Here is a 57,671-nt window from a genome sequence, read left to right on the forward strand (position 1 = left end):
GCCGGAAGCGGCTGCGCCGGAAGCGGCTGCGCCGGAAGCGGCTGCGCCGGAAGCGGCTGCGCCGGAAGCGGCTGCGCCGGAAGCGGCTGCGCCGGAAGCGGCTGCGCCGGAAGCGGCTGCGCCGGACAAGCCCTGGATGGCCTGTCCGGCGCGACGGCTTGAAGTGGCCGCGATGGTGCCGCCTAGGCTGCTCGGCGTACCGAGAATAAGCAGGCCGCACTCGCGGCTGCGGCCCATAGTCAGGCACGCCTCGCAGTACGCGCATGCGCGGCCGCACGCGGCGCATGGAGTGCGGCGCATACGCGCCGTGCCGCTGCCGCATCGCTGGCAGCGAAGCCGCGGGCGCGGCCTCGCGCCGAGCGCTTGCCGCCACCGCAGCAGCCGGGGCTGCGGCTGCGGGGCGACCGCGCCGCCGAGGCGCAGCCGGCCGAGCAGCGCAGCCAGCTGGAGCGCGGGAGCCCACGCGCTCCAAGCGGGCGCGGCGCCGGCCGGCCCGGCCGCGCCCGCGGCCTCGAGCAGGGCGAGCGCTTCGCTGCCTAGCAGCGCTCGGCCCTGCAGCAGCGCTGCGGCGCGGCAAGCGCGCGCCGCCAGCGCCCGGGCGCGGCCGTCGCCGAGCTCGGCCGCGGCGAGCACATGCTCCGCATGTGCCCCAGGCTGCCGCGGAACCGGCAGCCCCATGCGGGCGTCGCCCGCCCACACGTTGTCGACCAGACGCGACAACGTAGAAGCCATCCGCGTTGCCGGCACCGTCCCAGCCGGCCAGCATCGAACAACCTCAAGCGCATGCCCGAGCGGAAGCTGCTCCGACCAGGCGACCATAATATCGGCGTTCCCGCGACCAGCCTCCCTCAGTCCGCCGTTAATTCGCTTCTCGTTAACGTGCCATTCATCTCTTTCATTTACTACGCTTTCGGCAACGCACCCTCGATCTCTTGTATCTCCTCCCCTATCAGCAACGCGCCCTCTATCTCCTTCCCTTACTCCGCTGTCGGTAACATCCTCTCTGCTCTTCCATCTCTCTGCCACCGTCCGCTCCACCTCCGCACGAAAGCCCCCCTGGCACCAGTAAGCGTAATCTACCTCCGGAGCGATGGACCAACCAGCCCAGGACTCCGCCCCTCTCCCAACCGCATAGACCGTCACCTTCATCTCGATTCCCCCTTACCCGCACCCCGGCGCATGAAGTAAACCTATCTTCTAATCGTCCAATCCTAAAGCCTGTTCTGCACGTATTCTCCCTCTACACTTCCCACTCAGCAAGTCCCTTCTATCGATTCTTTTCCCTGCTGAAGTGCCAGCCCAGCAAAGCTGCTGCTCATATTATGTTCCTTAATATCACTGGGAGAGTAACAACGAACAATCCCCCCTGCCGAAAACCAAAAAAGCACACCCCTGACTGCCTTAGGCAGCCAATACGGGTGTGCTTCACTCGTCCTTATATTCCATTTCTATAATTATACAGCTTCCTCCCCAATAGAGGCAATGCTTCGATTCGCAGAGGAGATTCAGACTTGAGCGCATTCGTCTTCTCCTGCAGCCGCCACGAACAGACTGTCTTTGCACCGCAGCCACTCTCGTTTCCTCCGACACTGCCCGCCATTCGCTCTCAAAAAGGCAGCTTCGACAAGTCCGCCGGATTGCGCAAGTCAATCAGCACCGCCTGCTCCTTCACGGATACGACGCCCTCCGCCTGCAGCATCCAAAGCAAATGCGTCGGTTCGATCTCTTCGCCTACCCTCGATTTCCCGACTTTGCCTTCAAGCCCTCTGCGATCCATGCCCGCTTTACCATCGCGACCAAGCGCAGCTTCAGTTCCCCCGGCTCCCCATACTCCAGTTGTCCGAACTCCCTCGACTTTCCCCTCACCGACGCGCCATCTCCAAATCGCTCGTAACCGTTGCCATTTGCCGGAGCGCCCAGCTACCTTCCCCGCCCGATCGGCATTTTCCGCCGACGTGGATGAGACCGCATCCGCGCTTCCCACTCCTGACTCAGCTACGCCATCCAGTCCCTCGAACAATACGTCCCCGCCCGCATGCACCCGCACATCCATCCCGCGTTTAGCGAATAAGCGCGCGATCCGAAGCGTGTCGTCCTCCGAACCATGGTCGACGACCGTTACCTTCACGTCCGTGCCCGTCAAATGCGAGAAACGGTGAAGCGAACGCATGTACCATTCCATCCGCTGGCCTTCATTGCCCGCCAACAGCACATAGTGCTTCGCGCTGCGCTCCCGTCCACGCCGCATGGCAGCCAAAATGAAGATAACGGCGGCAGCCAAAACGTAACAACCCACAATACAAAGCAGTACCGTGATCAAAGGCGTCCACCTCCTTTTGCGACATCATATGCCGCGGTGCGCCTAGAGGTTACGGCCATTCATGGACAACCAAAGATCAAGGCGACAACAGCCTGCTCGATCTGCGCTGCAGCTCGGCTTACCCTCGGCTCCACTTGCCCCTCGAATCGATCCCCTGTACAACTCGCCCCCTCCATCGACGGCTTACTCCGCGACGCATCCGCCCTTCAAACTTCACTCGCTCGTCCCTCTCCTTCCCTCCAAACAAAAAAAGACCCCCTTGCGGGAGTCTCTCGTGTTATGTATGCGGTACCTACAGCGTTACCCAGCCGAACTTGATGGAGTTGATAACGGCCTGCGTGCGGTCGTCGACTTCCATCTTCTGCAAAATGCTGCTGACATGGTTCTTGACCGTCTTCTCGCTGATAAACAAGAATTCGCCGATCATCTTGTTGCTCTTGCCTTCCGCCATCAGGCGCAGCACTTCGGCTTCGCGGCGCGTCAGCGGATTGTCCTCGCTCGGAATGAACTTCACGCCGGTTTCGCGCGCTGCCGCCGCGCCGGACGTTGCGCCGATCTCGTCGAGGTACGTCATGCGGCGAAGCTGGTTGATGAGCTTGCCCGTTACTTTCGGGTGAATGTACGCGTAGCCGTTCACGACCGAGCGAATCGCATTCGCCAGCGCCTCGGCTTCCATGTCCTTCAAGAGATAACCGCTTGCTCCCTTGCGAAGCGTCTCGAAGACATAGCTTTCGTCGTCATGGATGGAGAGAATGATGACTTTGACTTCCGGAAAAATATCGCGGAGACGCTCGGTCGCCACCACGCCGTTCTCGATCGGCATGTTGATATCCATCAGGACGACCTCCGGCTTGCTTTGATTGCAAAATTCCAGCACCTGGATGCCGTCGTTGCACTCCCCGATCACTTCCAAATCATCTTCCATATTGAGAATCCGCTTCAAGCCTTCGCGGAATAGCTGATGGTCGTCAGCAATCAATACTTTGATTTTGCGTTTGCCGCCAGAAGCTTTGAAATCCATCGTCATTTACTCCTTTCTAGTTTCAGCGTTGATGGGAATATGAATCGTGACAGTCGTACCCTGATTGATGGCGGATTCGATCTCCATCCTCCCTTCGAGCAGCTCGACCCGCTCGCGCATGCCGATCAATCCGAAATGAACGCTGTTCTTGGCCTTGGACTCGATCTGGTTCGTATGAAACCCGATGCCGTTGTCTTTGACGACAATTTTCACCATTTGCGCCTGATAGGTCATTTCGAGCGAGACAAAGGTCGGATTCGCATGCTTGAACGCATTGCTGAAGGCTTCCTGTACCATACGGTAGATGGCGGCCTCCATTGCCGAAGGCAGTCGAATTTCCTTGCCGATCGTCTCGAACCGCGTGCGAATCTTGCTTTTTTCCTCGTAATCCTGAATATATTTGCGAAGGGTTGGCACAAGTCCCAGATCATCCAATGCCATCGGACGAAGATTGAAAATGATTTTGCGGATTTCTTCGATGCCTGAGCGCACCTGACTCTTCAAATCTATTAATTCGTCCTGCACGATTTGAAATTCCTGCTTCACCAGCATCCGTTCCGCAATTTCCGTCCTAAGCACTATATTCGCGAGCGACTGGGCCGGACCGTCGTGGATTTCCCGCGCGATCCGCTTGCGTTCTTCCTCCTGGGCCAAAATAATCTTCAGTCCGATCTGCTGTCGGTTCTTGGCGGATTCCAGAATACGCGTGACCTGATTCAAATCCCCGGACAAATATTCCAGCACGACGTTGATTTTCGACGCGATCGATTCCGCCCGTTCGATGGACTTCTCGACATTGCGGACCCGCTTCTGCAGCTCGTCGCGCCTAGCCTTGAGATAGGTTTCCTTCTCCCGGAACATCATCAGCTCAAGCTGCAGCTGCGTCGCTTTCTCGTATGCGGTTTTGATGTCCTCTTCTTTATATCGGACGAAGTCCCGGCTGACTTCAGTCAACCGGATTCTCGCCCTGCGATAATCGAGCTCCAGCCGGTCGACTTTGTCGATAATTTCCCCGGCTTCGGCTAATACTTGGTTTAATTCCTGGCCTAACGAAAACATTTCTTTTCGCGCCGATTCGCAAATCTCGAAAATCTGATATTTGCTGTCTTCCATGACGGAAACCGCGTTCTTGATGACTCGGTCGATATCCTCTACACGAAAATCCATGCCTTCCTAGCCCACTTTCTGCATGTTCTACTAATTCTATCATATCACACAATTAGTCGCAGGCATTCATTTCATTCGACGGTAATCGTCCCCAATTTGCCGTCCCAATTCACGACTAGGCCTAATTGCTCGGATACGAGGCGAATCGGAACGAGGGTCCGTCCGCTGCGCGTGATCGGCGCGACCTCGGACTGCTTGCGCACCCCGGTCAATACGAAGTCCTTGCTTCCTACGACCATCTCCATGAACTGGCCGCCCCGCAGCACGGACACGCGCTTCAGCACCGGATCCCAGTCGATCTGGGCACCCATGGCTTCAGTCACGAATCGCAGCGGAAGATAGGTCGTACCGTCCAGCAGCAGCGGCGCCACGTCGAGCTTATACGATTGGCCGCCGACTACGGCATTCTTCGAGCCGAGCTTCAGATCGATGCGAGTCCGCGGAGGCTCGGGAACGACCGCAGGGTATTGGAACGAGATGTTATCGAAGCCGACCGTACCGGTAAGCTGGCGCTCATCCTGTCCATCCTCCAGCGAAGCGACATAGAGACGTTTCAACGTCACGGGCGCCGACAAGCCTTCAGACGCCAAATTCACCTTGATCGTTTTCCAGCCGTTCCAGTCCACTTGCTTGGCGAGGGTGATTAAATGCGCTTCGCCTTTGCCGTCGATGATTTCCGCGCGAACCCAGTTCAAACTGTTGTCGCCCATCACGTCGATCGTCATTCCGGACGGCGTGCCTTCCACCGGCCGACCGCTTCCGTTTAACGCGGCGTAGGCCGCTTTCGTCCCGGTTCCGTTCGTAAAATCGTACTGCAGCTGCACGACGCTCGAACTATTCGTGCCCGGAAGTCCCGATACGATGGATGATGTTCCCACTACACCATTCGTACCTTGGAACGAAATTGGATAGGTCGCTTGCTCGAAATCGTCGAATTTTTTGTCAGCGCCCGAAGTTAGGACTGCCATCGACGAGAAACCGTCATAGTGCGCAATGATGTATCCGGCTTTCGCAGCGGGATTTACGTTCCCGATTGTCAGCGTGCCGTCGTTGACCGTACCCGTGAAACCGCGGAGCTCCCACTTGACCGAGGCAGACGGAACCGTCAGTTGGCGGCCGTCCTTCAACGTCGCATGGACAGGCAAACTCATGGACTTGCCCGACTCCAGAACAAGCGAGCTCGCATCCACCGTCATCGAGGCGATCGAAGCGCCGCCGATGATTTCGACCGGCAGCTTGTCGCTGGCCGTGCCGGACTTGACGGTAATCGTCGTCTCTCCCGCTTTCGTCGCCGTAAAGGTATTGCCTGCGAAGCTGCCGAGCGCCGAACCGACCGTCCAGGACGGCTGAATCGTTCCCGGATCGACAGGATTGTAGTACGTGTCATAACCTTTCATCGTATACGAGGCTTGCTGACCAATGAACAGCACGCTGCTGCCGCTCGCTTTGATCCCCATCAGCGCGCCTGCAGGAGCAGTCGAGAATACGCCGAGGCCGTTAGCGACCTGGCGCTGCGTTGCGCCGTACTCCGTAGGGAAGGCCAATTGCGTCCCCGTATCCCCGAGCGGACGCGAGATCATCGTCGTCGAGCCGCCGCCGTCGAGATTCATGCCCTTCCAGACGCCCAGCTGCACCATCATTTGCTGCAGCTCCGCAAGCGTTGCGCCTTGGCTGTTATCGCTGTCTTCCACCGTAATAATCAATGCCTTCGTGCCGTCCTTCGTGTAGCCCAGCGCCGTACGCGCGCGCGCCGAATTCGGACTGATGCTGCTCGTGCTGCGGGAGAACGTGGCGGCAGCGCCTCCGTTGACCAGAATGGTGTGGCCGCCGATCAGCATTTGCAGCGCATCCGGACTGATCTTCTGACCGGTCGACTGCGCGATCAGGTTGTAATTGGCGTTCACCTGCGTCCCTACTTGCAGATGCGCGCGCGCGAATTCGGCCGCTTTGCCATGTGTCCGCAGAATGTAGCCATCCGCCGGAACGGCGCCGGTGATCATCTTGTTGTCGGCGAATTGCGTTACGATACCGTTCTGCACGAGCACCTCCGTCGGCGTCGTGGAGCTGTCGCTGACATCTGGCCTTGTTTGCGTCCAAGCGCTGGTGTAGATGTACATCGCATTGGCATGGCTGAAGCCGTCATTAGGCTCTGTCTTATACGCCGCTTTGTTAATGCCGGACAGAGGAAAGCTGGAGCCGTCCGCCGCCAATACCGTCCCTTCAAAACCATATGTATCAATCGTCGGCTTATGATCATTCGTCAAGGCAAACGCGTACATTCCCGTCAGCTGCGAGGGACTCGACACCAGACGGCCACCAGTCACTTCCGCGCCGATCGGGGCGCCTTTGCCGTTCGCCGTATTGAAGTAATCGCCGTTCACGCCAGCGACCGCTCCGTATTTGCTGACCATATTCCCGACGGAGCTGACGCTCGAGACCGAGTCGACCTTGCCGTTCATCACGTCGAGCTTCACGTACGGATTCGTCAAATCCACTTCGATAACATGAACCTTCGACGGTGTCGCCCCAGCCTTGCTGACCCACGTATAATCGACGCGCTTGGCGCCGGACGTTATCATCTCTGAATTTGTTTGCGCCAGTTGTTTCACCGCTGCCTGCACGACGCCAGTCGTTGCAGCCGTGGTCACGGCGCCGTCCGCCGATGCGAAGGCCGGCACGGCAAGCAGGATCGGCTGCGCCAGCAGCGTCGCTCCGAGTGTCCATATAAGCAATCGTTTGCCGCTTCTGCCCGGCATCCGGTTCGTCTTCTGTTCGTTTTGCATGATTCTAGCAACTCTCCCATCATAAAGTCTAGTAAGTTAGACTATGAATGAAATGGAAAAGTTACGGTTGATAGAAGACTCCTATCGCCAGCGTTCGACCGACAAAAAAAAGCTATCCGCAGTCTTTCGACGGGATAGCTCTAATTCTACTAAATATTTGCTGGTTACCTGCTAAACTTCTGCTAAATTTCTACTAAATTCTCACTAAAGCTCTAGTTCACGTTGTCCTTCTATACGCCGACTTCGGCTCCTATACATCAATGAAATCCACGTAGCTGAGCAAACGTTTCACCATAACGGCTGCTTCCGCGCGCGTCGCTTTATTTTTACCGCCGAAGGACGTCGCCGATTGGCCGCTGATGATGCTGGCCTGCACGGCTTTCGCAACATCGTTTTGCGCCCAAGTGCCGATTTTGCCACGGTCGCTGAATTTCTTCAGCGTGGTTGCCGCCGTTCCTTGGAGCGTAATTTGCACGCCTGCCGCAGCGGCCGCACGAATCATCATGGTCGCCATCTCTTCACGGGTCACCGGACTATTCGGCTTGAACGTACCGTCCGTCATCCCCTGAATGATGCCTGCCGTTGCCGCCGCTCCGATGTAGGCTGCAAGGCTAGTCGAGGTGTTCACATCCTTGAACTTCGCCGACGCCGCCCGGTCTCCAGTCAATCCAAGACCCTTTGCGATGAACATCGCGAACTCCCCGCGCGTAATCGCTTTGTTCGGCGCGAAGGTCGTGAGCGTATTGCCTTCGACGATGTATTTGTTGGCGAGCAGCTGAATGTCGCTGCGCGCCCAATGGTTTTTCAAGTCGGAATAGTTCACTCCGCCCTTCACGACCGCATAGACGCTGTTGCCTTTGCGCTTGAAGGTTACGACGGATTGATTGTTTACTTGCGTAACCTGCGTCGGTACGTACGAGAGCTTGCCCGACTGCGGATCTAGCCATACGACCGCCGCCTGCTTGGCGTCCACGTTCGCCGAAGTCGTAATGGTGCGCGTAACATAGCCGCTGAGGTTGTCTACGTTTTTCGTGACGCCGTTGTTCGTGACCGCAAGCTGGAAGCTGATCGGGCTGACAAGCACCTGCGCGCCCGTGTTGTTCAGCTGCGTATTCAGCGCTGTCGCGAGCGAGCTGGCATTCGTATCGATCGAGACGATCAACTGACCGACGGCGCTCGCCGCGTTCATCATTTGCGCCAGCTGAGCGAAATTCAACGCACTGAGCGGAATATCGAACGTCACGGATTTAAATGCGATACCAATTGAAGCGTTAGAAGTCAGTTTCTTCGCGTCCTCCAACGCTCCGAGCGGCAAGGCGACCATAGCGGCGCTTTCCGTACTCGGTACGTTAAAGACGACCCTTGGAGCAATGCCTCCTACGGAACGAATCATGTTATAGGCATTCGTGACCTTTTCCGCTGACAAGGCATACTGCTGAGCGGAACTGCCGGCTGGCGATAACGCGGACGAAAGCGTCGCCACGGAGGTTTTAATAGCCAATCCACCGCCTGTTGCCTGTTCGAAATCACCGTTCACGTTATCCGACCATGTCGTTTGGTTAGCGGCTATCGTATCCGTAAACGACGCCGGCATAATGCCCGACGTCGAACGCGGACCGTAACCGGAGTTGCTGTAGCTGACCTTCACTGTGTCGCCGATGGCAACCGGCGTATACAGCGTCAAGACGACCGCCGAGCCGCTGATGGCCGTATTCGATACCGGCCGCGACGTATCGTTCACCTTGACCGCGAACTGCGAGATCGAAGGTACGTATCCGCTGCTAAGCGCAGAGGAGAAGTTAACGGTAATCGTACTGCCCTTCGCGATGATACCGTTCAGCCCAAGCGAAGAGGAGCTTCCGCTGTTAGCCGGGGTACTGCTGAAGGAAGGCGCTGCGTTTCCTCCGAGGTCCGTCAACGCAGGCGATCCTCCGAGATAGGATACAAGCACCGAATCTCCCGTCGCCAACGCGGACGAGAGCGTCAAGAGCACTTGCGCTCCGCTCACCGTGACGTTGTACACCGAGCGCGTCGATCCGTTCGCCGTCACATAGAAGGCCGAAGTCGGCGGAGTAAGACCCGTATTCAGCGCTTCATCGTACGTCAACGTAACGAGTGAACCGGCCGCGGTGACGGATTGCAGAATCGGAGCCTTCTGATCCTGTCCATTCTGCAGATAGAAGCTGCTGAACGAATACAGCGAATTTCCCGCCAAGTCCTTGAGCGGATATGACCCGCTATAGTAAGACACGGATACGGTTTGTCCGACCGTGGCGGACGTGCCGCTATACGTCAAGAATACGATATTACCCGAGCTGGAAATGCTCGTGACCGAACGGGAAGAACCGTTAACGTTCACGGAGAATTGGGAATAGGCATAGGAGCTGACCGAAGCCAATTCTTCGCTGAACGTAAGCAGAATCGAGTTGCCGCTGAGCGATCCGCTCACTTGGTACGGCGCCGTCGTATCCAGCACGTTCGATACGTTCACATTGGAGAAGTTGGCCGCTGCTGCACCGGACAGATCCTTGATTGGCGCGGTTCCGGCCGAGTAGGAAACCTTGACGGTCTGACCGTAAGCCACCGCGCTCGAAAGCGTCAGCGTCACGACCTGACCGCTGATCGCGACATCCGTAACCGCGCGGCCCGCTCCGTTCACGGTGACATAGAAGTTAGCCGGAAGCGGCTTTGCCGCATTACTCGTATCCAAGTTTTCATTGAAGGTAATCGCGACTTTAATCGTTCCGACCAGTTCCGCCTTCGTCACCGTCGGCGCGCCAACCGCGCTGTTCGACGTCCGGAACGTCCATTGATATTGATTTAGAATGCCGCCGAATGTATTGCCGGCCAAGTCCGTTACCGTTCCTGCCGCCATCTCAACGTAATAATCCGCGTTGGCCGTCATCGTTCCGTTTACGCCGATCAACAGCTTGCGGTTGTTCGTCGGGTCGACGGACAGCGTCGTCGAGAGACTGTCTGAGCCGGTTACCCGCTTGACGTTCACGAGCGCGCCGGAGCCTAGCAGGATCGGCTCGCTGAAAGTTGCTTCCAGCTTGGCGCCTTGAAGCGGAACGTTCTGCCCTCCATTCGTTGGCGATTGGAGAACGAGCGTTGGTTTCACGCTGTCCTGCGTTACCGTAAACCGCCATACGCTCGATCCCGAGATACCGGTATAATAATTGCCCTTCGCATCGGAGAATGCTTGTCCGCCGATCTCGATATAGTACGTCGTATTGTTCGCATACGTTTTGTTCAAATTCGCAACGGTGATTTTGGTCGTACCGCCGCCGCTTACGCTCGACGATGTCACAGGAATCGTCGCGAAGACGGCCCCGGAGGGATACGTGCGAATCGTAATATTGCCGGTTCCGGGATAGACGGGCTCGGAGAAGTTCAGCTCCAGGCCAGGGGTCTGCGTCGCCTGCGCACTAAGCGGCTTGCGATCTGCCAGGAGCGTCGGCGCTGTCCGATCGTCGCCGGGATCCGTCACGAAGCTCCAAACCCGTGCATCGGAAATGCCCTGGTACAGCAGCGTCGGATCCGCCGGCGTCGAAGCGTCCTTGAAGGCACCCGCGTCAATGAGTACGTAGAAGCCGGTGTTCGGCGCCAAGTCATCCGGATTGATCGTTACGTCCGTTCCGCCAGTAATGGCGTTATCGGCATAGGTAACTCTACTCGAGTTCACGCTGATGGTCTGCACCGTTGTGTTATCGGCGACTTTGTTAATCCGGATCGAGCCCGTATTAGCCGCCACTTTGCCGGTGAAGCTTAGAATAAGGTTGGCGGCAACGTTGACCGCATAGGCATTGTCTGCCGGCTGCAGAGTCGGAGTGCCGAGCGGCGGGGCAGTCGTCGTAAAATGCCACTGCGAGGCTGAAATACCCGTGAAGGCATTGCCTGCCGCGTCTTGGAATGCACCGCTCGGTACATTAACCGCATACTCCGTGCTTCCTTGAAGCGTATTTGGCAGCGTAATCGTGATTCTTGCCGTGGAGCTGCCGCTCACGCCCAGCGAATTGACGCTGATGCTCTGCACATCGGACGACTGATTGACATTCGTCACCACTATGCTGCCGCTTGCCGCATAGACGGGTTCGCTGAAGTTCAGCGTCAAGGCCGCCCCCACTCCCGCCGTAGAGCGATGAGCCGGAAGAAAAGGCGTCGTCGTATCGAGTACCGGCGGCGTCGTATCCGAAGAAGAGATCGTCGAGAAGCTCCAGCCGACCGCGCTCGTCAATCCCGCGAAGTTTTCGTTGTTGCTTTCGTTCGCGAATGCGCCTGCTTCGATCGTTACGTAATAGCTGGTGTTGAGCGCAAAGCTTTTGCTCGGCGAGATCGTCACCACGTTGCGATTCATGCCTGACCCAATCGATACCTTATTATCCGTTTCTACGATATAAGACTCGAACAACTCGTTGTCCAGCTGCTTACGAATTTGAATCGTTGCACTGCCCGTTCCTTTTCTGACATTCTCGTCAAACGTTAGCACGAGCTTGGCGTCCGTCCGCACATTCGTCGCATTCGCAGACGGAGACATACTGGAAATAACCGGCCCGCTCGAAGCAGCCGTTACGGATGCCGGTTTGGCCGTGAGCCCGCCTAAGGCGATCTGCAGGATCATGACCACTGCAATTAAGAAGGATACCTGTTTACGATTTCGAACCACTATTACCCACTCCCCAAATGAAGACACTCGTACTTTATTTTTCGGCTGGGAAGGGCTTGAAGTGAAGATGCTTGGGGAAATTGGGCGGATCAAAGCGAGCGCGGGAGTTTTAATTGATGCTCTTACCTGCCAAGCCCTCTGCAAGCATGCAAAAGAGCCGCTCCTTGGAAGGAGCGGCTCTCGTATGAGCGAATCGTCGATTAACGAAGCGCGTCAGCTTTCAATTTTTCTGCTTTGTCCACTTGTTCCCACGGGAAAGCGATGTCTGTACGGCCGAAGTGACCATAAGCAGCGGTTTTTCCGTAGATTGGGCGGCGCAGGTCAAGCATCTTGATGATGCCTGCAGGACGCAGGTCGAAGTTGTTCTTGATCACTTCAACAAGTACCTCTTCGTCCACTTTGCCCGTACCGTACGTATCCACGTTGATGGAAACCGGGTTTGCTACGCCGATTGCGTAAGCAAGCTGGATTTCGCATTTATCCGCCAAGCCGGCAGCTACGATGTTCTTAGCTACGTAACGCGCAGCATAAGCAGCGGAACGGTCGACTTTAGTCGGATCCTTACCGGAGAAAGCACCGCCGCCGTGACGTGCGTAACCGCCGTACGTATCAACGATGATTTTACGGCCAGTCAAGCCTGCATCGCCTTGCGGACCGCCGATAACGAAACGGCCTGTCGGGTTAATAAAGTATTTCGTTTCTTCGTCCAGCCATTCAGCAGGAACGACAGGCGCAATGACATGCTTACGGATGTCCGCTTGGATTTGCTCCAGCGTCACTTCTTCCGCATGCTGCGTAGATACGACGATCGCATCGACGCGAGTCGGTTTGCCATCCACGTATTCGATCGTGACTTGCGTTTTGCCGTCCGGACGCAGGTAATCCAGCGTACCGTTCTTACGGACTTCCGACAGCTGGCGCGAAATGCGGTGCGCAAGCGCGATCGGAAGCGGCATCAGCTCAGGCGTTTCGTTCGACGCGAAGCCGAACATCAAGCCTTGGTCGCCGGCGCCGATGTCTTCGTTTTCTTGACGAACGTCCACGCCGTCACGGGATTCAAGCGCGGCGTTGACGCCTTGCGCGATATCCGCGGATTGCTCGTTAAGCGACGTCAGGACCGCACAAGTGCTGGAGTCGAAGCCGTATTTGGCACGCGTATAACCGATGTCTTTGATCGTACGGCGAACGATGGAAGGGATATCCACATAATCCGCCTTTGTGCTGATTTCACCGATAACAAGTACCAGGCCGGTAGCAACGGAAACTTCGCACGCCACGCGCGCGTAAGGGTCAACTTCCAGAAAAGCATCCAGAACCGCGTCAGAGATCTGATCGCATATCTTATCCGGATGGCCTTCTGTTACAGATTCAGACGTGAACAAATGACGTCCTTTAAGCGACATAAAACCTCAACCTCCTGCAAAATCAAAATTTCTAAGTATGATGCATAACTTGCGCATTTTGCTGGGACTCTATTAGAAAATCGTCGTCCCATACGGGATCTAACGCTGAACGTTTCGATTCCAAGGTGAAACAGTGTCGCCGCCTTGTTGACGGCTGATGAGTTTCATTCCGGAGAAATCCAAGTGTAGAATAGGAAACGATAAGATCCTCGGATTTCAAAAAATGAACCTTTTCCGATGTGGAAAAGGTCTCATTAAGAACTCTCTAAAACAGTATGATACCGAATCTGTCGCTTTGTGTCAATGGCAGGAACCACTTATGGGCTTAGCCTTCTCTGTCTGGTTACAGACCTTTCAGCACTTGCTCGGCATGCTGGACGAGCCGCTTCGTGATGCTACCGCCGATCGTACCGGCATCCCGCGTGGCGATTGCAGACCAATTCACGTGGCCGCCGCCGCCGCTTGACGTACCGCCCAATTCCGACGCGAATTCCGTATCCGCGCCGCCTGCGGAGCCTCCGGTCATGAGACCAAGCTCAGCTGCGATTTCATACTTCATTTGATTCAGCGCATGGGCACATTCGGGAACGACTTTACGATTGCTTCTGGACATTGATAAGCACCTCCTAATGGGATGCTTGTAGTGTGTCCGCTGCCCGACATTCAAAGCGGATAAGTTGTTGTCAGTGCGGGCAAAAATAACTAGTATTGACGTCTATTGCGCCAGCAGCTCATAATCGCCGCGTACCATAACCGTTAATCCCGTTTTTTGTCCGGGAGCCGGGGTTACGCCCCGTCCACCGCGCGGGAATAAGATGAGATGATTGTTCGGAACCAGCTTGCCGTTCGTAATATCCGTTCCATCTGTTAGGTCCGAAATGCCATTGCTGTCCGCGCTATATACCACGGCTTTTCCCGCCCGAACGATAAATTCGGCGCCGTCATCCGCGATCAGATACTTTCCTACCGGTACGGTGACTACCTCAACCTGCTGTGCGGCTTGGCCGCCGCCTTGGTTTCCGGTCCCGCCGCCCTTGCCAATGCTCGCCAGCTGCTGATCCACGTAGCTCTTCGTCACGACCGGATCGTTGACGGATCCTGGCGTCACGGATGCAGCGTCGCCCTCCGCATTGCTCGCTATGGTTGTCCCGATCCAAAATGCCGCTCCGACCACCGCAATCGATAATACCAACTTCAACCCGTTTCGCTTCACTTTGTTAGTCCTCCTTGCCTTTACTTCGTCTTTCTTGTTGCCTGATCGACTCGTCTACATGTATATCGGTAGGTATCCGATCTTTCATGAAAAGAAAGAGCCGGCTTGGATGGGCCGGCTCTTAAGGTTTGGTTTGTTAGCTCATGATCTAAGGTGTTGTCGTAAACCAGTTCATCGTTTTGCTTGCCAGCAAGAGTTTGCTAATTATGTTTTTATTGTCTCTCAAACCAAGTCAGTTCTTTGGAAGCTAGCAGTACTTTACCTCCTGCTACTTCATCGTAGATATTTAACTTGTACGTTTTCAGCAATTGAATATTAGTTAATAAGTCAGCGTCGTTAAACACAAATTCAAGAGGAATATTTGTTCCATATTTAAGAGTTGCTAGATCCGTGCCTGTACCCGTTGGGTTTTCGGCATTTACTTTATTGATCGTAAATTCTTTCGTGTACGCTGTATTTCCATATCCTTGATCCACAAATTCAAACAAGAGCTTATGATCTCCGGCCACATAATCATAAGACGGATCTACTGCAAGGTCATAGTCCAAATTCATTTTCACGCCATCCACATTGGTCATGCCCGAAACATTAAGAGTGGCTTGAATATTACGCAGGCTGAGCGTATAGGCAGAAAAGTTGACTACATTGAAATCATTGCGAATAGTAGGCATTTGTTTTTTCAGCAGATAGGATACTGGATTCACAGTAATAGTTTCGTCTGTAGTGGTATCAACCTTTACCTTCAAACCATTACCAATAATGAGATGGAAATTATCCACATTAAAAGACTTCGTGAATTGTCCCCACGCAGAAATGAGAGCTTTACTATTAGAAGTCAATTTGTCCTTCACTTCTGTAAACGTCACCGGTACAATGATGCCTGCATCATCTTCTAAGTAACCACTTAAATTAGCCATTTGTGCTGCCCGTGCTTCTAAATTCGTCATTTCGAATTCAGAATAAAGATAATTGATGTCCCCATTCGTATAAACATTGGCATTGAGGAGTTTCACGTTCGATTTACTACCAACATTATCAATATTATAAAGACTTTGATCAGAAATTGAGGGTATAGCGGAGACCGCTTGACTTGAATATTGGTATAGTTTTTTAGGTTCCGCATCTTTTTGGGTTTGACTAAGCACGAAACTGATCTTATCTACATTTGTGGTATACGGAATCTTCGAGAATACTACTGTATGATACGTTCCCTTAGGTGCAATATTAATCGATTGATCCAATCCAATGGCAGTGGTTTGTGCCGCTACCTTAACGCCGTTGATAAGAAAATATCCTGATAAGTCCGAAGGCACGCTTTTAGATGAACTGCTCTTATTAGTAATATTCAATTCTGCCAATAGCACATCGTCGTCTCCAGCTGGTGTTCTTTGAATAGAGCTGAGTTGTACGGAATAATCATCATTATACGTAAATGAACCGCCGACATCCCCTTCTTGTGATTGTGTTTGGATATTATATACACCTAGCAAAGAACTTTCCTGTGTATCAGTAGCAGCTGTTCTAACGACTAATTTCAAAACTTGAGATTGGAGTGATTTTGGGATAGTTCCAGAAAGGTTAATATCTTGATCGATTTTCGGTAGAAGCGTCTGATTATCAGTCTTAGTGAACGTCAATGGATATGAAATGTTATCTTTGGTTTGAATAGAAAATTCTAAATTTGGCATAGTGACAGCGGAGACATCAATATTATTCAAAACGAAATCTAGCGCAATGTCTGTACTACCATCGTTTTCATTCAAGATTGCATTATTTGCAGAAGTCTTAACTTGTTTTCCATTTAGGTAAACCACTCTAGATTTATTTGTTGCAGTAGGTTCTTGCGGTTTGAGGGCAGGCACTTCAAAAGATCCGATCGGAATTTCAATCTTATTCGTCTCATCTTTGGTAAATGGGATAAGTGCGAACTTTTTACCGACTAGCGTGTTAGGAAGCTTAGCATGTAAAGAGATTATCTTACGTTCGTTTGGTTGAATGACAGTAAGATCTGCTGCATTGGCCGTAATATCGAATACGGAATTGCTATCCGTTTGAAGAGCAAAACCAAGCTTACTTAAATTCGCACTGCTAAATCCCACATTTTCTAATAAGTAGTTAATTGTTAAGTAAATTCCGCTTTGATCTTGCGTGATGTAATACTGTTTGATCGCACCTTTAATTTTAGTATTACTGAATAGCATTACACTTGGCTGGTATGCGGGCGTCTTACCGTTCGCAGCCCCTGCATAGTGGATACTCCCTAAAGTCCTTTCATAGTTCGCGACCGAGAAATCCCATTTCAATATATTAAAAGAAAGATCGGAGAGCTTAGTATTACTATCAACGGTTGCATAATATGTAAGATTGACCGATGATTTGGCATCAACGCTTTTAATATCTTTATCCTCTTCAGAAATCGTAGACTTATAAGATTTCCCACTGGTGCTTCTAAGTTTGATCCAATAATCAATTAAATCAAGGGATTGATTACTGTTATTAGTGATTGTCACCGTATAAGCAAGTATTAGACCCTTATCTTGCATAAGTAACTTTGCATCTCGAATCATTAAACTCTTATTTGCACCTAAAGAAACGACCTTACTCAATGTTACTTTTGTTACACCCGCTGCCGAAACGTGCTTTAGTATGTTTGCAGGTTGAGCAAACAAACTTATGGCTGTAAAAGCAATGATAGATGTTTTCACAACTTTCTTCACATGGACTCCTCCTGATTCTTATTAATAATATAGACGTTCTTCGACATCGTTTTGTTTCGTTTGATTAATATACTTATTAGAAAAGCAAAAAACCCGATGCTATGCATCGGGTTTTTTGCTTTTGAATCATTCGGTTAATTATTGCACTTTAACTGCAACAGTACCAATAACACCGTTTTTCGTAATGAAGGAGATTGTAGCTACACCGTCTTTAGTACCAGTCGTGAATGCACCAGTCGTTTTGTTAATGTCTACAATTTCCTTGTCAGAAGAAGCCCATGTGCCAGTTGCAACAGCAGTTCCTGTTACATCTACGCCATATTGGTCTTCAACATACAGGTCAGTAGCAATCGAAGTATTGGAAGGTGCGCTGTTACCAAGCGACAGCTCAGTTGTGTCAAATGCAACTTTCGCAGCATATGGCTTAGCATCGGAAGCTGTTACAGCGAACTCGGCCAACTTCGTAGCGCCTTGGTACGCAGTAATTGTTGCAGTACCTTTAGCGATAGAGTAGATTTTGGAGCCCTCTACACCAACAACCGATAGATCGCTCGAAGTAATGGAAGTTACGAATTTCGATTGATCAATAGCAACCGTTTTACCATCGGAGGATTTTCCGATCAGCGTTACAGCTTTAGAGTAGTCGCCGTTTTGGTCGTTTTCTTCATTAGCGTAAAGAGTACCGATTGTGTCGATTGCAAAGGACGCAACTTTATCATTTGCGATAGTTGTGAGTTTTGCAGCATAAGTCGACTTATCGATTAGAGTAGTCGTATCATCTTCGTTCACAGTAGCAATACCGATTGTTACTGTTGCATTACCGGCAGTAGCTGTACCTGTGATAGTCAGACCGTTCAAAGCAACTGCAGCACCATCTTTAGAAGCAACGAGTGCGTAGCCGTCTGGCAAGGAATCCATTGTACGACCGTAGTTATCAACGACTTTCACGCTGCTAAGTTCGATCTTATCCGTGCCGCCTTCAGCATACAAAGTAGCTAGATCTTTCAAACCAGCGACTTTAGTAGGAACTGCTTGTTTTTTCACATCAAGCGTTACTTGGCTAGCAATCGTACCGCCAACCCATGCGTATACTGTTGTTGTACCAGCTTGGTTCTCATTAACTGTGAAGTTCAGTTTCAGTTCACCTTTGCTGTTCCAAGAAGCAGTAACATTGTTTCCGCGGTTCGTCGTGAATGTTACTTGTGTGTTGTTGGAAGACTTCGCAAAGTCACCTTTTGCAATTGCAGCGCCATAGTTATCAGTTGCGACGTAGTTGAACGTAGCGTCTTCACCTTGTGCTACCAATGCGCCTGGACCTTGAAGTTGGAATTTACCAACTTTAATACCATCTTCCACTTTAAGCGTGATGGAAGTCGAAACACCTGATTTTGCATTCAATGCAGTGATAACGACCGTACCAGCAGCACCAGCATCAAACGTCAGAACTCCGTTTTCGTCAACTTCAAAGGAATCCACATCAACGATGTCGTTGTTGCTGGAAATGAATTGAATGTCATCGAATTTAACAGTGTTATCTACAACAACACCATCTTCGGAGGAGAGCAGGAATTTATTTCCTGCGGAATCAACGAAGTTGTATGGAAGAACCAGATCGTCGTCTCCTGCAGTGATACGGGATGAACCTTCAAGCGGCTTAACTGTATCGAGTTTCATGGATACAATTGCACTGCCGTCAGTTGCTTTGAAGGATTTGTTCGCGGAAATACCTGTGCTTGGGTTAAGAACTGTAACAATGATTACATCGTCTTTCTTAACGCCTGCAGTTTTCAGGTTAGCTGTGTAATCCGAATCAACTGGCGTTGCAGCCAGGGAAGGAGCTGCTGTAGTACCATCAATAATGTTGACATTCAGATTAGGGTTTTCAACAACTTCACCAAATTGGTTCAGTGCTTTGATACCCAGTTTTTGATTGTCAGCGATAACCAGTGCCGTAGCGCCGATTTCGATTTTAGCGATTGCAGCGTCTGCAACTGTTACTTTAACGCCTTCAGCGCCGTTCACGCTTACCAGATAATCGCCAGCTGGCAGGTACGTGGAAGTCAAGTCAACCGATTTTTTGTCAGTTGCCAAAGTCGATGTGATGGAGTATGCAACATCGTCTTTCTTAACTTCAACTTTAAGAGCGGATTGCTCAGTTGCGTTCAAAGCTTGGTTGAATGCAACCGTAATTTTGTTAGCACCTGTTTGCGAAATTTTTTCTACTTTCGCAGCTTGATACGTAACAGTAACTTCGTACGTTTTACCGTTATAGTCAACAGATACCTTTGTAGCTTCGCCTGTTTTCAAAGCAGTGTCGAGAGCTTTCTTCACTACGCCACCATCAGTGAACGTAACTTCGATGTTTTTCTCGTCAACGATTTTAGTGGAAGCTACGGAAACCAAAGCGTCAGCAGCCAGGTCGTACGATACTTCTACCAGCAATTCGCGAGTAGCATTTGTTTGGTAGGAAGGAAGCTCAGGAAGAAGACCAGCTTTTACAGCTGCTGCTACATAACCTTTAGCCCATGCGGATACTTTACCGGAAACTTCGCCTTCGATTGGCTCTACGCCAGCAACCAGGTCAGCAACTTTCGCGATTTGCTCGATTGTTACTTTGCCGGATGGACCGAATTTGTTAGCGCCCAGGCCGTTCAGCAATTTAGCTTCTGTGGAAGCACCGATGAATCCAGCTGCCCAGTGAGTAGCAGGAACGTCTGTGTACACTTTAGCTGCTGCAGCGTCTGGCTCCAGTTGGGAAAGCAGAGTAAGTACTTTCGCGAACTCAGCGCGAGTCATTTCTTTATCCAGGCCGGCGGAGCCGTCTGGGTAACCGGAGAAAATACCAAGACCTTTAAGAGCGTCGAACTTTTGTTGAGCTGTAAGCTCAGTCGTTGTTGGAGCTGCATCAGCGAATGCTACGGAAGCTGTAGTAAGAGTCATAGCTGCTGCTACTACTAGAGATAAACTTTTTTTCATAACCTTTTTGTCTCCTCCTCTAAATACCTTCGGTTCTTGAGAGTTTTGTTTAGAATATTGATTGCTCGTTTGTCTCATTGGTCGATTCACCCCCTTTCACGAGTTGAGCATAATTCGTATGAATAATGTCTGCAAAAAGTAATTCCATGTAGGAACTTGTCGCAGAAACTTGTAAACAAAAATAGACATGAAAAAAATGGTAGGTACTTGCACCACTAGAACATTATACAATGGGCACCTACTAGCGTAAAGAGCAATTTCACAAATCATACCATGCTCTATCAACCGCCAGATAAGCTTTCTTACCGCCATCTTCATGTAATTAAACGCACCGGTTTCGAAAAAGTTGCGCTGTCGATAAAAAAACTTTTAAAAACTTTTCACGACACCGTTTTCCACGAAACTGTCGATGGGTCTTATGTAATAGGATGGTTTGTCTACCACGTTTTCTATTATATGACGTTTGGCCTATTTACGTCGATAGATAACATTTCCCATGTAAAGAGAACTATAGCAATCGTTAGTAACAGATACAGGAACAAGAAAGCCGCCCGGGAATCACCCAGGCGGCCCTATGTCGTCCAATTTAGTTGAGTTTAGGTAGACGTTTCAGATCAGCAAGGACTTTGCCGACAATGATAGCCGCATCGGAACGAAGCAAGCTGGACTGCGGCTCGAACGTAAAGCCTTTCTTCGGATCCTTCGCATCTACCGGAGATCCTTGAATATAGCCTTTCTTAGCGATTGCAGAAACAGCCGCTCGTGCGTAGAAATTGATTTCGGCATAATCCTTGAATTGCTTCTGCAGCGCCTTATCAATCTTCGTTGTATCAGTATCCATCTTGGTATCCAGTGCTCTGGATAAGATGACAGCCGCTTCTTCGCGCGTCAAGTTCCCTGTCGGGTCAAACGTACGAGGAAGTTTACCCCGAATAATGCCTTCCCGTGCTGCAGTCTCTACATAGCGATAATCCCATAGAGCATCCGGGTTAATAATAGAAGGTACATCATCGAAGTGCGACTTACCGAGCTCGTAGTTCAATGGAACGTCCAACGCCTTAACGAGCATACGGGCAAATTCACCACGCGAGATATACATGTCTGCTCCAAACTCATCTAAGCCAGCGGCGTTCATAACGCCTTTGGAGAAAATCGCCTCCATATAGTTACGTCCATATGGGTGCGCCGTAACATCATTGAAGGAATAAACCATCTTGGCAGCTACATAGTAACCGAATTGACTAAATGGCACCGTGACGGTGTTCTTCTTCGTATCGACGACTCCGCCTACATTCTCCCAGTATTTATTCTTTACGTCGTAACGGAACACGGTCACGATAGTTCCGACCGAATCACGCATGCTTGGATCGAACGACAAAGTCAGTGTACCGATCTTGGACGTGATAAGCTCGCGATCGCTTGGCCGCTCATCATAGGTTGGCAGCTTCGTATTGTTTGTGCCTGTAGCGCCTGGGAATTGGTAAGGATCAACACCGCTTGTTTGCGGGTCGTAAAAGTCTGCCGTACTCATGTCATCCGCTAAGCCGGCATCTACCCAGTAAACCGGACTTGCTTTGGTAAAGCGCGTCGGGAAAGAATATTTGAACCTTGTGCCGAAGCTCTCCAAGATCTTATCGAAGTTGCTCGGCAGCGTCTCGAATTCATGACGATCGACGACGCCGTCCTCTCCATTCGCGATGGCGAAGAGTAGTTTATGACCCGTGTACACTTGATTCTTATACTTGTCCGGTATATTGAAGTCTCTGCGCGTCAAGGTCGTGCCTTTCGGGAACGTCAGGCTGAGTGCACCATCGAATACCTTATTCGACGATCCCATTAGCTGGAGATATTCCGCGCCCGGAATATTCGTCGGTGAATACGTAATGTTGAAGAAATCCGACGTTTTGTCGTTTTGATTTTGGATCGTAAAGCTGATCTTGTTGGCGCCTGGCTTGAGGCCCTCGATAACAACTCGGTAGGCATCATAGTCCGCGCCGTTGACACCGCCGCTATTGTCGGCATCGTATTTAATTTTTTCCGCATTGATTTTGTTGATAACGACTGTCTCTGCACTTGGGGCTTTAATAATGACCTCGACGAAGTTCTTGTTGACAATGCCCTTAGCCGGCAGCAATGGACGAATGATATCGTACGGCAGTGCTGTCGGATCGACTTCCATCCGATAGCTTGCTTTCGGACCATACAGACCGCTGTTGTAAACGAAGAAATTGTAAACGCTGGAGCTTCCGTTATCATTCAACTGCTGCACAGGCAGCGTGAACGTAAAGGATTGTGTATGCACGTCGTAGCTTACCGAGATTCCATTCACCGCTCTACCGCTATTGACCGTGGCGGACGTAGCAGGAATCGTACTATCATAGACATGGAATTCATTCGTCAAATCCCACTGGATCGGCGTCGCATAACTCGTACTTTCAATCTTTAGAATGTAATCGGCAGGCTTCGTAACGCCGCCGAGTTTGATTGCTACACCGCCCGCATCGGTCCCCAGGTCGATGAAATCGAACGTACCGAACACCTTCATCTGCGAACTCTTCGTTGTAAATATACTACCTGATAACGGGAACGCCGGATCGTTCGGCAACGGGGTCAGGTTCTCGACACTGTATGGGAAGATGCCTGCCGAATTTTTCGCCGGAATTTCCGGCAAGTTCGTCGGTACAAGATATACTTTGATTGTCTTCTCATAGGAGTTGCGTGTCCCTTGATAGACAAACCGAATCGTATTCTCGCCGGATACCAAAGCAGCCAATACATCGCTCCTGTTCGCTGCGATGAAATCCACGATAGTCGACCCAGGCGCTGCAAGGTTTTGCGTCAATTGAATCGGCGTGTTATTAATGTAGAAAAATACAGTTTGAGCGACCGGCGGGGTCGTTGAGCTGAGGGTATAGTGTATATCCGCCGTATTCGTAATATTCTCGATACGCCCTGCGAATGTTCCGAGGAACCCATCGACAATGGATGTCTCGCGATCCGCAGCTGTCGTATCATCGTCTACTTTCATGCCATCGAACACCTTGTTAAAGTTAACGTAAGGACCAAACAGCAGGCTTGCCGTTGCCGAAGCGGCAGTCGCGCTTCCACCATCGAGCTTGAAATTAATCGTCTGCGTGCCCTCGTACGGCATTTTCGTTACTGCGAGAATAATACGTTTGAAGGAAGTCGGAATGCCATTAATAACTTTCGTGACATTCGGCGTCGCGGCCGTAGAAATAACGCTGCTAGCAAAGTTAGTGCTTGGGGTTGCTACCGTGCTGCTTTTCACGTCCAAAATATCCGCCTTCGTATTCGGTGTCGAATTGCCAACCAACAACTCGATGGCGAACGGCATATTGTAAATATTTTTACCGTCTAGGCCAACACCGGCAATGTTCTCGAAAGGTTTTCCTTGCGTGTAGCCAGGCAAATAGTTGACTTGATAGATATACGGTGCCGTTCCATTCAGAACGGAAAAATTAAAGTTTGCTCCTTCTTTCACTTCTGCGCCAGCGAGATACTTCTTCTCCTCGTTGACGGCCTTAAGCGAGAGGCCGTATTGCTTGAAGCTCAGCGCTTGCGAATAGACCGATTTAGGCAACGTAAACTGATAGATAAAGAACGCATCGTTGGCTGTCGTGGATGCAGGGTCAACCAACGTGGCTTGAACCTTTCCGCTGTATGTCAACGCGTCGTTAGGAGTAAGACTATAATCGATATCCAACGGCACGGAACCGATTGGCGTTCCGAGAGCCGGGTGAGGGTCCGCGATGCCGTCTGTCGGAGTATTGTCGTACAGCTTGTTCGGGACAATGACTTTACCCGTGAACTGAATACTGTTCGCGTCATTAGTCAAGAATTGCGGACTATATTCAAGCGCACTCTTACCGCCAGCATCTTCAATATTGACATCGTAAAACGTAACGTCGCCATTATAGAATGCAATTTCACGCGTCGTCTCTGTGACCTGATTCTGGTTGGACACTTTAATCGTGACGAGGTTTTTGCCCTTCTGCAGATTAATCGGTGACGCCGCAAAAGAATAGTTGTTGCTGCTGTTGACGGCATACGTGCGGCTGCTGTTGTTGACGACAACCGTCACTTGGCTGGAGTTCGGCGCATTACCGGTAATGCTGATATCCGCAGAAGACCGTCCGCGCGAGAATTGGGACTGCACGACCGTCGTGCCGCTTTCCTTAATCGGGAACATATTGCCGTCCAGACTTGCCGTTAGATTATAAAATAACGGACCGTTCCGATAATTGATATAAATGGAGCTAGAAACTTGGCTGCCCCCTTGCACACCGGTGAATGTAATCCGGTTCAAGCCGGGGAATAACTGCAAATTATAAACCTGCAGCGCAAAGCCGTTAACGTAGATATTGCTTGTCAGGTTCTCGCGAACGCTTCCAAGCTGGTCATCGGACGGATCCGCATTGCCTTGCGTGTTGATGACTTGATACACGCTGTACGTAATTGTCGATGCATTTACGTTACTGGCAGTACCGTTCAATGTCACACGTTCATCGGAAGTCGTCCGGGGAGATGCGGGATCACTACTTTCATCGGGAAATGAGAAATTGCCTGCTGTCGAACCCGCCGCATTTACGTTCGAAGCGCCAAACGACGGTAATAGCTGCAGGACGAGCGAGAGCATCAGTAATAGTACGACTAGTTTCTTACTCACGGTAAGCCTCCTCCAAAAATGAAAACTGTTTCACTATAAATCTGTACTGTATTTATCGGCTGGCTGGAGGAGAAAGTTTAGGATTAAGAAGAAATGAACATCAGCGGAAGTATCAATTTATGGTAAAAGAAAGAGCCTTGACCCATACGGGTCAAGGCTCTTCAAACACATTTATTGAATCGAATTATTTCGACCGCGACTGCTCGGTTCTCAGCAGCAGACGCTGCAGGAAACTGAGGAGCGGCCGCCGTGACTTGTCGACGATCCCGATCAACTCCGCTCCGATCTGGAGGAAGAAGACGATCACGAGGATGACGCCGAACGTGATCCAGTTGGCCGCGTCCGACTGTACGATCGTGGATTGCAGGATCGCGCACAGTCCGAAGAACGATGCAATCGCGTAAATGATCAATACCGTACGGCGGTGGCTGAAGCCGAGTTCGCGAAGGCAGTGATGCAGATGGCCTTTGTCCGGCGCGAAGATCGGTTTCTTGTTGATCCAGCGGCGGATGATCGCGAAGAAGGTATCCGACAGCGGAACGCCGATGATGAGAAGCGGCGTAACGAACGAAACCATTGTCACCTGTTTGAAGCCCAGCATCGAGAGCGTCGCAAGACCGAAGCCCAAGAATAACGAGCCGGTGTCGCCCATGAAGATCTTGGCCGGGTGGAAGTTATAGACCAGGAAGCCGATAACGCCGCCAAGCAGCAAGGCGCTTAACAGAATGACTGGCGCGAAGCCCATGACTGCCGCCATGATTAGGATCGTGCCGATGGCAATACCCGATACACCGGCTGCCAGACCGTCCAAGCCGTCAATCAAATTGATGGCATTGGTTACGCCGACGATCCACAGGATCGTGATCGGAATACTAACCCAAGCTGCAACGGGCTGCATCGCTTCGCCGAACGGAATGTTCAGCAGGTCGATCTTGACTCCGAAACCGAAGACTACGACGCATGCGGCGATGATTTGTCCGAGCAGTTTTACTTTCGCGGACAATTCGAAACGGTCATCCAGCGCCCCGATGAGGACGATGATGGTACCGCCTGCGAGCATCGCGTTAACGAGATTCTTATCATAGCTGCGGAAGAGACCTTCCGGAATAAACGGTTGCACGGCAAAATAGGCGCCGACGAATGCTGCGTATATGCCCAAGCCGCCAAGGCGCGGCATGATTTTCGTATGAACCTTACGATGGTTCGGCTTATCGATCGCCCCGATTTTGTAGGCCAGTTTGATGACCAGCGGGGTGAGCGCCAGTGCTAAACATAATGAAATTATGAATGCAGCTGTATAGAGAACGACGTGACTCATTTTCATCTCCCTTTCATAGCTATCGCCGGATAGAATTATACGCTGTTTGAAAAAGAAACTCCACTCTCATTTTCAAGCAATTTTCACGAAATAAACGGTAATTTCGGTTGCTTGGGCATGGTTTTGCGACATTTTCTTTCGCTCACAGCGCTTTCGCTTCGATTTACGGCCGCATAACTACATGTCCGCGTGAACCTGGGGTTAAATGAGGCTGAAGCTTCTACATCTAGATTAACGTAATTTCGCCGCGATTTGTTTCGCTGGCGTACGCGCTTCCCGCTTCAACCGTTCAATAGCCGCGCCATGTTCGGCGCACCACTGCGCAGGCTCGTCGAGCAGCTGTCCCATCGCGGCTACGAACGCTTCCGAAGCCAGCGAATCGGTCGTTCCCACGGGTTTCAAACCAAGCCGGTTCAGGAACTGATCGATCTTGGGATCGTAGGAAAGTCCAAGCAGCGGCACGGACTGATTCGCCGCGTAGATCAGCGCGTGCAGGCGCATGCCGAACAATGCATCGCAGCGGCTCACCTCGAGCAGCATCGCCTGCGGGTCATCGCCAGGCGAGACGATCTCGGCGGTGCTCTCGCCGAGATCGCCAAGCTGTTCCATCACCGCCTTGGACGTCTCCGCGTCCGAGGGGGTGTGGAACGGGAGGAACCGCAGCCGCACCGCCCGGCTGCGGGCCAGCGCGCCAAGCGCGGCGGCTGCGCGCGCCAGGTCGGCTCCGTCCTTGCGCCAATGCCGCAAGGACACGCCGACCACCGGCGGCAGCGGCGGCGAATCCTCGCCCGCCGCCGCTGCCGCGGGCGCGTTCGCGCCCGCCAGGGCCGCCCGCTCCGCGCCGGCGGCCCCTGTACCGCTTGCGGCTGCGCCAGCAAGCGGCAGCGCCATGACCGGATCGGGTACAACGTCGATCCGGTCGCGCGATACGCCCATCCGCCCGAGCAAATCGGCGGATTCCGCGTCGCGCACGGACACGTACGCGCTGCGCTTCATCACGCCGCGAATCAGCCGGTCCATCCACCGGCGATTCACGGGGCCGATGCCCTGCGCGTAGATGAACGTCGGCTTGCCAAGCAGCTGCGCCAGCTTGATGACGCCCGTGTAATACGGGATCGTCTTCGCCCCGGTCGCATCCTGCAGCAAGCTGCCGCCGCCGCTGATCAAGCCGTCACTGCCGCGAATCGCGCGGAGCAGTTCGCCGAAGCGCATCCGGTGCACGGCTTCGACGCCGTACATCTCCGTCGTCCAAGCAGGATCGATCGACAGCACGACGGGAACGATCCGGATGCCCTGCTGCGCGCCTTCTTCCGCCAGTGCGAACAGAATCGATTTGAGAACCGCTTCGTCGCCGCTGTTGCGGTAGCCGTAATAGCCGGAAATGACTACGCGCCGGATCTGAGCGTTGTTTTGGCCGGTTTCCGTGGTACCCATCGTTTCCAAACTCCTTCCAACACTTGCCAGACCCCCATCAGGACGAGACCGATCAGCGCGCCGAGCGCGAGACCGAGCAAATCGCGGATCAAGGAAATCGAAAGCGGTGTATGAATATGCGCGAAAGTGTCCACCATCGACAGCTGCCCCATCGCGCCTACGATAAATAATACCCACGCCGCGCGATAGCGAAGCGCAAGGAAAATACCGGCAAAGAACAACGGATGCGACAGCAGGAATTCCTTCGTTCTCGGACGCACGCCGAACGTGTTCTCCAAGAAATTACGGAAGGTCAGCTCGATCGACGAGGCCGAGCCTTCGTTGCCCGTGCGGGACAGGTAGTACATTGCTGCCACGCCCAGCACCGCTGCGGCACCGACCCACAGGACGGTGATTTGCATTTTCAGCAAGCGGCGGAGATTACCGATGACGGATTCGCCGGTATAGAGCAGCAGATACAGCGCGGACAACCCGATCGGCGCAAGATGAAGCAGGCTGACGCCGCGGAACTGTTCGAGCACGAGCTTGTACGTAATATTGTTCAGCAGGCCGACGACGAACGGAATGCCGCAGAGCGAGATGAGCGAAGTCGTCGCGAAGATCGCGATCGCCATCAAGAAGCGGCGTCCCGCCGTGATGCCCGGGAAAATCCAGCGGATACTGCCGTTCGCTCGGGCGGTTGCGGCGTCATCCGCGCCTCCAATCGATCGGCGGCTGCCGACCGTATGCGTCCGCACTCGGCGGATCGCCCAGATAACGGCCAGCGTCGGCGCGCTGATCGCGGCACCGAGCGCCAATCCTTGCTCGAAGATCGATTTGGAAACGACGTAGAGGCCTGCGCTTCCGATCAATCCGATGATAAATACAGGGATGGCGACGCCCGGCAGGAACGCTTGGATGAGCAGCGCGATGAATGCGACCGCACCCAGGGCGACAACCGCCTTCAACGGCTTCTGCCAAGACGGCGACGTATAGTCGAACTTCTCGGCTGGACCGGCCGTAAAGCCGAGCTTGTCCAGCTTGGCAAGGAACCCGTCTTCACCTTGCAGCGAGTTATAGATATTTTCCATCGGATCGGTGATGGAGGACTTCGCCGCATTGCTCGCAGGAGCGGCATTGATATAGAACATGCGGATGCTCCGGTCCTTGACGGCCAGATGGAAACGATCCGCGATATCGATCGGCTTCATGCCCGCAGCGTCTTTATCCGGAAGCGAGTACAGTCTCGCCACATTATAATGCGTCAGGTATGCGAGCGTACCCATACCCTGCTGCGGCTTAGAATTCTCAATTGTCGCGATTCCGATTCCGTGCTTGTTGAGCGAATCGGCGAACAGCGTCAAGCTCTTCTGTTCGGCATTATCGCCATAGCCTTTCACCGCATTGCCATCGAATAAGATACGCGTTACGCCAATAGCTTGATATGAATCCAACAGCTTGTCCACTTCGGCTGCGTTGTATTTCGCGCGGTCCGACAAGCGGGGTACGATGCGGAAGCCGGCATCGTGCAGCATTTGGACAGCAAGCGGATCAGGCTGCATCGCTTTAAGAAGCGCATCCTCGACCGGCGTCTCCAGGACGAGCCCCTTGCCGCCTTTGAAGCTCCATGGCGACACGGAGATATCCCATTGCTTGAACGTGTCTTCGATAACTGGTCGAAGCGCGTCCTCATCCGCTTTGGAATTGAACAGCACGTACGTGAAGTTCTCGTTCTTGTCCAGCGGCTTTCCTTCGAGGTCGCTTACCTCATCGGAGCCATACAGGGAAAGACGTCCTTCCCACTTCAGCTCCTGAAGGGAGGTTTCGAAAACCGCCATCGACCCGATGCCGGCCGCTCTCATTTTCACGAGCTCGTCTTGAATGTATTGCTGGGGATGAGCTTTATAAGCCGCGACTTGAACCAAATCGCGATAATCGAACACGATATCGACCTGCTTGGACGAACGCTCCACCTTCCAGCGGTTCGCAGCGACGGGCAATGCCGCGATAATACCGATGATGATGAGGATGCATAATACTGCTGTCGCTTTACGGTTCCAATACTGCCAATTCTGACGCACAACTTCCACTCCTTAACGTATTTCCGGCGGAGCCGCGGCCCCGCCCGAAAGCTTCTGCTTAAGCCTTGCTGTCAACGCGCTTCATCACGTTTTCCGTCAGCGATTGGATGGCGGCCTTCGCCGAGTCCAACGATTGTCCGCGAACCGCAAAATAGACTTTGATTTTCGGTTCCGTGCCCGATGGACGCAGGCAGAACCACGAGCCGTCCTCAAGCAAGTATTTCAGCACGTTCTCGGATGGGAGCCCGTCCAAGCCCGGCAGATAGTCGAGCACCTTCTGCAAACGAACGCCCGCCACTTCCGTCGGCGGATTAGTCCGCCAATCCTGCATGATCGCGGCGATTTGCTGTACTCCGTCCACGCCTTTCAGCGTACGGGACTCCAAATGCTCCATGTAGTAGCCATGCTGCGCATATAGCTCCAACAGCACGTCGTACAACGTCTTACCTTGGCTCTTATAGTAAGCGGCCGCTTCGCAAATGAGCAGCGAGGCAACGACCGCGTCTTTGTCGCGGGCATACGTGCCGGCCAGATACCCGTAGCTTTCCTCATAACCGAAAAGGAAGCTGTGGTCGCCGGTTTTCTCGTATTGGGTCATTTTCTCCCCGATGTATTTGAAGCCCGTCAACGTATTGACGACTTCGGCACCGTAAGAAGACGCGATATCACCGCCCATTTCGCTCGTGACGATCGTTTTGACAACGACGCCGTTCGCAGGCAATTGGCCGCGCTCCTTCAGCGTGCCCAGCAAATAATTGACCATGATCGCGCCGGACTGGTTGCCCGTCAAGACGACGAATTCGCCGTCGTTGTTGCGCACGACCGCGCCCATCCGGTCACAGTCGGGATCCGTGCCGATGATGATGTCCGCGTTCAACTCTTGACCCAGCTTGATCGCCAGCGTGAAAGCTTCGCGTTCTTCCGGGTTCGGCGATTTGACGGTGCTGAAATAGCCGTCCGGCTGCTCTTGCTCCGGCACGACATGCACGTTCGTCAGTCCCGCTTCCTTAAGCACCTCGCGAACGGGCATGTTGCCTGCTCCGTGAAGCGGCGTGTAGACGACGGTCAAATCCTGACCGAGGCCGCCCTTCAGCAGCGTGCTGTTCAAGCTTTGCGCGGCTACGGTGCGAATGTATTCGCGATCCTCCGCATCGCCCAGCCAGCGCAGCAAGCCTTTCGTTTCCGCTTCTTCGCGGCTGATCCGTTTCACTTGGTCGAAGCCGGTGACGGCTTGGATCGCGCCGATCACTTGCTCGGCATCCGCAGGCACGAGCTGGCAGCCATCGGAGCCATAAGCTTTATAGCCGTTGTATTCCGGCGGGTTGTGGCTGGCCGTAATGACGACGCCGCTGGTCGCGCCAAGCGCGCGTACCGCGTAGGACAGCTGCGGCGTCGGGCGAAGCGATTGGAACAGATACGCGGTCACGCCGTTGGCGGCCAGCACAAGCGCAGACTCCAGCGCGAATTCCGGGGAATTGTTGCGCGAGTCGTGCGCAATGACGACTGAAGGCTTCGCGGACTTGCCAACCGTCCAATCCGCCAGTCCCTGCGTCGCTTTGCCGACGGTGTACAGATTCAATCGGTTCGTTCCGGCTCCCATGACGCCGCGAAGACCACCTGTACCGAATTCCAATTCACGGTAAAAGCGATCCTCGATTTCTTTATCATTTCCTCGAATAGCAGCCAATTCGTTTTTCGTAGCAGCATCAATAGAAGGATCAGCAAGCCAAGCCTCGTAACGTTCAATAGCCAGTTGGTTCATCTTCAGCATCCTCTCCATGTTTTTTCTTTTCTTTCTCTATACTGTTCGTGAGCGCTGACTGATTTCGGAATGTCCACTGCCGAAGTGCGCCCGGAGGGCGGTGCGGAGTCGGAGCAACGAAGTGGTCGCCTTTGTAGCCGAATTTCTTCCGATAAATGTCTTATATAATCCGAAGAAATCCGTCTACAACAGCGAGCGGAGACCCGCACCGTCCGTAGGGCGCATGCTCTTCAGCAGTTATTCCGCATCCTTCAGCGCGAACATGATTTCCCCTTCGGCCACCACTTTATCCCCGACCTTCGCCGTAGCTTGTCCTTTGCCGATCGGCCCTTTAAGGCGCGTGATCTCGACCTCGAGGATCAGCGTGTCGCCCGGCGTCACCTGGCCGCGGAAGCGGAAGTTGTCGATGCCGGCGAAGAAGCCAATCTTGCCGCGATTGGCTTCCACCATGAGAATGGCCACGGTGCCGACCTGCGCCAGCGCCTCGACGATCAGAACGCCGGGCATGACCGGATACGCCGGAAAATGGCCCGTGAAGAACGGTTCGTTCATCGTGACGTTCTTCAAGCCGACCGCGCGCTTGCCCTCTTCGACCTCCAAGATACGGTCGATCAGCAGAAACGGGGGGCGATGCGGGATAATTTCTTGGATTTGCCTGATATCGAGCATTTCATGTACTCCCTTTCGTCATGCATGTTATAAATTGCTTATTATTGTGCCACAATAAGGCCATCCTACACGAGCTGCAGTCGTGGGGTTAAGATAAGGGAGATTGACCGCGTCCGCTCGAAGAAGCGCTGCGCGTTCAATCTCCTTTTTACTGCCTTTAGGCTTGGTGGGTGTGGTTCTCGCTGCTGGATGCGCCCTCCGAAGCGCCGCCGGCTTTCGTCTTCCTGCCCTGCCGGTTCAGCGTCATGAACAAACCGATGTAAATAAACGAAGTGATGAACGAGAACGCGATGACGCACCACAGATACGCGCGCGCCCATGGCATTTCGAAGAAAATGAAAAAGATGGCCAAATAATACAGCATCGTGGTGAGTTTCCCCATCCAGTTGGCCGGCACCGTCTTTTTTCCCCGAAAATGAAAATATGCCGATCCCAGGATCATGCCCGCGTCCCGAATGAAAATCGCCGCTCCCGCGCTCCAAGGAATGTGCCCTGTAAGGAGCAGGGACAAAATGACCGTAATCATCATGGTCTTATCCGCGAGCGGGTCCAGCATGGATCCGATCGAAGTGACCTGCCCGTATTTGCGCGCCAGGTAGCCGTCCAGAATATCCGTCAAGCCTGCAACAACGATGATCAAAAACGCCCACTTCATATGATTCGTGGAATCCGAGGCGAATACGGCTATGTAGACGGGAATCAACGCGAAGCGAACCATGGTGAGCATATTGGGCACATTCATTGGCTTACGCCTCCTTATCGCTCGCTGATGCAGGCGATCGTGCAGACATTCTAACCCATTATACCGCTACGCTGGAAAAAATAAAACCATCGTCCACTACGCCGGACACCGCGGCGCGCAATGCTTTTCAGGCTGTACGCGCACCCGCTTTACACGAACTATATCTGAAGGTTTACGCTGCATGCCTTCAATTTTCTGCCTCCCAAACCGTTAATTAAAGAGACAAGACGAAACGTTGTCCCAGCCTTCTGCGGCATACGGCGTTTCATTCCTTCCTATATATACGGCACCATGCACGCTGCCTCTATATTTATAGAAGGAAAAATTCACGTCTTTGGAGGTATTGAACCCAGCATGCGCATGAACAAACCCGTCGCTTCCGTCAAATTCCGGCCATGGCTTACGGCTCTGCTCGCCATTGTCCTCACGTTCTCGACCTTTGCAAGCCTCGCTTACGCGGAGGATGTCGTCACCGGCATCTCGTTCGACAACGCACCGTCAACAGCCCGTATCTATATCGACGACGATGCGCTTCAGATTGATCTAACGGCATCGATCTCCGGAGCCACTTCAACCAAGAACGTAACCTTGGATGCGACATGGGCCACGTCCAACTCATCCATCGTGAAAGTAACGAGCGGTCAATTGACTGCGGTAGCCAAGGGCACCGCGACGGTCAGCGCGACTTACAAAGGCTATAAAGTATCGCTTCCCGTCATCGTCGATTATCTATATGACAGCGTGACGATCAAGAGCGGCGGCACGGCCGTCGATTCCGCGGTCAACGTGAAGCTCGGCGACGACATCGACTACGTGCTGTTTGCCTCGAAGAGCGGCGCCGAAGACCGCGATGTCACGGACGATGCGACCTGGACAAGCTCGGATGCGAGCGTCGCCACCATCGAAGACGGCGAAGTCAAGCTGTTGACAGCCGGCACGACGACGATTACCGGTAAATTCAAAGGCAGAACGGACACGGTGAAATTGACCGTAACGTCGCCTTACAAATCGCTTTCACTTACGAAGGGCGGCAGCAAAGCCGATCTGCTGGAATTCATCTTCGACGGCCCGGCACAGGAGCTGACGGCAACGGTCGTGGATACTTCCGGCGTAAGCAGCACTCCTCGAGATATCGTTTGGTCCACGAGCAGCACGGCCGTCGTCACTGTCGAAGACGGCGAAGTAAAGCCGGTCGGCACAGGCACCGCCACGATTACCGCCAGTTATCTTGGCGTAAGCAGCAGCGTGGCGGTCGTCGTCAGACCCGCCTACGAAGCGCTGAACATTACGCCGAAGGAAGATCAGCATGTGTCGTTGAAAGATGATGACCTCTTGCTTAGCGCCAAATTCTTCGACGACAACGGAAATTTGCAGCCTGTAACGTCGGAAGCGGTCTGGACATCCAGTAACGTCTATGCGGCGACCGTGGACTCGAATGGCAAGGTTTCGCCCAAAGGCGTTGGCACTACGGTCATTAAAGTCACGTTCAAGGGTCTATCCCGCCAAGTGAACGTGACCGTCTATCCGACGATCGCCACGCTGACCGTGGCCAAAGACAGCCTCGATGCCTTCGTAGACAACGCGGATGTCGCGCTGCCTAAGCTTTCGGCCACATCCCTTGCGGATGAAACGGTCGATGTCACCAACCTCGCCAACTGGACAAGCAGCGATACCGAAGTCATGGAGAAAGTCGACGGCAAGTGGAAAGCGAAGAAAACCGGCAAGGCGGTGCTCACCGCTACCGTGCAAGGGAAGACAGTAACCGTTACGGTGAACGTGCACGAGCAGCCGCTCCTGCTGACCGCTGATCAAGCCAACCTGTCCGTTATCATCGGCAAGGATACGAAACTGCCGACGATGACGATGACGTACGATACCGGCGAAGAAGAGGACGTCACCTCCCTGGTGACGTGGAAGAGCTCTTCGTCCAACCTGATCGTGAAGGCGCCGAACATCAAAGGCATCCAAGCTTCGTCCGCCACGCTTACAGCGACGTACCTTGGCAAATCCGCGACCGTGCGCGTGACGATCGAAGAAGAAATCACAAAGATGACCGTGGATAACAGCACGCTTACCTTCAGCCCCGGACATTCGTATACGATGAAAGTAACAGGCGTCTACAAGAGCGGTAAAACCATATCGCTCGCGACCAAAATGAACTGGAGCCTCGATCCCGAGACACTTGCGACGATCAAAGGAAGCTCCCTGAAAACCTTGAAAGAAGGCACGGGCAAGCTTACCGGCGTTTATCAAGGCAAATCCGTCGTTGTAACGATTACCGTCATCGGCAAATTAAAGAAGCTGACTCCTTCCACCAAGTCGTTAACGCTTGCGCCGGAAGGCAAGGAAACCATCAAAATCGTCGCTGATTACGAAGGCGGGCGTACCGGAGACGTTACGAAATCAGCTGTATGGACGACCGGCAACAGCAAAGTAGCCACAGTCACGGACGGCGTCATCACAGGCGTAGCCAAGGGCACAACGTACATTCGGGCGAATTTGGACGGCAAGACGGCCAGCATTCGCGTTTCGGTCAAATAACAGCCTCAGCGGCTATCCTAACCGTATAGATCGGAAGCAAGCCTGCGCTGCCTCGTCCTCACTGCGACGAGCGCGCAGGCTTTTTATATATCCGCACAGCCATTTCTTCAACCATCCGAGTAAGGCAGCCCGCGTACAACGAAAAGCCTGCATAGCTAGGCTATGCAGGCCGTAAGCCGATTCAGAATCAATCGGCGAATATAAGATCATACATGTGCTTCCATGTCTCGAGTTCGAAAATTTCGCTTCCCGGCCGTTTGCCAAGCATCGAATATCCGATGTACATGCCGCCAATAATAGCCAGCACGCAAAGGATTGGCACGATGCTCTTCAGCAGCGTCCATCTCAGGACGCGGACGGCGGGATGGCGCTTCTTGCGCGCAGCCTTCTTCGATTGCGCTCCGGAGGCTTCTCGTTCGGGACGAGCGGCGGCAGCCGAAGCGCCAAGCAAATTGCCGCGTTCCGCAGGCGTTACGCCTTCCAGCCCGGCGGCTGTTTCTTTCTTTGAATCCATAGGCATTCACTCATTTCCTATGCGCGCAAATTGTTCGCAAGACCCATCATCGTATCGCTTGACGTTAACGCTCTGGCGCTAAGCTGATAGGCTCGCTGCACGCTGATCAAATCGGTCATCTCGTCGGCCAACACGACATTCGACTGCTCGAGATAACCTTGTTTAATGGCGATTTTGGATTCTGCGCTTGCCGTTACGTCATGGAGGACGTCGCCCGGCTGCACGCCGTCCGCGACTGTGAACAGATTGTCCGCGACCTGCGTGAGCAAGCCCGGCTTGTCCACTTGAACCAGCTTCAGCTGTCCAAGCTGCAGAATCTCGCCCGTAGGCATCGTACCGACGACATTGCCGGCGGCATCGATCTGTACCGATTTCACTTCAGGTGGAATTTCGATCGCATTGCCGCCGACGGAGGCTACCGGGTAGCCTTCTTTCGTCGTCAGGATGTTGATCCCATTCCGCGTAAATACAGTTTGGAACGATCCCCCGCGCGTATAGCCCGTATGCCCGGCGTCGTCTACGCTGACCTGGAACAACGCATTGCCCTCGATCGCAACGTCATTCGGCTGATCCGTCTGCTGCAGCGGCCCTTGCGAGAAGTCGGGCTGCACCATCGTCAGTCGCGAGCCCCAGCCTTGATTGAAGCCCATCGGCGTCAGCCTTCCCGGCTGATTAAACGCTTCTGGCTGCTCCTTCAACGTCGTCAGCAGATCTTCGAACGTGCCGACCTTCCGCTTGTAACCGACCGTGTTCACGTTTGCGATATTATCCGCCAGCATGTCCAGCTTCTGCTGCAGACCGCTCATAGATGCCATTGCACTGATCGTCGAACCGTTCATTCCGTTAGCCTCCTTGGTTGCATAGGCGAGCAGTACTACTATCATGTGCATTAAAGCTGCGCATCAGTACGACCAGCCCCAGCCCTGCGTTCCTATACGCGAAGTTAAATGCGTCCAATTTCATTGACGGCTTTATCCAAGCTTTTATCGAAGAATTGAATGACCTTCTGGTTGGCTTCGTACGCCCTGGCTGCCGACATGAGGTCGACCATGGACTGGGAAGCGTCAACATTGGAACGCTCCACGAAACCTTGGCGCACTTCGACGCGGTCCTGAGCGTTGATCGGACGCGCCGCCGCCTCTTCTCCGTCTGCAAGCTTGAATTTGCCGTCACCTTCGCGAATCAGGTCGTTCGGGTTGTCCACCCGGGTAAGGAGCAGCTGTCCTGCGCTCGCACCCGTCAGCGGATTCAGAAGCTGGTTATCGCTCGTAAGCGTAAGATCATTCAACGTCACGCCCGCCGGAATCTGAAACGGGTTGCCATCAGCGGCAAGCACGCGGGAGCCGTCGGGAAGCGTCAGAAATCCCTGCTCGTCCAGCTTGAACTGGCCGTCCCGCGTATAACGCGTCTCGCCATTCTGATTCTGCACGGTGAAGAACGCTTGCGGCTGGAAGATCATCTCTCCGTCCGCCGTCACGGCTTTACCGGATGAATCGAAGTTGACGCCGGGTACGCCGATGTCGGATACGATGGCGAAATCGCTGAATTGGTTCGTCTGCATCAGATCGCCCTGCAGATTGACCTGCAGGCTCTCCTCCGCGAAGACGCCCGTGTTCAGCTTGCCGAGCGATTTGCCATTGTCGACATCCTGAGAACCTGTCAAATGAAGCAGCATATCGGGGAAAGAATGGGTAACCGCATACTTCTGTTTATATCCAGGCGTATTCATATTCGCAATATTGTTCGTAACGGTATCATGTCTATTCTGCTGCGATATCATGCCCGCCGCAGCCGTATAGAGACCTCTTAGCATGGAGCATCCTCCTGAGCGCTTCTCATAGTATCCGATCATAACGAAGCTATATCGTATATATCGGATAACTGCGTTCCGTGATGAATAGACGGCTGACATGTCTTTAGACCTATTCTGTGACCCACATCCCTCGGCACGTCCCCCTAGACGTCCTACCCGAACATCGGCTCGCCGTCCAACCCACCGTCTCTAGCGCCTGGCGTTGTCCGATCTGCGAGGCGTGCGGTCCAGATGGTCAAGCAGCAGGCCTGTCCCTTTCACGACGCAATGCATCGGGTCCTCGGCGATAAGCACCGGCACCTTCAGCTCTTCGGCCAGCAGCGCGTCCAGTCCGCCCAGCAGCGCGCCTCCGCCCGTCAGAATGACGCCGCGGTCGATAATGTCGGCCGACAATTCAGGCGGCGTCCGCTCCAGCACCGATTTGGCCGCCGAAACGATCCACGATACCGGCTCCCAAAGCGCTTCGCGCACCTCGTCCGAATAAATCGTCACCGTCAGCGGCAAGCCCGTCACCATATCGCGCCCGCGGATGTCGATCTCGTCCCGGAATCCGTTGTCGTACACGGTACCGATCTTAATCTTGATATCCTCGCTCGTCCGTTCGCCGATCAAGAGCTTGTACTTGTTTTTGATATACTTCATGATGGCTTCGTCGAACTTGTCCCCCGCGACCTTGATCGACGAGGCCGTAACGACGTCGCCCATCGACAGAACGGCTACGTCCGTCGTGCCGCCGCCGATGTCGACGACCATGTTGCCGCTAGGCTGATAAATATCCATGCCCGCGCCGATCGCCGCTGCTTTAGGCTCTTCCTCCAGGAAGACATCCTTCGCCCCGCTGCGCTCTGCCGCCTCACGGATCGCCTTCTGCTCGACCGACGTAATGTTCGTCGGCGCGCAAATAAGAATGCGAGGGCGGCTGTACCATGAACGGCCGCCTACGCGATCGATGAAAGCCTTCAACATAATTTCTGTAATCTCGAAATCGGCAATAACACCGTCTCGAAGCGGTCGAATGGCGATGATGTTTCCAGGGGTCCGTCCCACCATCCGATGCGCTTCTTCTCCAACGGCAAGCACGCGTTTCGTTTCGCTTTCGATCGCTACGACCGAAGGCTCATCCAAAACGACGCCCTTCCCTCTAACGTGAATGGACACATTCGCAGTTCCCAAATCAATCCCGATATCCTTGCTAAACATAAGTCTGAAGTCCTCCAACGCGAATAATAGTCGAGTACAATCCTCATCCTGTATAGTATTCGCTGAAAGGGACGAAAATCCTCTATTCTTGTAGAAAAAATCGCTTACGATTTTGCCGCAGCAAGGACTTCCCGCTTACGTCCGGAGCTCTTCTTGTACTTGATTTTAGTCGCTTCTCCTCCCCTCAGGTGCCGAATGGATTTGTGGTATTCCAGGATGTGCTTCACCTGGTCCGCCAAATCCGGATTTATCTCCGGCAGTCGCTCGGTTAAATCCTTGTGCACCGTACTCTTGGAGACGCCAAATTCTTTCGCGATCGTCCGCACCGTGTGCTTCGTCTCGACGATGCAACGGCCGATTTTTATGGTCCGTTCTTTGATGTAATCGTGCACGCTCCCGCCTCCCTACTCGAGATAGTTTGGTACATTATATGAGGGGTACGGGTATATATTCTTTGTGTCCAAGCGTGACAAGCCCAAGAACTGCAAATATTTTCAAAAGGCGCCCGTAAACGTAAAAAAAGAAGGCAGGAATCCTGCCTTCTGAAGGGTACTGCGATCTATTGCCGACTTGGCGTTATTGCTGGGAATCCGCGCTTGCGGCTTCGATCAGCGCAGTCGGATTCAGCGCCTTGCCGTCCTTGCGCACTTCGAAGTGAAGATGGACGCCGAGCGATTTCTCCAGCTCGTCGCGGCCTGCCTTCGCAATCAGCTGGCCTTGCTTCACGCTGTCGCCGACTTTGACCTGAACGTCGCTCAGACTGTTATAGATCGTCACGAGCCCGTTCGCGTGCTTGATTTGAACCACGTTGCCGTTAAGCGGGTTTTTCTCGGATACCGTTACGACGCCGCTCAGCGCTGCCGATACGTCGAATGCCAGGTCGCCTTTACCGAGGTCGATGCCAAGGTTAGGAATAAGCGTGTTGTCCGGCGCTTCGATCCAAGCCGCTTGACGTTCTTCGCTGCTGGACTTCTCGTCATAGAATGGAGCTACCACGTCGAGCTGGGTCTTGTCGGCCGGCCATTTCATCAATTCGCTGCCGGACTTCTCTACCATCGCATCGTCAGCCGGTGTTTGTTCGTCAAGCGATTGCTCATCCGTAAGCCCTTGTGTAACGTCTACGTCGGTGCTGGCCGGTTTGTCCGTTGTTTCCCCAGCTCCCCCATAGAGCCACATTAAGGTTACGATGATTGCTGCGGCGGCCAAAAATGCTGATGGTGCAGCCCATTTCTTTGCCATCAGTTTTCTCCACGCAGACGGTTTGACGGCTTTGCCTCCCAGGTTATTTTTGGGAGCTTCTTCATTGAACTTTGATTTGTTATCACTCATTGTTCGATCACCTCACTAGCCATTGTTGCCGAAACCTAGCAGTTTATACGTGAGGGATTTACATTTTTTGAGATTGCAAGAAGAGAGTCGCAGAAACTAGTCTAGCACGCCTGTCGCTTGCTCGACTCGGGTACCGGAATAGTAATGCGCCAGGATTTGCCGCGCGGTTGCGCCATCCTTCGCCATTCCGTCAGCCCCCCACTGGCTCAGACCGACGCCGTGGCCATAGCCTCTCGTTAAAATGTTTATCTCATTGCCGTCGATGGTCCACGTAAAATCAGAGGATGCGAGAGACAGCTTCTCCCGAATCTCTCTACCTGTGAATGTCTTGCTGCCAACCTTCACGCCCTTAACGCGCGAGCCGGAGGTCTTATCCAAAATGCGCATAGACCGCACCTCGCTCGTCTTCACGCCTAGCTTGGCTGCAACATCCTTCAGCTTCATCGTCACGATCTCCCGGTAACTCGGCGAGATCGCCTTGTCCCACGGACTCGCCACGCTGCGCAAATACGGGAGGTCCACATCCCAGTAATCCGACGCGTTCTCCGTATAGCCGTTGCTCGTGGAGAAGAACGACGCTTGGATCGGTTCTCCGCCATACGTAACGATTTGCCCCTTCGTTGCCTCGACCGCGTCGTTCAACTTCTGCAAATTCGCGTCCTTGGCCGCGCCGCTCCACCGGTTCAGCAGATCCCCCAGCGAAATATAGACCTGGTTCAGCACCGTATCGTCCACGTCGGCAGCCGACTTCTTCTCGTCCAGACCGCTGCGATCGCCCGTCAACAACCGCCTGTAAATGTACGTCCGTGCCGCGATCGCCTGCGCTTTCAAGGCCTCCAGTTCAAAATCCACCGGCATTTCCCCGGCCAGGACGCCGCGCACATACAACTCGATCGGCATTTTCTCAATGCGTTTCTCCTTCGTCAAGTAGACGGATACCCGCAGCCTGTCGTAGGCGCTGAGCACCTGGAGCTGCTTGTCCGCCTCTGCCGCGCCGCCGGCGCCAAATCCGGATGCGGCTGGCGTGTCTGCCTTGGACGGCGAATCCGGTTTCTCGGCTGCAGGAGGCGCCTCACTGCCTTCGAGGCTGTCGGCCTTGGCCGGGGCCGACTCCTGCATCATCCCTGCCGCTTGTTGCCCTTCAGCTTGCGCTGGCGGCTCCAGGTAATGGACTGCCGCTTTCACGAGAAGCACGAGCAGCAGCCCCCACAGAAACCCCATCCACCAGCCCCTTGTCCAAAATCGACGACGATAAGAGCGTGCTTTCCATCTTCCCCGCTTCATGCTTGGCTCCTTTCGGTTCTTCGATTCTCTGTTTCCAAGCGTTACCCTATTACAGTCTATGAATCGGAAAGATAGGATAGTACGGGGTTGGTATGGAAAGAGAGAAGGAAACCATGTCGAGAGGCTAAGGCAACTGAAACCAATTCCTATGCTCACGAAGTAGCTGAATGGCTTGCATTTCCATCTCACGACGGAAACGCAAGCCAATCAGCTCAAAAAACCCTATTTTCACCTCTCCCGAAGAAAGGAGCGAAAATAGGGTTTCTTGATTCGTACAATAATGGATTACGGCGGGGCCGTTGTCAGGAATGGAATTAGGCCCAGGTTGGTTGAGCGGTTTTCATGCGCGGCAGTTCTTTCTCCCGCTTGGCAGGCTCTTGCGTACGGGCGGCCACGATCGCCGGCTCCGCTTCTTCCAGTACGGCTGCTACGCCTTCGAGGACTTTGACGTACGCCGGCTGTGCCGATTCCGTCTCGTCTTCCTTACGGTACACCTCGGCGCCGAGCGACGCCAGCTTGCCCGTAATGTTCACATATCCGCGGTCCACGTGATGGAGACCGCTGATCTCGCTCTCGCCGTCCGCGCACAATGCCGCACAGACAAGCGCTGCACCTGCACGCAGATCCGTCGCCGTTACTTTCGCGCCCGTCAGCTTCGTGCCGCCGGAGACGATCGCCGTACGTCCGTCTACTTTAATATGCGCATTCATCTTCTGGAACTCCTCGACATGCATGAAGCGGTTCTCGAAGACGGTCTCCGTGACGATGCTCGTGCCTTCCGAAACCATCAGCAAGGCCATCATTTGCGACTGCATGTCGGTCGGGAAGCCCGGATAAGGGAGCGTCTTCACGTCGACGGATTTCAGCTTCTTCGCCGCAGCGACGCGAATGCCGCTGTCCGTCTCGGTAATGGTTACGCCCATTTCTTGCAGCTTGGAAATAACAGGCGCCAAGTGATCGCCGATTGCGCCTTCAATATGAACGTCGCCGCCGGTCATGGCAGCCGCGATCATGTAAGTACCCGCTTCTACGCGGTCAGGGATAACGGTATGCGATACGCCGCTCAGCGACTCCACGCCTTCGATGCGAATAATGCCTGTGCCTGCGCCGCGGACTTTCGCGCCCATGGCATTCAGGTAGTTGGCCAAATCCACGATCTCGGGCTCTTTCGCCGCATTCTCGATCGTCGTCGTTCCATCCGCAAGGGCGGCTGCCATCATGATATTCTCCGTTGCGCCAACGCTGGCGACATCCAGATAGATCTTGGCTCCCCGCAGCTTGCCTTCCGTCCGGGCTTCGATAAAGCCTTGGCCGAGCACGATTTCCGCGCCCATGGCTTCAAAGCCTTTCAAATGCTGGTCGATCGGACGCGTTCCGATTGCGCATCCACCCGGAAGCGAAATTCTTGCGCAGCCGAGACGTGCCAGCAAAGGACCCATGACAAGGAAAGAAGCGCGCATCTTGCGCACCCACTCATACGGGGCTTCGAACGAAACGAGATGTTCAGCGGAAATGCGCATCGTCTCATTATCATATGTCAGCTTGCCGCCCAATGCGGAAAGCACTTGTTGAATTGTAATTACATCATCTAGATAAGGTACGTCATGGATGACACTTTCGCCATCTTTTGCGAGTAACGTGGCAGCGAGAATCGGTAATACGGCGTTCTTTGCGCCGCTTACGCGGACAGTTCCGGATAGTCGCTTGCCGCCGCGGACGATTATTTTGCTCATCTTAAGGTTTCCCTCCGCGTGCAGTAGATTCTTTGACATCTTCAAGGAATTAAATGGTACTCCGATCCGTACCCAAACTACATCTTACCATCCGCTTACAAGAATCGACAAGCCTTATTTTGCACCTGCCAAAATGCGGCATTTTATACTATTCGCAAGCGATTTCGTGTTTCGTACCGTCATCTATTACCCATTGTTAACATGTTTCCGGGTTGTTATTCGACAATTCCCTTGAGCAAACTCGACCAGTTCCAGTAAGCCAGCACGAACGAAGCGAATCCGTGGCCCAGCACGATCGACACGACGATTTGAAGCATTCTTGTCTGCGGTCCGCGGGGACGTTTGACGAAGGAATCCCATTTCAGCTCCTGGATCACGATCCACGCCAGGGCGATGCTGAACAATTCAATAACGATGGACATTAAAGCATGTATGCCTGCCGATGAGGCGACTTGATCCATTTTCCATTAACTCCTATCTAAAATAACTGCGTGATCACGTTAACGCGCGCAAAAGCACGGATGCAAACTCGGCCCGGGTGGCCGGACGTTCTGGCTCGAACCGGTTCCCCGGGTAGCCGCCCATCAGCCCTTTCTGCTTGGCGGTCCAAATGGCCGGCGATGACCATCGGTCCGCCGCTACGTCGCCGTACACGGCGGCTGCCGGACGCAGGCTCTTCACATCCAGCGCATGCAGCAGAATGACGGCCATTTCTTCCCGTGAGACAGGACGGCGCGGTTCGAACATCCCGCCGGGATAGCCTCCGACCCAACCCGATCTCGCGGCTCCCATCACTGCAGAGTAGGCCCAATGACCCATTTCGACATCGCGGAAGGCCGCCGTCCCGGCTTCGCCGCCTGGAGGCTTGATAGCCCGCACGAGCATGGATACCGCTTCCGCGCGCGAAATGCTTTGGTCCGGGTTAAATCTGAAATTGCCGCTGCCGCCAACGATTCCCTTCTTGTTCAGCGCCACGACCGCCGACTCCGCCCAATGCCCGTCGATATCCCGAAACCCGGCGACCATCGTCTCCGCCTTCAGCTGCAATCCGTAAACCTGCTTATCGAAGGCGGCGCTAGCCGTCACCTTGATATAGTAGAGTCCGGCATCGAGCCGCTGCTCCTTGACCATGGCAGAGGCGCTCGGCGAAGACTTCAGTGCGTACAGCTGCTGCTGACGCTGGTCGTAGAGTTCCGCCTTCATGCTAATTCCGGCTGGGATCCCCTTCACCTGCAGCGTCGCCATGCTGGCCGAAGCCAACCTCACCTGATACCAATCGACGTCGCCAGACTTGCCGATAACGCCGGAGTAACTAGAACCGGGCGATATGCTCGTCGCCTGGTAAGAGCGGTCGTTAGGCTCGTTGGGATCGGAATATCTCGTGACGAACTGCAGGTTCAGCTTATATTGCGACGCCGTCGAGCTTGCTTGCTCCGATATGGCGTTGCGCACGCGGATATAGTACGTGCCCGGGGTAATATCGATCGGTGCCGTTGCCTCGCCTTCTCCTTCGCCGTTCGCATCCTCTTCCAGCAGCTGCCCGCCTTGCCTTTGGTACGCGAGACCGGGATCCATCCGGGCGGAATCCGTCGTTACCGACAGCTTAAGCGTTCCGCCGGTCTCGAAACGGACCGCGTACCAATCCTGGTCGCCGGTTTGATGAAAGCTGCCCGCGACCTGCTGCGACTTCGGCTGCAGCGCAGCCGCTTGATAGGGCTTATCGTTCGTCTCGTAAGCATCCGGCGCGATTTGGAAGGACGAGGTCATCAGATACGCAAGCTTCTGCTTGCCGCTTCGTTTGAAGAAACGCACCTCAAAATCGTTCCGCCCCTTCTTTACGTTCCATTCGACCGTTTGGTTGCTGAGCTTCGTCGACTGCGTGGCTTGCGCCGACGTATCGCCGGCACGGGTCAGCTGCATCGTGGGCAAACTTTCGCCCTCAGCCGGAAGGCTCTGGACCTGTATCGCGATCTTGCCGTCGTACGGGGCTTCGATACGGTACCAATCCGCATCCGTGCTGCTCCCAAGCTCCGCGCCGATCTTCGTGCCGAGCGGGAACAGCTTCGCCGCCTGACGGCTGTTGTTCGGTTCGAAACTATCCTGCTGCAGCGGTGCAGTGACCGCGCGGTCGATCTGCAGCAAACCGTAGCCGCTGGCATTATCGAATCCCGGGTTACCGATATCCTTCGCGGACTGGCGGAGGAGCGCGCGCACCTGATACGGCTTATAGCCGGGATGCACGGACCAGACAAGCGCCGCGGCCGCCGCAACTTGAGGCGCTGCCATCGACGTGCCTTCCTCCTGTGTATAGCCTCCGCCAAGCGCCGTCGTATATACGCTCCACGGAGCAGCGAGATCAATCTCGGGCCCCGCGTTGGAACGGGTCTCCGGATTCCCCTCCGGCGTGGCCCCCGCGACGGCCATGACCGTCGGGTAAGCGGCGGGATATTTGACCTTCGCCTTATCTCCCAAGATACGGCCGTCATTGCCGCTGGCCGCTACGAGCAGCGCGCCTTTGGATTCCGCATAAGTCGCGATGTCCTTCAAATACGGCGAGTATCGGTAAAGCCCTACGGAGAGTACCAAGATTCGCGCGCCATGATCCACGGCATACGTGATCGCTTCGCCGAGCCGCGCCTCGTCGCCGTAGCCGTCGGCATCCAGCGCCTTGACGGGCATGATCTTGGCATGCCAAAGAATGCCGGCGATGCCGAGCTTATTATTCCCCTCGCCGGCGATGACGCCGGCTACCGCCGTTCCGTGGCCGTTATCGTCTTCCGGCGGTTTGCCTGGCGTGACCAAATTCGTGCCCGGAACGAGATTGTCTTGAAGATCGGGATGATCGAGGTCGATGCCCGTATCGATGAGCGCAATCGTGAGGTCGGTCTGATCATGCGTTGTCGCCCACGCCTCGTCGGCGCGGATCTGCGACAGGTAATGCTGCTTGGGCAGGCCCGGGTCATTGCTCGCCGGTTCGGCCGCGAGCATATGAACGGGGCTGACCGGCTGCACGTAATCGATCTCCGGCAATTGCCGCAGCCGGAGGAGCCACTCGGACGTGTCCGCCCCAGGGTCCTCGGGGCGGACCACGTCCACGGCCGCCGCCGGGAACGCCAGGCGGCGGAGCACGCGCGTGCCGCGCAGAGGCTTCGCCTGCGCGGGCTCGCGCCATTTGATGAGCCAGGTAGCCGGCTCATCATAGCCGCCGTCGGCGGCGCCTTGGGCAGGCCCGGGCCGTGCGGGGCCTGCCTCGGCCGCCGCCGGCGCAGGGGCGCCCGCGAGCAGCAGCGCCGCGAGTCCGGCGGCCAGCGCGCGGCGCGCCAGGCGCGCGAAGCGCGCTGTTGGAGCGGCACGCCTGCCTGCCGCTGCAGCCTGATCGGCACATGCGACCGGAGCCATGCGCAGGTCGCCGCGCCAATCATCCGCCTCGTTTGCATAGGCACGAGGCATGACTTCAGTCATAGCCGAAGCACCGTGCCCATCCGGGACTACGCTTCGGTCCGAGCAGCGTGCCGCGTCCCCGACAGCGCTCCCCGCGGGCACGACGGAACAGGCCCCGCGAGGCACGGGGGCCGGCTTGGAGGATAGGAGGATCGAAGTCGCTTTCCAAGTGTTGTTCATCATATTCTGCCTTTAACCCGCAATTTGATATCTGAAACTGTTCGCTTCCCGCCCCCCGATCTCCTTGTGACGCGATGTAGAATGGACAAGAAACAGGTCTAACGTCCCGGTCGCTGCCCGCATTCAATGATATCTATGAGTTACCGCGCATACTTACGCTTGAAGATGCTGTGAACGAAGCGAAGGCGTCAAAACACGAAAACCTCCAGCGCCCGATTCCGTATCGGGGCTGGAGGTTTCGCGGATAGCGAATGTCGTTGCAGTGCGGCGCGTTACGAAACTACCCCACTACCCCATGCTTATGAACAAATCGTTCACAAGCGAGAAATGACTGTTGATCCAGTCGAGCACCGGTCCCGGCACGATACCGAGCGCAACCGTAGCGGCCGCGCACAGCCAGATCACGATGCCGCTCGTCGCAGGAACCTGCACGTCCGCCTCGTTCGTCGAACGCATGAACATTTGACGGATAAGACCGAAGTAGAAGTAGTAGGAGATGACGCTGCTTACGACCATAACGGCGGCAATCCAGTAGTCCTTCGACTGTACCGAGCCCAGCAGGATGAACAGCTTCCCGAAGAAACCGCCCGTCACCGGCAGTCCGGCCAAGGAGAGCACGAAGACGATCATGGCAGCCGCCGTCCACGGGGCCCGGTAATACAACCCCGCGAAGCCGCCGACATCCTCTTGGCTCGAGGATTTGGCGATGACGGCGTAGACGGTCAGCGCGCCGATCGTCATGAGCAGATAAGCGGCCAGGTAGAAGATGAATTCGCCGACGCCCGAAGCGTGCATGCCTTTGATCGACAAGCCGAGCGGAACCAGCATATAGCCCGCATTCGCGACGCCTGACAGTGCGAAGAGTCGTTTCACGTTGTACTGCCGCAACGCCATCGTCGAACCGACGAGCATAGCCGCCGCTGCCAGGATCAGCAGGACGAGGAACACATCGTCCGCTACCGGCTTGCCCGGCGAGGATGAATAGAAGGCCAAGTTGTACACGATGCGGAAAATAACGGCGAACGCGGCGCCTTTGGACACGACCGCAAGGAAAGCGGTGACCGGCGTCGGCGCGCCTTGATACACGTCCGTCGACCAGTAATGGAACGGAGCAGCGGCGATTTTAATGCCCAGGCCCGCAAGGATGAAGAAGAAGGCAACGTAAAGTATCGCCGGAAAATCAATGGCATGCGCCTTGAGGCCTTCGCCTATGGCTCCCAGGTTCGTTGCGCCGGTAATGCCATACAGATAAGACATTCCGAACAGGATAAGCGCGGAGGATATACCGCCCGTTACGACGTATTTGAAAGCCGCCTCCGTGGACTGAATCGAATGCTTGCGGATGCCGACAAGCACATAGGTGGTGATGCTCAGCAGCTCAAGACCGATGTACAGCGTAAGCATGTCTCCGGAGGAAGCCATGATCATCGCGCCGCACACCGCCGGCAGCAGCAGATAATAGAATTCGCCGCGGTCCGGAATGTCCGACCTTCGGACCGTCCCCAGGCTCATCAGTACGATCAGCGCCGTCGCGACGAGGAAGATGATCTTCAGCAGACTGGAAAAGTAATCGATCCGATAGCTGTCCGCCATAATCCGAATGACGCCGGAGACTGCCTGCCCGTCTGCTCCGATCTGCGGCGTCGTGCCCGCAAGCTCGGTCAAGCGCCAGATAACGAAGCCCAGCGAGGTCAGCAGGCCGACCAGCGTCAGCCAGCCGGTCAAAGCGCGGCGCGGCAGGAACAAGTCCAGCACGGCCAGTACGATCATGAACGCGATCAGAATCCATTCCGGGGCGAGATAGGCCGCATCGCTCCATGTGAGTGACTGCAATTGTTGTGCAGCGTCCATATTCCCTACCTCCCCGCCTTCTCAGATAGCTGCTGCAGCAGCGTGTCGAAGCCATGCTGCATCGGCTCCGTCAATACGGCCGGGTATACGCCGATCAGTACGATGAACGCGAGCAGCGCAATCATCGGCACCGCTTCGACAAGCCGGACGTCACGTACGGCTGCGAGCCGTTCAGGAACGGCGCCGAACGTAATGCCGAGCACGCTGCGGAGGACATAGACCGCCGTCAGGATGACGCCCAGCACGGCAATGCCCGTGATGACGCGCATGGAATCGAACAAGCCCAGCAGCGACAGGAATTCGCCGACGAATCCGGACAAGCCCGGCAGTCCAAGCGAAGCCATCCCTGCCGCCAGCAGCACGCCGCTCAGGAACGGCATGCTTCGGGCAAGTCCGCCCAAATCCTTGAGCTCCGTCGAGCCCGTTCGTTCGTAGATGCTGCCGACGATCAGGAAGAGCAGCGCCGAGATGAAGCCATGCGAGACGAGCTGAATGACGGCTCCATGAAGCCCGATCTCGTTCAACGACGCGATTCCGAGCAGCACGATGCCCATATGGCTGATGGAGGAATAGGCCAGCACCAGCTTGAATTCCTTCTGCACGAGCGCGAGCACGGCGCCGTACAGAATATTGATGACGCCTAATATCGCGAGTACCGTCGCCCAGTCATGCGTCTGCGAAGGAAACATGAACACCCCGAAGCGCAGCAGACCGTATGCCCCCATCTTGAGCAATACGCCGGAGTGAATCATGACGACCGAGGGCGGCGCCTCCGCATGCACCTTTAGCATCCACGTATGGAATGGGAAGATCGGCAGCTTGATACCGAAGGCGATCAAGAGCAGCAGGAAGATCACCCAATGCATGCGATCGGACAAGTAAAGCGGATTGTCCGCCCCCTGCGCCAGCTGCGGCATGTTCACGTAAGCATCCTTATCGGCGAGATTCGAGCTGATCACGTCGTAGCTTCCGCTGTAGGACAGGTGCATTTGCTGCTGTTCCGGAAGCGGATCCGCCCGGAAGCCGGCCGTTGCGACCAGAAACACGAACGCCAGCAGCATAATCGCGGAGCCGATGCCGTTATAGATCAGGAATTTGTTCGCCGCCTGCTCACGGTTCATATAGCCCCATATTCCGATGAGGAAGAACATCGGTATGAGCGTCATTTCGAAGAAGACGAAGAAGAGGAACACATCCCTCGCCAGGAAGACGCCGATCATGCCGACCTCCAGCAGCAGGAACCAAATATAGAACGATTTCCACCGCTTCTTGATATGCACGGAAGCGAGCGCAGCCATGACACCGACGATCGTCGTCAAGAGAAGCAGCGGCATGGACAACCCGTCTATGCCCATGTGGTACTGCAGTTCCAGCGTGTACGAGCTCACGTCGCCGACAGCCTCTTTATTGAGCGAGGTCGAGATCCAGGTCGCGGTTTCCTCGTAAGGCTTGCCGCCCTTGATGCCGTTATAATCCGCGTACAGCCATAACGAGAGCAGGAGCGGAAGAAGCGTTGCCGTAATGGCGGTTACTTTGATCCAGCGGCTGCGTTGTTTCGGCAGAAACAGGAGCACCAGCAGGCCGAGCAGCGGAGAAAATGTAATCAGCGAGAGTATCGGAAGATCCGCGAGCATTACCAGAACCTCCTTAGCGCGACTGCCGCAATTAGAACGACGAGCGCGAACGCTGTGATAAGTCCGTACGTCTGTACTTGGCCGTTCTGCATCCGCGTACCGCCCCTGCCGAGCAGGAACGCCGCTCCGCCGGCCGCACGCACCAACCCGTCTACGACATAATCGTCAATGCCGTTCAGCAAGCCGCCAAGCGCGCGCAGCGGACGAACGATCGCCGCTTCGTACAGCTCGTCGATATAATATTTTCGTTCCAGCAGCCGGACAAGCCATGGGGCACGGGAGGAAATGAAATCGCGCGAGATCATGCCTTTGACGAATACGAGCCAGCCCATATACAAGCCGAGCAAACCGATTGCCGCGGAGATCACCATCACGAGGCCGCCTCCGCCGTTCTCCTGCTCTGCGCCGTCCGTCAGCCAGTTGCCCAGCGTATCGTTCCACGGCGTCTGCACGAAGCCGGCAACGACCGCCAGCACGGCAAGCACGATCAGCGGAACCGTCATGGACAGCGGTGACTCATGCGCATGACGCTCTCCCTTGGGCTTGCCCATAAAGACCAGGAAGAACAGCCGTGCCATATAGAATGCGGTGAAGAAAGCGGCTACTACGCCGATGACGAAGAGCGCGGGTTTCTCATGATACGCGATATTCAGAATCATGTCCTTGGACCAGAAGCCCGAGAACGGCGGGATGCCGGACAGCGCCAGCGTGCCGATTCCGAACGTCCAGGCGGTAATCTTCATTTTGGAACCGAGGCCGCCCATTTCTTGAATGTTCTGCGTATGTACGGCATGAATGACGCTTCCCGCCCCGAGGAAGAGGAGTGCTTTGAAGAACGCATGCGTGAAGAGGTGGAAAATCCCGCCCGTCATCGAATTCAGTCCCAGAGCCATCATCATGTAGCCCAGTTGGCTGACTGTCGAGTATGCGAGTATACGCTTGATGTCGTTCTGCGCCACCCCGATCGTTGCCGCGAAAATCGCGGTAAAACCGCCGATGTACGCCACGATATCCATCGCCGTCTGCGACGCTTGGAAAATATCGAACGTCCGCGCGACCAAATACACGCCTGCCGCGACCATCGTCGCGGCATGGATGAGCGCGCTGATCGGCGTCGGGCCTTCCATCGCGTCCGGCAGCCACACGTGAAGCGGGAACTGACCGGATTTGCCGACGGCGCCGACGAAGATCAGAATCGCGATCCAAGTCGTAACGCTTGCCGCGATGACGCCGGTGCCGCCCTCGAACGCATTGCCGATCCGCACAAAATCGAGCGCATGGTCCGGCATGTACCAATACAACAGCAAGATGCCGAGCAACAAACCCGCATCGCCGATCCGCGTCACGATGAACGCCTTCTTGGCGGCCGCTCTCGCCTCCGGCTTGCTGAACCAGAAGCCGACGAGCAGGAACGAGCAGACGCCGACGAGCTCCCAGAACACATAGAGCGTCAGCATATTGTCCGCCAGCACCAGTCCCAACATGGAGAAGGTGAATAGCGCCACGTAGCTGTAGAAGACGGAAATCCGTTCATCGCCTTTCATGTAGCCGGCCGAATAAACGTTGACCAGGAAACTGACCGCCGTGACCACGACGAGCATAAGCGCCGTCAGATTCGTCACTTCGAAGCCTGCTTTGAAAACGATGCTGCCCGTGTCGATCCATTTGACCGCATATTGATAATCATGCTGCCCCTTCGTCATATGCTCGATGAGCACCAGCAAGGAAAGCACGAACCCCGCGAGCGAACTGACAGAACCGAGCATGACGCCGATCATTCTGGACGAGCGGCCGAAGGCCAGCAGCAGCAGGAACCCAGCGAGCGGAAAGAGCGGGATGAGCCAGGCAGCCTGCGAAAAAGTCGTATCCATACGCGCTTACCTCCTCATCTCGTCGTAATCGTCCACGTTGACGGTTCCGCGCGCCCGGTATAACGCGATCAGCACCGCGATGCCGACAGCCGCCTCGGCAGCCGCGACCGCAATGCTGAACAGCGTAAACATTTGACCCGTCAGCGAAGGCACGACCCCGTATTTGGAGAACGCGACCAGATTCAAGTTGACGGCATTCAGCATCAGCTCGATCGACAACAAGACGATAACGGCATTGCGTTTCGTAAGGGCGCCGTACAGCCCGATGCAGAATAAGATGGCCGCCATGGTTAAATACGAGGATAACATCTAGTCCGCCTCCTTCTTCGCGAGCACGATCGCGCCGATGAACGCGACCGTCAGCAGCACGGACACCAGCTCGAACGGTACGACATACCCGGTAAACAGCTGCTGGCCGATGGCCATCGTATTGTCGACCGTTCCGTCCGGAACCGTCTGCGGCTCCGGAAAATCCGATTGGCGGATCGCATAGAACAGAATGCCGAACAGCGCCAGCGCGCCGATCGCCGACAGCGTATCGTTCAGCGTGCGCGGCCTTTCCGCTCCGGGATCCTGATGCTTCGTCATCATGATGCCGAAGATCATCAGAATAGAGACGGCGCCGGCATAGATGAGCACCTGTACGAAAGCCAAAAACTCGGCGTCCAGCAAAATGAACATTCCCGCCACGCCGATGAATACGGCTGCCAGCGAAACGACCATATGCACGACTTTCGTAAAGCTGACCATCAGTACCGCGCCGCTGATAATCATGACGGAGAAGACGAAGAACGCGACGAACTCGCCGGTGAAATCGATATTGAACATGCGTTACTTCGCGCCTCCCTTGGCTGCAGCGGGCGCCCCGATATTGTTGTTGTCCTGACGGACATGCCGGTTGTTGTCGTCCAGCCACTTCATATCCTTGAACAAATCGTCGCGGCTGTAGGACGCCAGCTCGAAATTGCCCGTCATGACGATCGCTTCCGTCGGGCAAACCTCCGTGCAGAGGTCGCACAGGATGCAGATTTCGAAGTTGATGTCGTACGTATCGATGACCTTGCCTTTTTTGTCGGGATCCGGATTCGCTTTGCCCGTAAGCGTAATGCACTCAGTCGGGCAGATGCGCACGCATTGGTTGCACACGATGCATTTGTCGGGCTCGAAATGCTGAATGCCGCGGAATCGGTCCGGCATGATAATGGGCACATCGGGATAGGAGGTCGTCACTTTCTTCTTGGTCATGGATTGCAGCGTGACGCCAAGCCCTTTTAAGAGACCTTTCATTCTTCGCCCTCCTACAAGTTTTGTGCGAAGCTTTTGTCGGGGCTCCCGACAATAAAACAAAACTACATCGGAAGCCTACGCTAAGTTTTGGTGCGAAGCCTTTGCCGGGGCCGTTTTTATTTAATGAACAGCTCCATGTATACCGCGGTCAGAAACACGTTCAGAATCGCCACAGGCAGCAGGACCTTCCAACCGAGCCCCATGAGCTGGTCGATGCGGATCCGCGGCAGCGTCGCCCTGATCCAGAACAGGAAGAAGACGATCGACGTGAATTTAAGCAGGAACCATATTAGACCCGGCACCCAGTCCAGGAACGGGAACGGCGCATGCCAGCCCCCCAGGAAGAGCACCGTCGTCAGCGCGGCGATCGCGTACACGTACACGTACTCCGTCAGCATGAAGAACGCGAAGCGGAATCCGCTGTATTCGACGTGATAGCCGGCGACGAGCTCCGACTCCGCTTCCGGCAAGTCGAACGGCGTTCGGTTCAGCTCCGACACCGCCGCAATGATGAAGACGACGAAGCCGAGAATCTGCGGCAGGAAGTTCCACTGCCAGAACCAGTCCCCCTGCTGCTCTCCGATGCCGCGCAGGTTCAGCGTGCCCGACAGCATGACGACGCCGACGACGGAGATGACGAGCGGCACTTCGTAGCTGATCATTTGCGCGGCGGAGCGCATGCCTCCGAGCAGCGCGTATTTGTTGTTCGACGACCAGCCGCCGAGGATAATCGCTATCGTCGAGATGCCCGACAAGGCGACATAGTAGAGCAGTCCGACGTTGATATCGGCAAAATACAGCTTATTCGTATACGGAATGACCGCCAGCACCGCAAAGGCCGGTATATACGCAAGCGCCGGGGCCAGGATGAACAGCGCCCGGTCCGCCTTGCGGGGAATCGTATCCTCTTTGATCAGCAGCTTCGTAATATCGGCTACCGACTGCAGCAGCCCCCAAGGTCCGACCCGGTTCGGGCCGATCCGGTACTGCATCCAGCCGATGACCTTCCGTTCGAAGAAAATCGCGTACGTTACGAAACCGAGGACGATCATGAGAAGAATGACGCCCCACAGGAAGAACAAGAGCGCATGGCCCCAGGTCAAGGTTTCGTCAAGCCAGGCTCCCATTAGCAGTCGACCTCCCCGACGACAATATCGATGCCGCCCAAAATCGTAATGAGGTTCGTCATCGTCTCGCCGACGAGCAGCTTCGGCAGAATCTGCAGATTAACGAACGAAGGACGCCGGAATTTCAGGCGGTACGGCTCCGCCTTGCCTTTGGAAACAATATGGCAGCCGATCTCGCCGCGGGGCGATTCGATGCCGACATACAGTTCGCCCGCCGGCGGCCGGATCACCCGTGGCACCTTGCCCATCACGTCGCCAGGGCCCGGGAACTGCGCCAGCGCCTGCTTCAGAATACGAAGCGACTGGCGGATTTCTTCGAGGCGGATGTTGTACCGGTCATAGCAGTCGCCTACGCTCCCCAGCGGAACATCGAATTCGAACCTGTCGTACAAGCTGTACGGCTTGTTTTTGCGCAGATCCCAATTGACGCCCGTGGACCGCAGGTTCGCGCCCGATAAGCCGAAATTGATCGCGGTTGCCGCATCGTAACGGCCGACGCCTCTGATCCGGGCCAGGAAAATTTCATTGCCGCTGACCAGGTTGTGGTACTCGTCCAGCTTGCTTTCCATATAGGGGATAAAATCGCGCACCTGCTCGATCCAGCCCGGAGGAGCATCCCATTTGACGCCGCCGACGCGCATGTAGTTGTACGTCAGCCTTGCCCCGCACAGCTCGTTGAACAGATTTATGATAATTTCCCGGTCGCGGAATGCGAACAGAAACGGACTCATCGCGCCGATATCCAGCAGATAGGTGCCCCACCAGACCAAATGGCTTGCGATTCGCTGCAGCTCCATCACGATCAGCCGCATGAACTCCGCCCGCTCCGGCACCTCGAGGCCCATCATTTTCTCGACGGCGTGGCAGAGCACGTAGTTGGTCGTCATCGCGGATACGTAGTCCATCCGGTCGGTATAGGGAATGATTTGGGTATAATTCAGATCTTCCGCGAGCTTCTCCGTCCCCCGGTGAAGGTAACCCATGACCGGTGTCGCTTCCGTAATCACTTCGCCGTCCAGCTTGACGATAATGCGGAAAACGCCATGCGTGCTGGGATGCTGAGGCCCGACGTTAAGCAGCAGTTCTTCGGTTCGAATCACGGTCCATCACACCTCCGAGTCGAGCGGTTCGTAATCTTTGCGCAGCGGATGGCCCACCCAATTGTCCGGCATCATGATGCGCCGCAGGTCGGGATGGCCGGGGAAGTCGATGCCGAGCAGATCATAGATCTCGCGCTCGTTCCAATTGGCCGTCTCCCAGACCGGGGCGACGGACGCCACCGAGGGCGTCTCGCGGTCCGTCTTCACTTTGACGGTGATCTCCTGTCCCGATTGCAGGGAGACAAGATGGTAAACGACTTCCAGATGCGTCTCGTAGTCGACTCCGGACAGATTGCGCATATAGTCCATCTGCAGCTTCGGATGCGACTTTAACAGCTCGGCTGCGGCAAGCAGCCGTTCGCCGCGCAGAATCAAGGTAGGCCGATGGCCGTCCAGTTCGTTAATATAGGCTTCTTCGATGGCATCCTCAGCCACCAGCGCGCGGATGAGCTCGGCGGTGAGATCCAGCTGCGGCTGCATCGGGGACGGAGGCTTCGGCTCCGCCGGAGCGGCCGCTTCGCCTTCTGCTGCCGCTTTGGCTGCGGCGCGGGCCGCACGGGCCTCAGCCGCGGCCTTCAGCTTGGCTTCCTTCTCGGGATCCGCTGCAGGCGCATCGCCGCTTGGAGCGGACGCTGCCGCGGAAGGCGTTCCGCCATCCGCTGCCGGCGCGCTGCCTTCAGCAACGGCTTTGGCTGCGGCACGGGCCGCGCGAGCCTCTGCGGCTGCCTTCAGCTTCGCCTCGCGCTCGGGATCGACCGCGGGCGCTTCGCCGCTTGGGGCCGGCGCTGCCGCCGAGGTCGTGCCGGCGTCCGCTGCCGGCGTGCTGCCTTCAGCCGCGGCTTTGGCTGCGGCACGGGCCGCTCGGGCCTCTGCGGCTGCCTTCAGCTTTGCCTCGCGCTCGGGATCGACCGCGGGCGCTTCGCCGCTTGGGGCCGGCGCTGCCGCAGTGGTTGTGCCGGCGTCTGCTTCGGATGCTTCGTCTTTTGAGGCGGGCGCTGCCGCCGAAGGCGTGCCGGCGTCTGCTGAAGCAGCAGATGCGGCGGGAATTCCAGTATCCGGAGCTGGCGATGCGGGAGCTCCGCGATCCTCTGCCGGTGAAACGGGAATGCTGGCGTCTGCTGCAGGCGTTTCGGAGTCTACCGGCACTGAGGGCGTTCCGCTGATTGTTGCGGAAGGTCTCGCTGTGCGCGGCGAACTTGGTTCGGCGGGCTTCGCTTCCTCTTCAGCGGACGCATTGGTCACGTTGTCAACTGCGGAATCGCCAGACGACGCGTCTGACTCGGACGCCTCTAGCTCGGACGGCTGCCCGGGCTCCTTCTCTTTCTCCTCGCTCATCGGCTCGTCACCCGCTTCCCGGTCTTGGCTTCGTAGCGGATCTTCTCCTGAAGCTTATTGATGCCATAGATGAGCGCGGCTGGATTAGGCGGACATCCAGGTATGTAAACATCGACGGGAACAATCTGATCGACGCCCTTCATGACGGCATACGATTTTACGTACGGCCCGCCGGCGGTCGCGCAAGAGCCCATCGCGATGACCCATTTGGGTTCGGGCATTTGGTCATAGAGGCGGCGCAGCAGCGGCCCCATTTTCTTCGTAACGGTGCCAGCGACGATCATCACGTCGGATTGGCGAGGCGAGGTGCGGAACATGACGCCGAAGCGGTCCAGATCGTAATGCGACGCGCCGGTGCCCATCATCTCGATGGCGCAGCAGGCCAGTCCGAACGTCAGCGGCCACAGCGAGTTGCTGCGCGCCCATGCCTTGAGCTGCTCCAGCGTGCCCATGAACACGTTGCGTTCCAGCTCTTGTCTCTCTTCAGGGGTAA

Annotated in this window: 39 protein-coding genes (1 of these 39 running past the window's edge); 1 reads left to right on the forward strand and 38 read right to left on the reverse strand. The window is 54.9% G+C overall.

Annotated elements, in window-relative coordinates:
- From AC0YNU_RS25035 to AC0YNU_RS25120, 18 genes are all read right to left on the reverse strand, one after another.
- On the reverse strand, positions 1-766 hold a 766-nt coding region (locus AC0YNU_RS25035), incomplete at its 3' end, for a pentapeptide repeat-containing protein (protein WP_475761559.1).
- Between the two features lie 840 nt (positions 767-1,606).
- Positions 1,607-2,320, reverse strand: a complete 714-nt coding sequence (locus AC0YNU_RS25040) for a glycosyltransferase family A protein (RefSeq protein ID WP_475761412.1) — start codon at positions 2,318-2,320, stop codon at positions 1,607-1,609.
- A gap of 292 nt (positions 2,321-2,612) precedes the next feature.
- Positions 2,613-3,341: a response regulator gene (locus tag AC0YNU_RS25045; protein WP_475761413.1), complete on the reverse strand. Its 729-nt coding sequence runs from the start codon at positions 3,339-3,341 to the stop codon at positions 2,613-2,615.
- A gap of 6 nt (positions 3,342-3,347) precedes the next feature.
- Positions 3,348-4,508, reverse strand: coding sequence for a sensor histidine kinase (locus AC0YNU_RS25050; protein WP_475761414.1), 1,161 nt, complete (start codon positions 4,506-4,508; stop codon positions 3,348-3,350).
- A gap of 71 nt (positions 4,509-4,579) precedes the next feature.
- Complete coding sequence (locus AC0YNU_RS25055) at positions 4,580-7,291, reverse strand: stalk domain-containing protein (RefSeq protein WP_475761415.1); 2,712 nt, start codon at positions 7,289-7,291, stop codon at positions 4,580-4,582.
- A gap of 250 nt (positions 7,292-7,541) precedes the next feature.
- Positions 7,542-11,957, reverse strand: coding sequence for an Ig-like domain-containing protein (locus AC0YNU_RS25060; protein WP_475761416.1), 4,416 nt, complete (start codon positions 11,955-11,957; stop codon positions 7,542-7,544).
- A 200-nt stretch (positions 11,958-12,157) separates the two neighbouring features.
- Positions 12,158-13,360: a methionine adenosyltransferase gene (gene metK, locus AC0YNU_RS25065; protein WP_475761417.1), complete on the reverse strand. Its 1,203-nt coding sequence runs from the start codon at positions 13,358-13,360 to the stop codon at positions 12,158-12,160.
- A 343-nt stretch (positions 13,361-13,703) separates the two neighbouring features.
- The gene (locus tag AC0YNU_RS25070; RefSeq protein ID WP_475761418.1) at positions 13,704-13,973 is read right to left on the reverse strand and encodes a small, acid-soluble spore protein, alpha/beta type; all 270 of its coding nucleotides are present in this window, start codon (positions 13,971-13,973) and stop codon (positions 13,704-13,706) included.
- A 102-nt stretch (positions 13,974-14,075) separates the two neighbouring features.
- Positions 14,076-14,573 (reverse strand): hypothetical protein, encoded by a 498-nt coding sequence (locus AC0YNU_RS25075; protein ID WP_475761419.1) that lies wholly within the window; start codon positions 14,571-14,573, stop codon positions 14,076-14,078.
- Positions 14,574-14,785: 212 nt separating this feature from the next.
- On the reverse strand, positions 14,786-17,290 hold the full coding sequence (locus AC0YNU_RS25080; protein ID WP_475761420.1) for a hypothetical protein: 2,505 nt from the start codon (positions 17,288-17,290) through the stop codon (positions 14,786-14,788).
- A gap of 138 nt (positions 17,291-17,428) precedes the next feature.
- Entirely contained in the window at positions 17,429-20,344 is a 2,916-nt protein-coding gene (locus tag AC0YNU_RS25085) for an S-layer homology domain-containing protein (RefSeq protein WP_475761421.1), read from the reverse strand.
- Positions 20,345-20,852: 508 nt separating this feature from the next.
- A complete protein-coding gene (locus AC0YNU_RS25090; RefSeq protein ID WP_475761422.1) occupies positions 20,853-24,443 on the reverse strand; it encodes an S-layer homology domain-containing protein in 3,591 nt (1,196 codons plus the stop codon).
- 694 nt (positions 24,444-25,137) lie between these two features.
- A complete protein-coding gene (locus tag AC0YNU_RS25095) occupies positions 25,138-26,271 on the reverse strand; it encodes a glycosyltransferase family 4 protein (protein ID WP_161705713.1) in 1,134 nt (377 codons plus the stop codon).
- A gap of 231 nt (positions 26,272-26,502) precedes the next feature.
- Positions 26,503-27,705 carry a polysaccharide pyruvyl transferase CsaB gene (csaB, locus tag AC0YNU_RS25100; RefSeq protein ID WP_475761423.1) on the reverse strand — a complete coding sequence of 401 codons (1,203 nt, stop codon included), beginning with the start codon at positions 27,703-27,705 and terminating at the stop codon, positions 26,503-26,505.
- A complete protein-coding gene (locus tag AC0YNU_RS25105) occupies positions 27,657-29,765 on the reverse strand; it encodes a DUF5693 family protein (RefSeq protein WP_475761424.1) in 2,109 nt (702 codons plus the stop codon). Before AC0YNU_RS25105 ends, csaB begins: the two co-directional genes overlap by 49 nt.
- A 58-nt stretch (positions 29,766-29,823) precedes the next feature.
- Positions 29,824-31,536 (reverse strand): phospho-sugar mutase, encoded by a 1,713-nt coding sequence (locus AC0YNU_RS25110; RefSeq protein WP_475761561.1) that lies wholly within the window; start codon positions 31,534-31,536, stop codon positions 29,824-29,826.
- A gap of 228 nt (positions 31,537-31,764) precedes the next feature.
- Positions 31,765-32,196: a 3-hydroxyacyl-ACP dehydratase FabZ gene (gene fabZ / locus AC0YNU_RS25115; protein WP_475761425.1), complete on the reverse strand. Its 432-nt coding sequence runs from the start codon at positions 32,194-32,196 to the stop codon at positions 31,765-31,767.
- A 157-nt stretch (positions 32,197-32,353) separates the two neighbouring features.
- Entirely contained in the window at positions 32,354-32,938 is a 585-nt protein-coding gene (locus AC0YNU_RS25120; protein ID WP_475761426.1) for a CDP-alcohol phosphatidyltransferase family protein, read from the reverse strand.
- A gap of 354 nt (positions 32,939-33,292) precedes the next feature.
- Between AC0YNU_RS25120 and AC0YNU_RS25125 the strand changes: the two genes are divergently transcribed.
- The gene (locus AC0YNU_RS25125) at positions 33,293-35,479 is read left to right on the forward strand and encodes an Ig-like domain-containing protein (RefSeq protein WP_475761427.1); all 2,187 of its coding nucleotides are present in this window, start codon (positions 33,293-33,295) and stop codon (positions 35,477-35,479) included.
- A gap of 187 nt (positions 35,480-35,666) precedes the next feature.
- On the opposite strand, the gene AC0YNU_RS25130 is transcribed toward AC0YNU_RS25125, so the two are convergent.
- The 20 genes from AC0YNU_RS25130 to AC0YNU_RS25225 form a co-directional block, all read right to left on the reverse strand.
- Positions 35,667-35,999 carry a DNA-directed RNA polymerase subunit beta gene (locus AC0YNU_RS25130; protein ID WP_475761428.1) on the reverse strand — a complete coding sequence of 111 codons (333 nt, stop codon included), beginning with the start codon at positions 35,997-35,999 and terminating at the stop codon, positions 35,667-35,669.
- 11 nt (positions 36,000-36,010) lie between these two features.
- Entirely contained in the window at positions 36,011-36,832 is an 822-nt protein-coding gene (locus AC0YNU_RS25135) for a flagellar hook-basal body protein (RefSeq protein WP_475761429.1), read from the reverse strand.
- Positions 36,833-36,936: 104 nt separating this feature from the next.
- Complete coding sequence (locus tag AC0YNU_RS25140; protein ID WP_475761430.1) at positions 36,937-37,806, reverse strand: flagellar hook-basal body protein; 870 nt, start codon at positions 37,804-37,806, stop codon at positions 36,937-36,939.
- Positions 37,807-37,995: 189 nt separating this feature from the next.
- Positions 37,996-39,006: a rod shape-determining protein MreB gene (gene mreB / locus AC0YNU_RS25145; protein WP_475761431.1), complete on the reverse strand. Its 1,011-nt coding sequence runs from the start codon at positions 39,004-39,006 to the stop codon at positions 37,996-37,998.
- A 104-nt stretch (positions 39,007-39,110) separates the two neighbouring features.
- Positions 39,111-39,398 (reverse strand): sporulation transcriptional regulator SpoIIID, encoded by a 288-nt coding sequence (gene spoIIID / locus AC0YNU_RS25150; protein ID WP_090575384.1) that lies wholly within the window; start codon positions 39,396-39,398, stop codon positions 39,111-39,113.
- 184 nt (positions 39,399-39,582) lie between these two features.
- Complete coding sequence (locus tag AC0YNU_RS25155) at positions 39,583-40,245, reverse strand: peptidoglycan DD-metalloendopeptidase family protein (protein ID WP_475761432.1); 663 nt, start codon at positions 40,243-40,245, stop codon at positions 39,583-39,585.
- A 186-nt stretch (positions 40,246-40,431) separates the two neighbouring features.
- On the reverse strand, positions 40,432-41,556 hold the full coding sequence (gene spoIID, locus AC0YNU_RS25160; protein ID WP_475761433.1) for a stage II sporulation protein D: 1,125 nt from the start codon (positions 41,554-41,556) through the stop codon (positions 40,432-40,434).
- 377 nt (positions 41,557-41,933) lie between these two features.
- Complete coding sequence (gene murA / locus AC0YNU_RS25165; protein ID WP_475761434.1) at positions 41,934-43,352, reverse strand: UDP-N-acetylglucosamine 1-carboxyvinyltransferase; 1,419 nt, start codon at positions 43,350-43,352, stop codon at positions 41,934-41,936.
- A 215-nt stretch (positions 43,353-43,567) separates the two neighbouring features.
- A complete protein-coding gene (locus AC0YNU_RS25170; protein WP_475761435.1) occupies positions 43,568-43,813 on the reverse strand; it encodes a DUF1146 family protein in 246 nt (81 codons plus the stop codon).
- Between the two features lie 34 nt (positions 43,814-43,847).
- The gene (locus AC0YNU_RS25175) at positions 43,848-46,814 is read right to left on the reverse strand and encodes a S8 family serine peptidase (protein ID WP_475761436.1); all 2,967 of its coding nucleotides are present in this window, start codon (positions 46,812-46,814) and stop codon (positions 43,848-43,850) included.
- A gap of 447 nt (positions 46,815-47,261) precedes the next feature.
- Positions 47,262-48,824: an NADH-quinone oxidoreductase subunit N gene (locus AC0YNU_RS25180; protein WP_475761437.1), complete on the reverse strand. Its 1,563-nt coding sequence runs from the start codon at positions 48,822-48,824 to the stop codon at positions 47,262-47,264.
- Positions 48,825-48,829: 5 nt separating this feature from the next.
- Complete coding sequence (locus tag AC0YNU_RS25185) at positions 48,830-50,458, reverse strand: complex I subunit 4 family protein (RefSeq protein WP_475761438.1); 1,629 nt, start codon at positions 50,456-50,458, stop codon at positions 48,830-48,832.
- Positions 50,458-52,329 (reverse strand): NADH-quinone oxidoreductase subunit L, encoded by a 1,872-nt coding sequence (nuoL, locus tag AC0YNU_RS25190; protein ID WP_475761439.1) that lies wholly within the window; start codon positions 52,327-52,329, stop codon positions 50,458-50,460. Before nuoL ends, AC0YNU_RS25185 begins: the two co-directional genes overlap by 1 nt.
- A 6-nt stretch (positions 52,330-52,335) precedes the next feature.
- The gene (nuoK, locus tag AC0YNU_RS25195) at positions 52,336-52,638 is read right to left on the reverse strand and encodes an NADH-quinone oxidoreductase subunit NuoK (RefSeq protein WP_161705525.1); all 303 of its coding nucleotides are present in this window, start codon (positions 52,636-52,638) and stop codon (positions 52,336-52,338) included.
- Positions 52,639-53,157, reverse strand: a complete 519-nt coding sequence (locus tag AC0YNU_RS25200; RefSeq protein ID WP_475761440.1) for an NADH-quinone oxidoreductase subunit J — start codon at positions 53,155-53,157, stop codon at positions 52,639-52,641.
- A 3-nt stretch (positions 53,158-53,160) separates the two neighbouring features.
- Entirely contained in the window at positions 53,161-53,616 is a 456-nt protein-coding gene (nuoI, locus tag AC0YNU_RS25205; RefSeq protein ID WP_161705521.1) for an NADH-quinone oxidoreductase subunit NuoI, read from the reverse strand.
- A 116-nt stretch (positions 53,617-53,732) separates the two neighbouring features.
- Positions 53,733-54,743 (reverse strand): NADH-quinone oxidoreductase subunit NuoH, encoded by a 1,011-nt coding sequence (nuoH, locus tag AC0YNU_RS25210; protein ID WP_475761441.1) that lies wholly within the window; start codon positions 54,741-54,743, stop codon positions 53,733-53,735.
- Positions 54,743-55,843, reverse strand: coding sequence for an NADH-quinone oxidoreductase subunit D (locus AC0YNU_RS25215; protein WP_475761442.1), 1,101 nt, complete (start codon positions 55,841-55,843; stop codon positions 54,743-54,745). Before AC0YNU_RS25215 ends, nuoH begins: the two co-directional genes overlap by 1 nt.
- 6 nt (positions 55,844-55,849) lie before the next feature.
- Positions 55,850-57,178, reverse strand: coding sequence for an NADH-quinone oxidoreductase subunit C (locus AC0YNU_RS25220; protein WP_475761443.1), 1,329 nt, complete (start codon positions 57,176-57,178; stop codon positions 55,850-55,852).
- Positions 57,175-57,671: the 3' portion of a NuoB/complex I 20 kDa subunit family protein gene (locus AC0YNU_RS25225; protein ID WP_090642552.1), read on the reverse strand. The gene runs 22 nt beyond the window's last position; only the last 497 of its 519 coding nucleotides appear in the window; the start codon falls outside the window, past its right edge; its stop codon occupies positions 57,175-57,177. Before AC0YNU_RS25225 ends, AC0YNU_RS25220 begins: the two co-directional genes overlap by 4 nt.

Source organism: Paenibacillus sp. J31P316, from assembly GCF_056269105.1.

Bases quoted from the DNA above. Each gene is read 5' to 3' on its own strand.
- AC0YNU_RS25130 (WP_475761428.1), bottom strand. From the start codon at position 35,999: ATGCCTATGGATTCAAAGAAAGAAACAGCCGCCGGGCTGGAAGGCGTA.
- AC0YNU_RS25185 (WP_475761438.1), bottom strand. From the start codon at position 50,458: ATGCTCGCGGATCTTCCGATACTCTCGCTGATTACATTTTCTCCGCTG.
- metK (WP_475761417.1), bottom strand. From the start codon at position 13,360: ATGTCGCTTAAAGGACGTCATTTGTTCACGTCTGAATCTGTAACAGAA.
- nuoH (WP_475761441.1), bottom strand. From the start codon at position 54,743: ATGGGAGCCTGGCTTGACGAAACCTTGACCTGGGGCCATGCGCTCTTG.
- AC0YNU_RS25135 (WP_475761429.1), bottom strand. From the start codon at position 36,832: ATGAACGGTTCGACGATCAGTGCAATGGCATCTATGAGCGGTCTGCAG.
- AC0YNU_RS25125 (WP_475761427.1), top strand. From the start codon at position 33,293: ATGCGCATGAACAAACCCGTCGCTTCCGTCAAATTCCGGCCATGGCTT.
- nuoK (WP_161705525.1), bottom strand. From the start codon at position 52,638: ATGTTATCCTCGTATTTAACCATGGCGGCCATCTTATTCTGCATCGGG.
- AC0YNU_RS25070 (WP_475761418.1), bottom strand. From the start codon at position 13,973: ATGTCCAGAAGCAATCGTAAAGTCGTTCCCGAATGTGCCCATGCGCTG.
- AC0YNU_RS25120 (WP_475761426.1), bottom strand. From the start codon at position 32,938: ATGAATGTGCCCAATATGCTCACCATGGTTCGCTTCGCGTTGATTCCC.
- AC0YNU_RS25055 (WP_475761415.1), bottom strand. From the start codon at position 7,291: ATGCAAAACGAACAGAAGACGAACCGGATGCCGGGCAGAAGCGGCAAA.
- AC0YNU_RS25140 (WP_475761430.1), bottom strand. From the start codon at position 37,806: ATGCTAAGAGGTCTCTATACGGCTGCGGCGGGCATGATATCGCAGCAG.
- murA (WP_475761434.1), bottom strand. From the start codon at position 43,352: ATGAGCAAAATAATCGTCCGCGGCGGCAAGCGACTATCCGGAACTGTC.
- AC0YNU_RS25220 (WP_475761443.1), bottom strand. From the start codon at position 57,178: ATGAGCGAGGAGAAAGAGAAGGAGCCCGGGCAGCCGTCCGAGCTAGAG.
- AC0YNU_RS25175 (WP_475761436.1), bottom strand. From the start codon at position 46,814: ATGACTGAAGTCATGCCTCGTGCCTATGCAAACGAGGCGGATGATTGG.
- nuoL (WP_475761439.1), bottom strand. From the start codon at position 52,329: ATGGATACGACTTTTTCGCAGGCTGCCTGGCTCATCCCGCTCTTTCCG.
- AC0YNU_RS25085 (WP_475761421.1), bottom strand. From the start codon at position 20,344: ATGAGACAAACGAGCAATCAATATTCTAAACAAAACTCTCAAGAACCG.
- AC0YNU_RS25170 (WP_475761435.1), bottom strand. From the start codon at position 43,813: ATGGATCAAGTCGCCTCATCGGCAGGCATACATGCTTTAATGTCCATC.
- fabZ (WP_475761425.1), bottom strand. From the start codon at position 32,196: ATGCTCGATATCAGGCAAATCCAAGAAATTATCCCGCATCGCCCCCCG.
- AC0YNU_RS25200 (WP_475761440.1), bottom strand. From the start codon at position 53,157: ATGTTCAATATCGATTTCACCGGCGAGTTCGTCGCGTTCTTCGTCTTC.
- AC0YNU_RS25155 (WP_475761432.1), bottom strand. From the start codon at position 40,245: ATGGCAAAGAAATGGGCTGCACCATCAGCATTTTTGGCCGCCGCAGCA.
- nuoI (WP_161705521.1), bottom strand. From the start codon at position 53,616: ATGAAAGGTCTCTTAAAAGGGCTTGGCGTCACGCTGCAATCCATGACC.
- AC0YNU_RS25110 (WP_475761561.1), bottom strand. From the start codon at position 31,536: ATGCTGAAGATGAACCAACTGGCTATTGAACGTTACGAGGCTTGGCTT.
- AC0YNU_RS25050 (WP_475761414.1), bottom strand. From the start codon at position 4,508: ATGGATTTTCGTGTAGAGGATATCGACCGAGTCATCAAGAACGCGGTT.
- csaB (WP_475761423.1), bottom strand. From the start codon at position 27,705: ATGGGTACCACGGAAACCGGCCAAAACAACGCTCAGATCCGGCGCGTA.
- AC0YNU_RS25045 (WP_475761413.1), bottom strand. From the start codon at position 3,341: ATGGATTTCAAAGCTTCTGGCGGCAAACGCAAAATCAAAGTATTGATT.
- spoIID (WP_475761433.1), bottom strand. From the start codon at position 41,556: ATGGGGTTTCTGTGGGGGCTGCTGCTCGTGCTTCTCGTGAAAGCGGCA.
- AC0YNU_RS25180 (WP_475761437.1), bottom strand. From the start codon at position 48,824: ATGGACGCTGCACAACAATTGCAGTCACTCACATGGAGCGATGCGGCC.
- mreB (WP_475761431.1), bottom strand. From the start codon at position 39,006: ATGTTTAGCAAGGATATCGGGATTGATTTGGGAACTGCGAATGTGTCC.
- AC0YNU_RS25095 (WP_161705713.1), bottom strand. From the start codon at position 26,271: ATGAGTCACGTCGTTCTCTATACAGCTGCATTCATAATTTCATTATGT.